Source organism: Tabrizicola sp. TH137 (assembly GCF_002855575.1).
Taxonomy (GTDB): Bacteria; Pseudomonadota; Alphaproteobacteria; order Rhodobacterales; family Rhodobacteraceae; genus Paragemmobacter.
This window is the reverse complement of the sequence record NZ_PKRQ01000004.1, coordinates 1-53,363: the sequence shown is the minus strand read 5'-3', so window position 1 is coordinate 53,363 and position 53,363 is coordinate 1. Positions and strand designations below refer to the sequence as shown.

57 protein-coding genes and 2 pseudogenes (1 of these 59 running past the window's edge) are annotated in these 53,363 nt (G+C 66.3%); 32 read left to right on the top strand and 27 right to left on the bottom strand.

The genetic code is table 11. The features are described 5' to 3' along the window. The 3 genes from rplS to C0V75_RS12875 all read left to right on the top strand — a co-directional run. Window positions 1-183 carry the 3' portion of a 50S ribosomal protein L19 gene (gene rplS / locus C0V75_RS12885; RefSeq protein ID WP_101921756.1) on the top strand. 192 nt of this gene lie to the left of the window's left edge, so the window shows 183 of its 375 coding nt (coding positions 193-375); its start codon lies beyond the left edge, outside the window; the stop codon is at window positions 181-183. 11 nt (window positions 184-194) lie between these two features. Beyond that, entirely contained in the window at window positions 195-416 is a 222-nt protein-coding gene (gene rpmE / locus C0V75_RS12880; protein ID WP_101921377.1) for a 50S ribosomal protein L31, read from the top strand. A 166-nt stretch (window positions 417-582) separates the two neighbouring features. Beyond that, window positions 583-1,392, top strand: coding sequence for a division plane positioning ATPase MipZ (locus C0V75_RS12875; protein ID WP_101921376.1), 810 nt, complete (start codon window positions 583-585; stop codon window positions 1,390-1,392). On the opposite strand, the gene C0V75_RS22740 is transcribed toward C0V75_RS12875, so the two are convergent. Then, entirely contained in the window at window positions 1,361-1,543 is a 183-nt protein-coding gene (locus tag C0V75_RS22740; protein ID WP_143710420.1) for a hypothetical protein, read from the bottom strand. The two genes, C0V75_RS12875 and C0V75_RS22740, sit on opposite strands and share 32 nt — an antisense overlap. Window positions 1,544-1,804: 261 nt before the next feature. Here C0V75_RS22740 and C0V75_RS12870 point away from each other — a divergent pair, with 261 nt between their 5' ends. Continuing rightward, the gene (locus C0V75_RS12870; RefSeq protein ID WP_101921375.1) at window positions 1,805-3,307 is read left to right on the top strand and encodes a malonyl-CoA synthase; all 1,503 of its coding nucleotides are present in this window, start codon (window positions 1,805-1,807) and stop codon (window positions 3,305-3,307) included. Between the two features lie 110 nt (window positions 3,308-3,417). Here C0V75_RS12870 and C0V75_RS12865 read toward each other — a convergent pair whose 3' ends face one another. Then, the gene (locus C0V75_RS12865) at window positions 3,418-3,765 is read right to left on the bottom strand and encodes a helix-turn-helix transcriptional regulator (protein ID WP_101921374.1); all 348 of its coding nucleotides are present in this window, start codon (window positions 3,763-3,765) and stop codon (window positions 3,418-3,420) included. 219 nt (window positions 3,766-3,984) lie between these two features. Here C0V75_RS12865 and C0V75_RS12860 point away from each other — a divergent pair, with 219 nt between their 5' ends. From C0V75_RS12860 to C0V75_RS12840, 5 genes are all read left to right on the top strand, one after another. Then, on the top strand, window positions 3,985-4,338 hold the full coding sequence (locus C0V75_RS12860; RefSeq protein WP_101921373.1) for an AtpZ/AtpI family protein: 354 nt from the start codon (window positions 3,985-3,987) through the stop codon (window positions 4,336-4,338). Beyond that, window positions 4,304-5,071: a F0F1 ATP synthase subunit A gene (locus C0V75_RS12855; RefSeq protein ID WP_101921372.1), complete on the top strand. Its 768-nt coding sequence runs from the start codon at window positions 4,304-4,306 to the stop codon at window positions 5,069-5,071. Before C0V75_RS12860 ends, C0V75_RS12855 begins: the two co-directional genes overlap by 35 nt. Window positions 5,072-5,119: 48 nt before the next feature. Continuing rightward, a complete protein-coding gene (locus tag C0V75_RS12850) occupies window positions 5,120-5,356 on the top strand; it encodes a F0F1 ATP synthase subunit C (RefSeq protein ID WP_101921371.1) in 237 nt (78 codons plus the stop codon). An 83-nt stretch (window positions 5,357-5,439) separates the two neighbouring features. Further along, window positions 5,440-5,988 (top strand): F0F1 ATP synthase subunit B', encoded by a 549-nt coding sequence (locus tag C0V75_RS12845; protein ID WP_101921370.1) that lies wholly within the window; start codon window positions 5,440-5,442, stop codon window positions 5,986-5,988. A 5-nt stretch (window positions 5,989-5,993) separates the two neighbouring features. Then, window positions 5,994-6,551, top strand: a complete 558-nt coding sequence (locus C0V75_RS12840; protein WP_101921369.1) for a F0F1 ATP synthase subunit B — start codon at window positions 5,994-5,996, stop codon at window positions 6,549-6,551. A 64-nt stretch (window positions 6,552-6,615) separates the two neighbouring features. On the opposite strand, the gene C0V75_RS12835 is transcribed toward C0V75_RS12840, so the two are convergent. The 3 genes from C0V75_RS12835 to C0V75_RS12825 form a co-directional block, all read right to left on the bottom strand. Further along, window positions 6,616-7,383 (bottom strand): FCD domain-containing protein, encoded by a 768-nt coding sequence (locus C0V75_RS12835; RefSeq protein WP_101921368.1) that lies wholly within the window; start codon window positions 7,381-7,383, stop codon window positions 6,616-6,618. A gap of 105 nt (window positions 7,384-7,488) precedes the next feature. Further along, window positions 7,489-8,157, bottom strand: coding sequence for an OmpA family protein (locus C0V75_RS12830; protein ID WP_101921367.1), 669 nt, complete (start codon window positions 8,155-8,157; stop codon window positions 7,489-7,491). A 110-nt stretch (window positions 8,158-8,267) separates the two neighbouring features. After that, window positions 8,268-9,107 (bottom strand): methylated-DNA--[protein]-cysteine S-methyltransferase, encoded by an 840-nt coding sequence (locus C0V75_RS12825; RefSeq protein WP_101921366.1) that lies wholly within the window; start codon window positions 9,105-9,107, stop codon window positions 8,268-8,270. 115 nt (window positions 9,108-9,222) lie between these two features. Here C0V75_RS12825 and nth point away from each other — a divergent pair, with 115 nt between their 5' ends. Together nth and C0V75_RS12815 are read left to right on the top strand one after the other, a co-directional pair. Then, on the top strand, window positions 9,223-9,867 hold the full coding sequence (gene nth / locus C0V75_RS12820) for an endonuclease III (RefSeq protein WP_101921365.1): 645 nt from the start codon (window positions 9,223-9,225) through the stop codon (window positions 9,865-9,867). Further along, window positions 9,864-10,847 (top strand): adenosine kinase, encoded by a 984-nt coding sequence (locus tag C0V75_RS12815; RefSeq protein WP_101921364.1) that lies wholly within the window; start codon window positions 9,864-9,866, stop codon window positions 10,845-10,847. Before nth ends, C0V75_RS12815 begins: the two co-directional genes overlap by 4 nt. A gap of 22 nt (window positions 10,848-10,869) precedes the next feature. Here the strand turns inward: C0V75_RS12815 and C0V75_RS12810 are convergent, their stop codons facing one another. Beyond that, window positions 10,870-11,442: a hypothetical protein gene (locus C0V75_RS12810; protein ID WP_101921363.1), complete on the bottom strand. Its 573-nt coding sequence runs from the start codon at window positions 11,440-11,442 to the stop codon at window positions 10,870-10,872. A gap of 406 nt (window positions 11,443-11,848) precedes the next feature. Further along, window positions 11,849-12,667, bottom strand: a complete 819-nt coding sequence (locus C0V75_RS12805) for a sulfotransferase family protein (protein ID WP_101921362.1) — start codon at window positions 12,665-12,667, stop codon at window positions 11,849-11,851. A 185-nt stretch (window positions 12,668-12,852) separates the two neighbouring features. On the opposite strand from C0V75_RS12805, the gene C0V75_RS12800 reads away from it, so the two are divergent. The 3 genes from C0V75_RS12800 (at window position 12,853) to C0V75_RS12790 (ending at window position 15,348) form a co-directional block, all read left to right on the top strand. After that, window positions 12,853-14,430, top strand: coding sequence for a DUF5928 domain-containing protein (locus tag C0V75_RS12800; RefSeq protein WP_101921361.1), 1,578 nt, complete (start codon window positions 12,853-12,855; stop codon window positions 14,428-14,430). Window positions 14,431-14,435: 5 nt separating this feature from the next. Further along, window positions 14,436-14,816 (top strand): HIT domain-containing protein, encoded by a 381-nt coding sequence (locus tag C0V75_RS12795; RefSeq protein ID WP_101921360.1) that lies wholly within the window; start codon window positions 14,436-14,438, stop codon window positions 14,814-14,816. A gap of 70 nt (window positions 14,817-14,886) precedes the next feature. Further along, entirely contained in the window at window positions 14,887-15,348 is a 462-nt protein-coding gene (locus tag C0V75_RS12790) for a DUF1203 domain-containing protein (RefSeq protein ID WP_101921359.1), read from the top strand. A gap of 300 nt (window positions 15,349-15,648) precedes the next feature. Here C0V75_RS12790 and C0V75_RS12785 read toward each other — a convergent pair whose 3' ends face one another. The 7 genes from C0V75_RS12785 to C0V75_RS12755 all read right to left on the bottom strand — a co-directional run bounded on the left by C0V75_RS12785 (window position 15,649) and on the right by C0V75_RS12755 (window position 21,831). Continuing rightward, complete coding sequence (locus C0V75_RS12785) at window positions 15,649-15,834, bottom strand: hypothetical protein (RefSeq protein WP_101921358.1); 186 nt, start codon at window positions 15,832-15,834, stop codon at window positions 15,649-15,651. A gap of 170 nt (window positions 15,835-16,004) precedes the next feature. Further along, entirely contained in the window at window positions 16,005-16,571 is a 567-nt protein-coding gene (locus tag C0V75_RS12780) for a YdeI family protein (RefSeq protein ID WP_158241844.1), read from the bottom strand. Continuing rightward, entirely contained in the window at window positions 16,568-19,408 is a 2,841-nt protein-coding gene (gene polA / locus C0V75_RS12775; RefSeq protein WP_101921356.1) for a DNA polymerase I, read from the bottom strand. Before polA ends, C0V75_RS12780 begins: the two co-directional genes overlap by 4 nt. Before the next feature lie 49 nt (window positions 19,409-19,457). Then, on the bottom strand, window positions 19,458-19,895 hold the full coding sequence (locus C0V75_RS12770) for a GNAT family N-acetyltransferase (protein ID WP_158241843.1): 438 nt from the start codon (window positions 19,893-19,895) through the stop codon (window positions 19,458-19,460). A gap of 313 nt (window positions 19,896-20,208) precedes the next feature. After that, entirely contained in the window at window positions 20,209-20,394 is a 186-nt protein-coding gene (locus C0V75_RS12765; RefSeq protein WP_101921354.1) for a zinc-finger domain-containing protein, read from the bottom strand. Window positions 20,395-20,460: 66 nt separating this feature from the next. Further along, window positions 20,461-21,237 (bottom strand): hydroxypyruvate isomerase family protein, encoded by a 777-nt coding sequence (locus tag C0V75_RS12760; protein ID WP_101921353.1) that lies wholly within the window; start codon window positions 21,235-21,237, stop codon window positions 20,461-20,463. Further along, a complete protein-coding gene (locus C0V75_RS12755; RefSeq protein ID WP_101921352.1) occupies window positions 21,238-21,831 on the bottom strand; it encodes a DUF1285 domain-containing protein in 594 nt (197 codons plus the stop codon). Window positions 21,832-22,192: 361 nt separating this feature from the next. Here C0V75_RS12755 and C0V75_RS12750 point away from each other — a divergent pair, with 361 nt between their 5' ends. The 6 genes from C0V75_RS12750 to C0V75_RS12725 all read left to right on the top strand — a co-directional run bounded on the left by C0V75_RS12750 (window position 22,193) and on the right by C0V75_RS12725 (window position 31,079). Continuing rightward, entirely contained in the window at window positions 22,193-23,350 is a 1,158-nt protein-coding gene (locus C0V75_RS12750; protein WP_101921351.1) for a glycosyltransferase family 4 protein, read from the top strand. 138 nt (window positions 23,351-23,488) lie between these two features. Then, the gene (locus tag C0V75_RS22735) at window positions 23,489-24,166 is read left to right on the top strand and encodes a hypothetical protein (RefSeq protein WP_143710419.1); all 678 of its coding nucleotides are present in this window, start codon (window positions 23,489-23,491) and stop codon (window positions 24,164-24,166) included. A gap of 166 nt (window positions 24,167-24,332) precedes the next feature. Next, window positions 24,333-25,337 (top strand): MoxR family ATPase, encoded by a 1,005-nt coding sequence (locus tag C0V75_RS12740; RefSeq protein WP_101921349.1) that lies wholly within the window; start codon window positions 24,333-24,335, stop codon window positions 25,335-25,337. Then, window positions 25,334-26,218 carry a DUF58 domain-containing protein gene (locus C0V75_RS12735; RefSeq protein ID WP_371410686.1) on the top strand — a complete coding sequence of 295 codons (885 nt, stop codon included), beginning with the start codon at window positions 25,334-25,336 and terminating at the stop codon, window positions 26,216-26,218. The genes C0V75_RS12740 and C0V75_RS12735 overlap by 4 nt, the downstream gene beginning before the upstream one ends. Then, complete coding sequence (locus C0V75_RS12730) at window positions 26,218-29,004, top strand: DUF4159 domain-containing protein (RefSeq protein ID WP_101921348.1); 2,787 nt, start codon at window positions 26,218-26,220, stop codon at window positions 29,002-29,004. The genes C0V75_RS12735 and C0V75_RS12730 overlap by 1 nt, the downstream gene beginning before the upstream one ends. Beyond that, window positions 29,001-31,079, top strand: coding sequence for a hypothetical protein (locus C0V75_RS12725; RefSeq protein ID WP_101921347.1), 2,079 nt, complete (start codon window positions 29,001-29,003; stop codon window positions 31,077-31,079). The genes C0V75_RS12730 and C0V75_RS12725 overlap by 4 nt, the downstream gene beginning before the upstream one ends. On the opposite strand, the gene C0V75_RS12720 is transcribed toward C0V75_RS12725, so the two are convergent. Continuing rightward, on the bottom strand, window positions 31,063-31,746 hold the full coding sequence (locus tag C0V75_RS12720; protein ID WP_101921754.1) for a DUF599 domain-containing protein: 684 nt from the start codon (window positions 31,744-31,746) through the stop codon (window positions 31,063-31,065). The genes C0V75_RS12725 and C0V75_RS12720 overlap by 17 nt on opposite strands. A 103-nt stretch (window positions 31,747-31,849) precedes the next feature. On the opposite strand from C0V75_RS12720, the gene C0V75_RS12715 reads away from it, so the two are divergent. The 7 genes from C0V75_RS12715 to C0V75_RS12685 all read left to right on the top strand — a co-directional run bounded on the left by C0V75_RS12715 (window position 31,850) and on the right by C0V75_RS12685 (window position 38,657). After that, a complete protein-coding gene (locus C0V75_RS12715) occupies window positions 31,850-33,283 on the top strand; it encodes an FAD-linked oxidase C-terminal domain-containing protein (RefSeq protein ID WP_101921346.1) in 1,434 nt (477 codons plus the stop codon). Window positions 33,284-33,376: 93 nt separating this feature from the next. Further along, window positions 33,377-34,471, top strand: a complete 1,095-nt coding sequence (locus tag C0V75_RS12710; RefSeq protein ID WP_101921345.1) for an FAD-binding protein — start codon at window positions 33,377-33,379, stop codon at window positions 34,469-34,471. 1 nt (window position 34,472) lies between these two features. Further along, complete coding sequence (locus C0V75_RS12705) at window positions 34,473-34,784, top strand: hypothetical protein (protein WP_101921344.1); 312 nt, start codon at window positions 34,473-34,475, stop codon at window positions 34,782-34,784. Window positions 34,785-34,793: 9 nt separating this feature from the next. Next, window positions 34,794-36,089 (top strand): glycolate oxidase subunit GlcF, encoded by a 1,296-nt coding sequence (gene glcF, locus C0V75_RS12700; protein ID WP_101921343.1) that lies wholly within the window; start codon window positions 34,794-34,796, stop codon window positions 36,087-36,089. Window positions 36,090-36,201: 112 nt separating this feature from the next. Further along, window positions 36,202-36,993, top strand: a complete 792-nt coding sequence (locus C0V75_RS12695) for a serine protease (RefSeq protein ID WP_101921342.1) — start codon at window positions 36,202-36,204, stop codon at window positions 36,991-36,993. A gap of 165 nt (window positions 36,994-37,158) precedes the next feature. Continuing rightward, window positions 37,159-37,632 carry an Hsp20 family protein gene (locus C0V75_RS12690; RefSeq protein WP_101921341.1) on the top strand — a complete coding sequence of 158 codons (474 nt, stop codon included), beginning with the start codon at window positions 37,159-37,161 and terminating at the stop codon, window positions 37,630-37,632. Window positions 37,633-37,832: 200 nt separating this feature from the next. Beyond that, window positions 37,833-38,657, top strand: a complete 825-nt coding sequence (locus C0V75_RS12685; RefSeq protein ID WP_158241842.1) for a serine protease — start codon at window positions 37,833-37,835, stop codon at window positions 38,655-38,657. 21 nt (window positions 38,658-38,678) lie between these two features. Here the strand turns inward: C0V75_RS12685 and C0V75_RS12680 are convergent, their stop codons facing one another. Next, the gene (locus tag C0V75_RS12680) at window positions 38,679-39,200 is read right to left on the bottom strand and encodes a peptidoglycan-binding protein (protein ID WP_101921339.1); all 522 of its coding nucleotides are present in this window, start codon (window positions 39,198-39,200) and stop codon (window positions 38,679-38,681) included. A gap of 124 nt (window positions 39,201-39,324) precedes the next feature. After that, window positions 39,325-39,588, bottom strand: a complete 264-nt coding sequence (locus C0V75_RS12675; protein WP_101921338.1) for a hypothetical protein — start codon at window positions 39,586-39,588, stop codon at window positions 39,325-39,327. 111 nt (window positions 39,589-39,699) lie between these two features. Here C0V75_RS12675 and C0V75_RS12670 point away from each other — a divergent pair, with 111 nt between their 5' ends. After that, window positions 39,700-40,341: a TetR/AcrR family transcriptional regulator gene (locus C0V75_RS12670; protein WP_101921337.1), complete on the top strand. Its 642-nt coding sequence runs from the start codon at window positions 39,700-39,702 to the stop codon at window positions 40,339-40,341. Between the two features lie 46 nt (window positions 40,342-40,387). Here C0V75_RS12670 and C0V75_RS12665 read toward each other — a convergent pair whose 3' ends face one another. Further along, window positions 40,388-41,866: an NAD-dependent succinate-semialdehyde dehydrogenase gene (locus C0V75_RS12665; protein ID WP_101921336.1), complete on the bottom strand. Its 1,479-nt coding sequence runs from the start codon at window positions 41,864-41,866 to the stop codon at window positions 40,388-40,390. A gap of 121 nt (window positions 41,867-41,987) precedes the next feature. Between C0V75_RS12665 and C0V75_RS12660 the strand changes: the two genes are divergently transcribed. After that, window positions 41,988-42,794 carry an alpha/beta hydrolase gene (locus C0V75_RS12660; protein WP_101921335.1) on the top strand — a complete coding sequence of 269 codons (807 nt, stop codon included), beginning with the start codon at window positions 41,988-41,990 and terminating at the stop codon, window positions 42,792-42,794. 54 nt (window positions 42,795-42,848) lie between these two features. On the opposite strand, the gene C0V75_RS12655 is transcribed toward C0V75_RS12660, so the two are convergent. From C0V75_RS12655 to ubiA, 4 genes and pseudogenes are all read right to left on the bottom strand, one after another. Further along, window positions 42,849-43,178: a hypothetical protein gene (locus C0V75_RS12655; RefSeq protein WP_101921334.1), complete on the bottom strand. Its 330-nt coding sequence runs from the start codon at window positions 43,176-43,178 to the stop codon at window positions 42,849-42,851. Between the two features lie 23 nt (window positions 43,179-43,201). Further along, a pseudogene (locus C0V75_RS24195) lies at window positions 43,202-43,759 on the bottom strand (OmpA family protein); the annotation flags it as partial. A 123-nt stretch (window positions 43,760-43,882) separates the two neighbouring features. After that, window positions 43,883-45,739 (bottom strand): annotated as a pseudogene (locus C0V75_RS24105) (OmpA family protein); the annotation flags it as partial. A gap of 172 nt (window positions 45,740-45,911) precedes the next feature. Continuing rightward, complete coding sequence (gene ubiA, locus C0V75_RS12645; protein ID WP_101921332.1) at window positions 45,912-46,889, bottom strand: 4-hydroxybenzoate octaprenyltransferase; 978 nt, start codon at window positions 46,887-46,889, stop codon at window positions 45,912-45,914. Between the two features lie 12 nt (window positions 46,890-46,901). Between ubiA and C0V75_RS12640 the strand changes: the two genes are divergently transcribed. The 3 genes from C0V75_RS12640 (at window position 46,902) to C0V75_RS12630 (ending at window position 49,609) form a co-directional block, all read left to right on the top strand. Next, the gene (locus C0V75_RS12640) at window positions 46,902-47,624 is read left to right on the top strand and encodes a 16S rRNA (uracil(1498)-N(3))-methyltransferase (protein ID WP_101921331.1); all 723 of its coding nucleotides are present in this window, start codon (window positions 46,902-46,904) and stop codon (window positions 47,622-47,624) included. After that, on the top strand, window positions 47,621-48,163 hold the full coding sequence (locus tag C0V75_RS22730; RefSeq protein ID WP_216821455.1) for a hypothetical protein: 543 nt from the start codon (window positions 47,621-47,623) through the stop codon (window positions 48,161-48,163). Before C0V75_RS12640 ends, C0V75_RS22730 begins: the two co-directional genes overlap by 4 nt. A 99-nt stretch (window positions 48,164-48,262) precedes the next feature. Beyond that, window positions 48,263-49,609, top strand: a complete 1,347-nt coding sequence (locus tag C0V75_RS12630; protein ID WP_101921329.1) for a glutamate--cysteine ligase — start codon at window positions 48,263-48,265, stop codon at window positions 49,607-49,609. Window positions 49,610-49,721: 112 nt separating this feature from the next. On the opposite strand, the gene C0V75_RS12625 is transcribed toward C0V75_RS12630, so the two are convergent. The 5 genes from C0V75_RS12625 to C0V75_RS12605 form a co-directional block, all read right to left on the bottom strand. Continuing rightward, window positions 49,722-50,069, bottom strand: a complete 348-nt coding sequence (locus tag C0V75_RS12625; protein ID WP_101921328.1) for a DUF805 domain-containing protein — start codon at window positions 50,067-50,069, stop codon at window positions 49,722-49,724. Window positions 50,070-50,332: 263 nt separating this feature from the next. Then, window positions 50,333-50,956, bottom strand: coding sequence for a glycerol-3-phosphate 1-O-acyltransferase PlsY (gene plsY / locus C0V75_RS12620; protein WP_101921327.1), 624 nt, complete (start codon window positions 50,954-50,956; stop codon window positions 50,333-50,335). Continuing rightward, window positions 50,953-52,224, bottom strand: a complete 1,272-nt coding sequence (gene pyrC / locus C0V75_RS12615; protein WP_101921326.1) for a dihydroorotase — start codon at window positions 52,222-52,224, stop codon at window positions 50,953-50,955. Before pyrC ends, plsY begins: the two co-directional genes overlap by 4 nt. Beyond that, window positions 52,221-52,601 carry a hypothetical protein gene (locus tag C0V75_RS12610; protein WP_101921325.1) on the bottom strand — a complete coding sequence of 127 codons (381 nt, stop codon included), beginning with the start codon at window positions 52,599-52,601 and terminating at the stop codon, window positions 52,221-52,223. Before C0V75_RS12610 ends, pyrC begins: the two co-directional genes overlap by 4 nt. A gap of 161 nt (window positions 52,602-52,762) precedes the next feature. Next, window positions 52,763-53,363 (bottom strand): DUF4268 domain-containing protein (locus C0V75_RS12605; RefSeq protein WP_216821454.1); only part of this gene is annotated, 601 nt, incomplete at its 5' end.

The window sequence follows — 53,363 nt, the reverse complement described above, 5'->3', positions numbered from 1 at the left end:
CGCAAGATTTCCTTCGGTGAAGGCGTGGAACGGGTGTTCCCGCTCTATTCCACCAACATCGATTCGATCGAGGTTGTCCGCCGTGGCCGCGTGCGCCGCGCCAAGCTGTACTATCTGCGCGCGCGTCGCGGGAAGTCGGCCCGGATCGCCGAAGTGTCGAACTACAAAGAAAAGTCGGAATAAGGATCACCGCGATGAAAAAGGGCATTCACCCCGACTATCACATGATCACGGTCAAGATGACCGACGGCACCACCTTCCAGACCCGCACCACCTGGGGCAAGGAAGGCGACCAGATGGCGCTGGACATCGACCCGCTGGCGCATCCGGCCTGGACCGGGCAGTCGGCCAAGCTGATGGACACCGGCGGCCGTGTGTCGAAGTTCAAGAACAAGTATGCCGGTCTGGGCTTCTGATCCCGCCTGCTGCCGAGACAAAGGAAACGCCGCCCCGCACCGGGCGGCGTTTTCCGTTGCGGCATCCGCATGGAGGGGCTTGCGGATTTCCGCCAACTGGGCCTTATCGCTGTTCCGCACCGCCTGCTGCCGCTTGGGGTGCATCGGGGCCTCGGGGGACTGGTGAATGGCGCATATCATCGTTGTCGGGAACGAAAAGGGCGGGTCGGGGAAATCGACCACCTGCATGCATGTGGGCACGGCGCTGGCGCGGATGGGGTTCCGGGTGGGGGCGCTGGACCTTGACCTGCGGCAGCGCAGTTTCGGCCGCTATGTCGAGAACCGGCGCGCCTATCTGGCGCGGGCGGGGCTGACCCTGCCTTCCCCGGACTATCGCGAATTGCCCGAAGTGCCGGCGGATCAGTTGCAGCCCGGCGAGAATGCCTTCGATGCGCGGCTGGCGGCGGCGGTGGCGGCGCTGGAGCCGGTGTCGGATTTCATCGTGATCGACTGCCCCGGGTCGCATACGCGGCTGTCACAGGTGGCGCATTCGCTGGCCGATACGCTGATCACGCCGTTGAACGACAGTTTCGTGGATTTCGACCTGCTGGCGCGGGTGGACCCGGAATCGGGCCGGGTGAAGGGGCCGTCGATCTATTCCGAGATGGTGTGGAATGCGCGGCAGCTCAGGGCGCAGGCAGGGTTGAAACCCATCGACTGGATCGTGCTGCGCAATCGCCTGGGCGCGCAGCAGATGCACAACAAGAAGAAGGTCGGCGCGGCGCTGGAGGAATTGTCGAAGCGGATCGGGTTCCGCGTTGCCCCCGGCTTTTCGGAGCGCGTCATCTTTCGCGAACTGTTTCCGCGCGGGCTGACGCTTCTGGACCTGCGCGATACCGGGGTGGATCAGTTGAACCTGTCCAACATCGCCGCGCGGCAGGAAGTGCGCGATCTGGTGGCCGAACTCAATTTGCCCGGTGTGCGGGTGGATTTCTGACGGCGGCGGCCGAAAGCTGACCGGTCTTCGCTTCGCGCGCCATTTCGCGGGCACCGATGCGCTGAAGGCGCTGGTCGAATTGCGGATCGACATGCTGCGCCTTGTGGGCGAATAGCCCGAGCTTTTCCAACAGGGCGAGGCCGAGTTGCATGACGTTCTCCTCTCTTGCCTTGGGCGGCGGGTGGCCGGACCCGTGGGTGAGGGTGAGGATGACGGAAAAGATGGGCAGGACTGGGGCAGGCGCGGGGTCTTTCCTTGTGCGATGGTTGCCGTTGGCGATGGGAATCGGGCGCATTGAGCGGGTTGTGGCGCGAATTGTTCACGCCATGGCGGTTCTGCGCCGAGGCGGCGGGTGGCTTGAGTGCGGCGGGCGCGGCATGGCAAGAGGGGCGGAGCAGCGGCGGAGGAAACCATGGCCAATCACCTGTTCGATGCCCTTTTCGCGCCATTGGCCGGGCGGGAGCGTGACCTGCTGATCCTGCCGGATGGGCGGCGGATCGCGGGGGGCGCCTTTCTGCGCCTGGTGGCCCGGATGGCGGGCGCCCTGCGGGGGCTGGGCGTCGGGAAGGGGGACCGGATCGCGGTGCAAGTGGGCAAATCGCCCGAGGCGCTGGCCTGCTATGGCGCGGCGGCGGCGCTGGGGGCGGTGTTCCTGCCGCTGAACACGGCCTATACGCCGGATGAGGTGGGGTATTTCCTTGGCGATGCGACGCCGCGGGTCTTTGTCTGCGACGGGGCGAAGGCCGGGGCGATGGGGCCGGTGGCGGCGCGGGCGGGGGCGCGTCTGGTGGTGCTGAACGGCGACGGGTCGGGGGAGTTGGCCGATCTGGCCGCGCAGGCCCCGGAGGTGGAGGCGGTGGCCTGCGGGCCGGAGGACCTTGCGGCGATCCTTTATACATCGGGCACGACGGGGCGGTCGAAGGGCGCGATGCTGACGCATCGCAACCTTCTGTCCAATGCCGAGGTTCTGGTGCGTGAATGGCGGTTCACAGCGGGTGATGTGCTGCTGCATGCGCTGCCGATCTTTCACACGCATGGGCTGTTCGTGGCGTCAAACGTGGCGCTGCTGTCGGGGGGCGCGATGATTTGGCTGCCGGGGTTCGAGGCGGGGGCCGTGCTGCGGCATCTGCCGCAGGCCACGGTGATGATGGGGGTGCCGACCTTCTATACGCGGCTGCTGGAAGAGACGGGGCTGACGCGCGATCTGGTTGGCCACATGCGGCTGTTCGTGTCGGGGTCGGCGCCGCTTCTGGCCGAGACGCATGAGGCCTGGGCGGCGCGGACGGGGCATCGGATCCTGGAACGCTATGGGATGACAGAGACGAACATGAACACCTCCAACCCCTATGAGGGGGAACGGCGGGCGGGGACGGTGGGCTTTCCCCTGACGGGGGTAGAGCTGCGGATCCTGGCGGAGGGGCGCGAGGTCGGCTCCGAAGAGGTGGGGATGATCGAGGTGCGGGGGCCCAATGTCTTTGCCGGCTATTGGCAGATGCCCGAGAAGACGCGCGAGGAGTTGCGGGCGGATGGCTGGTTCATCACCGGCGATCTGGGGAAGCGGGATGCGGATGGGTACGTCCATATCGTGGGGCGGGCGAAGGATCTGGTGATCACGGGGGGCTATAACGTCTATCCCAAGGAGGTGGAGCTGCTGCTGGACGAGGTGCCGGGGGTGGCGGAAAGCGCGGTGATCGGCGTGCCGCATCCGGATTTCGGCGAGGCGGTCTTTGCGGTGCTGGTGGCGCAGAAGGGTGCGGTGCTGGAACCGGGGGCGGCGCTGGCGGCGATTGCCGGGCGGTTGGCGCGGTTCAAACAGCCCAAGGCGGCGGTGGTGGTGGAGGCGCTGCCAAGGAATACGATGGGGAAGGTGCAGAAGAACCTGCTGCGGGATGCCTATAAGGGCTGGTTCGCCTGAGAGACGAAACTCGGGCGCAGGTTTCGGGCCGTCTTCTGCGCGCGAGACTGATGATGGCAGAGCGGCGGTGCAGGGCGGAGGTTGCGCCTGCGTCCATCGCGGTTCAGGTATCAGACACCGTCCCCGGGGCCGAGTTCGGTTTCGAGGAAGCGTTCGAAGGCGTCGAGGTCCACGGGATCGAACTGCCCGAAGCCCTGCATCCAGACCGAGGCCGCGCGCAGGGCATCGGGTTCCAGCTTGCACCACTTCACCCGGCCGCGCTTTTCCTGCGTGATGAGACCCGCCTCGGCAAGCACGGCGAGGTGTTTGGAGATGGCGGCGAGCGACATGGCGAAAGGTTCGGCTACGTCAGTGACGGCCATGTCATCTTCCAGGAGCATCGTCAGGATCGCGCGGCGCGTTGGATCGGCCAGCGCGGCGAAGACGGTGTCGAGCGGATCGGGCGCGGGCGCGGTCATGCGGGCATCTTTGCGGGGGCGGTGTGAAATCGTCAACCATCCGGTTGAATATGCCGCGATGCCGCATCCGGCGCGCGGCGCCGTTTCGATGACCTTTGCCAGTTTCGGAATATGATTTGGAATCAATGTCTTGAGCCGGGAAACCCTGGGGATTTCGCGGCTTGACTCAGGGGGGTTGCCTCCGTAGGTTCCGCCCGACTGTTCTGGGGGCCCCCAAGCATGGCTGAAGATCCCGATCGCGCACGGTTGGCTGCGCTGGAGGAGAAGCTGGCCAAGGCGAAGGGCGCGGTCGAAGGACCGCGCAAGCGCCATCAGGACAACCAGTATTCCCAGGCGCAACTGGCCTGGCGGATGGTGGTGGAGCTTGTGGCCGGTCTGGCGATCGGCTTCGGCATCGGATACGGGCTGGATACCCTTCTGGGGACGATGCCCATCTTTCTGGTGCTGTTCATTTTCGCGGGGCTGGCGGCGGGTGTGAAAACCATGCTGCGATCCGCGAAGGAAGTGCAGGAACGCAAGGCGGCCGAGGCCGCCGAAGATGAGGGCGAGGAACGTGGCGGAAGAGGCGCATAGCGAAGGCGGTCTGGTGTTTCACCCGATGGACCAGTTCATCGTGAAGCCGCTGTTCGGCGATGGACCGGTGGAATGGTACACGCCGACCAACGTGACGCTCTGGCTGGGTCTGGCGGTGCTCTGCACCGTGGCGCTGTTCGTGCTGGGCACGCGGGGCCGTGCGATCATCCCGACGCGGGTGCAATCCATCGCGGAACTGGCCTACGGCTTCATCTACAAGATGGTGGAAGACATCGCCGGGCCGGAAGGCGCGCGGTATTTCCCGAAGATCTTCACGCTCTTCGTCTTCATCATCATGACGAACTATCTCGCGCTGATCCCGATGTCCTTCAGCCCGACTTCGCATATCGCGGCGACGGCGGTTCTGGGCTTTGGCGTCTTCATCGCGGTGACGGCGCTGGGCTTCATCAAGAACGGGACCCATTTCCTTGGCCTGTTCTGGATGTCGGAGGCGCCGCTGGTGCTGCGCCCGATCATCGCGATCATCGAGGTGATTTCCTACTTCGTGCGCCCGGTGAGCCATTCCATCCGTCTGGCGGGCAACATCATGGCGGGCCATACCGTGATCAAGGTCTTTGCCGCCTTCGCGGGCATCGCGGCGCTGTCGCCGGTGTCGGTTCTGGCCATCGTCGCGATCTATGGGCTTGAGGTGCTGGTCGCCTTCATCCAGGCCTATGTCTTTACCATCCTGACCTGCGTCTATCTGCGGGATGCGCTGCATCCCGGCCACTGAGGCGCGGTCGGTTCGAACTCAACAGCATTCCATCGTAAGGAGAAAATCATGGAAGGCGAACTCGCAAGCATGGGTCAATTCATCGGTGCCGGCTTCGCCGCCATCGGGTCGGGCCTCGCCGCCATCGGCGTCGGCAATGTTGCCGGCAACTTCCTGGCGGGCGCTCTGCGCAACCCGTCGGCGGCTGGTGGTCAGACCGCCACGCTGTTCATCGGTCTGGCCTTCGCGGAAGCTCTGGGGATCTTCGCGTTCCTCGTCGCGCTTCTGCTGATGTTCGCCGTCTGATCCCGCTTCGAATCCTTACGTGAGGGGGGCGCGCCGGGGGACCGGCGCCCCTTCGAAGTTCAAAGGGTCCGACGGAGGACAAGATGGCAACTGAACCTACTGCCGCCGCTGCCGGTGCCTGCGTCAATGACGCGGGTGGCGCGATTGGCATGCCGCAGCTCTGCGTCGAGTGGATGCCGAACCAGATCTTCTGGTTGGTCGTCGCACTGGCCGTGATCTATTTCGTGCTGTCGCGCATCGCGCTGCCCCGGATCGGGAGTGTGCTGGCCGAGCGGAAGGGCACGATCACCAATGACCTGACGGCGGCCGAGGAATTGAAGGCCAAGGCTGTGGAGGCCGAGAAGGCCTATCAGGATGCCCTGGCACGGGCGCGGGCGGAGGCGGCGCGGATCGTCGCCGAGGCGCGGGCCGATATCCAGAAGGATCTTGCGGTGGCCACGGCCAAGGCGGATGCCGAGATTGCGGCCAAGGCGGCGGAATCCGAAGGCCGGATCGCGGAAATCCGCGCAGGTGCGCTGGAGGCCGTGACGGAAGTGGCGAAGGATACCGCCAAGGAACTGGTCGCGGCGCTGGGTGGCAAGGCGGATGCCCGCTCTGTCACGGCGGCGGTCACGGCGCGGCTGAAAGGGTGAGGGCGATGAGAACGCTTACGGCTATTCTGGCGCTGTCGGCCACGCCCGCCCTTGCGGCGGGGGACAAGCCCTTTTTCTCGCTGTCGAATACCGATTTCGTGGTGACGATCGGCTTTCTGGTCTTCATCGGCATCCTGCTGAAATACAAGGTGCCGGCGCTGATCGTGAAGCTGCTGGACAACCGGGCGGCGCAGATCAAGGCGGAACTGGACGAGGCGCGCAGCCTGCGCGACGAGGCCAAGGCCCTGCTGGCATCCTACGAGAAGAAGCAGAAGGAAGTGCAGGAGCAATCCGAGCGCATCGTGGCTTCGGCGAAGGAAGAGGCGATGGCGGCGGCGGCGCAGGCCAAGGCCGATCTGAAGGCTTCGATCGCGCGGCGCGTCGCGGCGGCAGAGGATCAGATCGCCTCGGCCGAGGCGGCGGCGATCCGCGAGGTGCGCGAGCGCGCGATTGCCGTGGCGGTGGCTGCGGCGGGCGATGTGCTGTCCAAGCAGATGACGGCGGAGGGGGCGGCTGCCTCCATCGACGCGGCCATCGGTCAGGTGGAAGCCAAGCTGCACTAAGCCGTTCTGGCACAAGAGACGGTGAGAAACCCGGCCCCAGTGGCCGGGTTTTTTCATTTCGAGGTCAGCGGGTGGTTTCGTGATCCAGCCGCTGGCGGGCGATGGCCTCGTTCCTGGCGGCGCGGCCCTGTTCGATGAGGGCGGTCTCGACAAAGCCGAGATGCGCCTCGACGGCGGCGCGGGCTGCCGCAGGGTCGCGCGCCTGGATCGCGGCATTGATGGCGCGGTGCTGGTCGAGCAGAGCCTCGCGCGTGGTGCGGACCTTGAACATCATCTGGCGATTGTAGAACACGCCCTGACGGAGAAGGTCGAACATCGAGCGCATCATGTGGAGCATGACGGTGTTGTGGCTGGCTTCGATGATGGCCATGTGGAACTGGGCATCAAGCGCCGCTTCGTCGGAGGGATCGCGCTTCTGATGGGCGGACTCCATCCGGGTGAAGATCGTGGCGATGACCTGAAGATCGGTGTCGGAGGCGAGGCGGGCGGCGCGTTCGGCGGCGAGCGCTTCGAGATCGCGGCGGAAGGCGATATAGTCGAAGACCGCCTCGTCATGGCGGGAGAAGAGGTCCACCAGCGCAGGCGCGAAGGCGGAGCCCATCACATCGGCCACATAGACGCCGGCATTGGGGCGGGTGGTGAGAAGGCCGCGATCCTGGAGATCGGCGAGGGCTTCGCGCAGGGAGGGGCGGGAGACATCCATGCGTTCGGAAAGTTCGCGTTCCGAGGGCAGGCGTTCGCCGGGGCGGAGGATGCCGCGCAGGATCAGGAGTTCGATCTGCCGGATGATCCCCTGGGAGAGTTTCTCGGGCTGCACCTTCTGGAACGGCATGATCCCCCCGGGGTTATTGGTCCGGTTTTATGACCACAGGCGGAGCGGAGCAATGGGAAAGGGCCGGACCTTGCGGCCCGGCCCCCTTGGCCCTGTGGCCCGCGATCAGCGGGTCGGGCGGATGATGATTTCCACGCGGCGGTTCGCGGCGCGTCCTTCGGGGGTGCTGTTGGAGGCGACGGGCTGGTCCATGCCCCGGCCGAAGGCGACGATGCGCCCGCTCGGGACGCCGCTTTCGCGCAGGACAGAGGCGACCGAGACGGCACGGCGCTGCGACAGGTCCTGATTGTAGGCGGCCGAACCGGTGTTGTCCGTATGGCCGATGATCTGGATCTGGCTGTTGGGATAGCGCAGCAGGTTCTGCGCCACGGAGCGCAGGTCGCGGGTCAGGTCGGGGCGGAGGGTGGCGCTGTCTACGGCGAAGAGCACGTCTTGCGGCATGTTCACGACGAGGTAGTCACCCATATTGGTAACATTGAACTGGCCGTTGATGCCGCGCAGTTCGGCGGCCTGCGCGTCCAGCGTGGCGCCGATGGCGCCGCCCAGGACGGCGCCGATGCCGGCACCGACCACCGTCTTGGCGAGGCGGTCATCGCTGCTTTGCGAGCCGAGAAGGCCGCCCGCCATGGCCCCGATCAGTGCGCCGGACTGGGCGCGGGGGCCGTTGGAGGCCGGCTGCGCGCCATAGGGATCGGCATAGGGATCGGCGGGAACACAGGCCGTGAGGGCGAGGATGCCGAGGGTGGAGAGGATCAGGGGAGTCTTGAAGGTCATTGCTGCCGCCTCGATGGTGGATGGCCCGGGCTTGCGGGCGCAGGGCGTCATTATACCAAGGGCGCGCCGGGCTGGATAGGATCGGCCCCGGCGCGGCAACAATCCGCGCATCACATCCCGGTGCGTGCGGATTCCCAGGCGAGGATCGCGCGCTTGACCGGCAGGCCCCAGTGATAGCCGCCGAGGGCGCCGTCGCGCCGCAGCGCGCGGTGGCAGGGGATGAGGAAGCTGATCGGATTGCGCCCGACGGCGGTGCCGACGGCGCGGACGGCCTTGGGATTGCCGATGGTGCCTGCGATTTCGCTGTAGGTGGTGACATGGCCCGTGGGGATGCGCAGCAATGCCTCCCAGACCTTGATCTGGAAGGGCGCACCGATCAGGTGAAGGGGGGTCCTGCCCATGCCGTCGGTCCCGAAGGCATCCAGCACCCAGGGGCGCAGGGCGGTTGGGTCTTCCACGAAGGTCGCTTTGGGCCAGCGGCGAAGCAGGTCTTCGAAGGCGGCCTCCGCCCCCATCTCGGCGGCGAAACCCATGCCGCAGAGCCCCCTGTCGGTGCCCATGACGATGGCGGGGCCGAAGGGGCTATCGAACCAGCCCCAGCGGATGGTCAGGCCTTCGCCCCCGCGGGCAAAGTCGCCGGGGGTCATGGCTTCCCATGTCAGGAAGAGGTCATGCAGGCGGCCGGTGCCGGACAGGCCGGTGGCGAGGGCGGTCTCCAGTGTGGTGAAGCGTTCGGCCAGCATCCGGCGGGCGTGATCCAGTGTCAGGTATTGCTGATAGCGCTTGGGCGAGATGCCGACCCATTGCGAAAAGGTGCGCTGGAAATGGGCGGGGGACATGTCCATCCGGGCGGCAAGGTCTTCGAGCGTGAGGGCGGGGCCGCCTTCGTCGATCACCTTCAGGGCGCGGGCGATGACGGCGTAGTGATAGGCGGGGGATTGATCGGTCATGGCGGTCTCCTTGGCCCCAATCTATGGGCGCGGGCGGCCACAGGCGACCCGGATTCTGCGCATCCCGCCCCGTTCCCGCCTTGTCCGCTGCGGCACCGTCGCTTAAGCCAAGGGCATGGCCAAGCAGCTTTCCTATGCCCCGATGAAGGAGATCTTCACCCGCTTCCACGCGCTGGAGGCGGAGCCGAAGGGGGAGTTGGAGCATGTGAATGCCTTCACCCTGCTGGTGGCGGTGGCGCTGTCGGCGCAGGCGACCGATGTGGGGGTGAACAAGGCGACGCGGAAGCTGTTCGCGGTGGCCGATACGCCCGAAAAGATGCTGGCCCTGGGCGAAGAGGGGCTGATCGAGCATATCAAGACGATCGGGCTTTACCGGAACAAGGCGAAGAACGTCATCAAGCTGTGCCGCATCCTGATCGAGGAGTTTGGCGGTGAGGTGCCGTCGTCGCGGGCGGCGCTGCAATCGCTGCCCGGCGTGGGGCGCAAGACGGCGAATGTGGTTCTGAACATGTGGTTCAAGCAGCCCGCGCAGGCGGTGGACACGCATATCTTTCGCCTTGGCAACCGCAGCGGCATCGCGCCGGGGAAGGACGAGACGGCGGTGGAGCGGGCCATCGAGGACCATGTTCCCGCCGAATTCCAGTTGCACGCGCATCACTGGCTGATCCTGCATGGACGGTATATCTGCGTGGCGCGCAAACCCAAATGCGGCATCTGCCCGATTGCCGACCTTTGCCTGTATGAGGAAAAGACCGAATGAAGACCTATGATGTCGTCGGCATCGGCAATGCCATCGTCGATGTGTTCACCCAGGCCGATGACAGTTTCATCGAGATGATGGGCATTGAGAAGGGCATCATGCAGCTTGTGGAGCGCGAGCGGGGCGAGTTGCTGTATGCCGCGATGAAGGAGCGGGTGCAGGCCCCCGGCGGGTCGGTGGCCAATACCATCGCGGGCCTGGGCAATCTGGGCCTGCGGACGGCCTTCATCGGACGGGTGCATGACGATGCGCTGGGGCGGTTCTATGCGAAGTCCATGGCCGAGAGCGGGACGGCCTTCCCGAATCCGCCGGTGGCGGGGGGCGAATTGCCGACCTCGCGGTCGATGATCTTCGTCTCGCCGGACGGGGAGCGGTCGATGAACACCTATCTGGGGATTTCGTCCGAGCTTGGCCCGGAGGATGTGTCGGATTCGGTGGCGGGGGAGGCGGTGCTGCTGTTCCTTGAGGGCTATCTTTACGACAAGCCGAAGGGGAAGCAGGCCTTTGAACGCGCGGCGAAGCTGTGCCGCGGGGCGGGTGGCAAGGCGGGGATCGCCCTGTCGGACCCGTTCTGTGTGGACCGGCATCGGGAGGATTTCCGGCGGCTGGTGAAGGAACTCGACTACGTGATCGGGAACGAACACGAGTGGTGTTCGCTCTATCAGACCGACCTGTCGGCGGCGCTGGAACAGGCGGCGGCCGATGCGGGGGTGGTGGTCTGCACGCGGTCGGGGGATGAGGTGATCCTCGTGCGGGGGGATGAGACGGTGACGGTGCCTGTGCGGCGTGTGGTTCCGGTGGATGCCACGGGGGCGGGCGACCAGTTCGCGGCGGGGTTCCTTTATGGGCTGGCCACGGGGCAGGCGCTGGCGGTGGCGGGGCGGATGGGCTGTGTCGCGGCGGCAGAGGTCATCAGCCATTTCGGCGCGCGGCCGGAGACGGATCTGAAAGTGCTGTTCCGCAAGGAAGGGCTGATCTGAGGATCAGCCCCCCTTCGGCCCGTCAGGCGGTGCGGCTGCCTGTCATGGGGCGTGACAGCAGGACGATGGCCGTGGCGACGAGCGCCGTGGCATAGGCGGCGGGCAGCATGAGGATGAAGACCTCTGTCCCGCTGCGGGCGAGGGCCTTGCTGACGCCCATGGCGAGGGCAAGGAGCCAACTGGCCGCCGATATCCCGCCGATCAGGGCGAAGCGGAGTTTCAGCGCCGTCGGAAAGGCGGCGATGGAGCGGCCGAGGCGGCCTTCCAGCATGGGCATGGCGATCGCCCCGATCAAGAGGGCGTTGAGCGTGAGAAGGCCCACGGTCCCGAGCTTGGCAATCAGCTTTGGTGTGAAGGCGGCAGGGTCGAAGCCGGTGCGGATGAAGAGGAGGCCGAGCCCGGTGATCCACATCAGGCCAAGCGCGGCCCAGACGATGCCATGGGTGCGGTGGAGTGTGGCCATCATCTCGCGCGTCAGCGGGGTGCGCAGGCGGTTGAAGATGTAGAGATCGGCAGTGATCGAGGCACCGAGGCCGAGGCAGACGGCGAGGAGGTGAGAGAAGCGGAGAAAATCCGTGACGAGCAGCATGTCCATCAGGTGGGGTTCCTTGTCTGTGTCCGGTGTTTTGGGTCCGGTGTTCTATGTCCGGTGTTCGGGTCTGGGGTCCTTTGCCCCGCGATCCGCCGCCGTTGGGGCGGAACGTGCCAGTGACACTCAACCTCAGATGTCCTGCTGCCAAGCCCAGCCCCGGCGGGGTTCTGCCGGAACGGGCCGGGGCTGGGTGGGGGAAACCGCCGTAAAGGATTTGTTTACGTATATTACGTAATTGCCCTGCATGCGTTTATGGGGCCGTGGTGCGGTGGGGGGGACGCGGGGCGGGGGTGACGGTCTTTCCGCCTATCAAGGCGGGGATTTTCGCCGAGGGCGGCGGTGGCCGCGAGCCGGGCCGCGCGGGCGAAGGGCCCGGCTTTCGCGCCTGGCCCGCGTGTCGCAGGGCGACTCAGTCGCCGAGCTTGGCGTGGACCTCGTCGAGATCGACCTCGCCCTTCGGCATCTTGTTCGACGGATCGTCGAAATCGTAGCGGAAGAGCTGGAAGTCCTTCTTGTAGATCTCCCACATCAGGTGGTGGGAGAGATCGTCGAAGTAATCCTCGACCGGATGCAGGCGCTTGGGGCCGTGGCCTTCGCTTTCGTTGAACTTGGGGATCTTCTTCAGGTTCACCTTGTGGCGTGTCTTGATGTTGTCGAGCACGGTCTGCATCCCGGCATCGAATTTCTCGGTGAAGAAGATGTGATCGTAGCGCCCGCCATTCACGATGAAGGTGGAGATATGGCCCGACATCGAGGACCAGTGGATATCGGGTTCCATCGGTTTGCGGAAACGGATGGTGTCGCGCACGAAGAGGAGGAAGCGGCGGAAGCTGGCAATCTGGTCGAACTCTTCCTTGCCGTCTTCGCCCCCGACCTGCACGCCGTATTTCTGCACGAGCATGGGGACGAGGTTGCCGCGATAGCGTTTGCCGTTGCGCTGGATGCCGCAGATCTTGTCGAAGAAGGAGGAGAGCACGCGGGTGTAGGGATTGCGGACGCAGGTGAAGGCATAGGCCTTGTGGCCCTTGACCACGGATTCGATCACCGGCTGGCTGCGTTCGAGCGCCCATTTGTGCAGGCCGTCGGTGGCGTCATGGATATCGCCGTCGAAGAAGCGGCCATGGTCGGAATAGAACATGATCTGGCCGATGGACGAGCAGGCGCATTTCGGCACCACCCGATAGACCACGCTTTCGCTTTCCGTCATCCAGATTCCGGGAAAACCCATGCCGCTCTGCCTCCAATCGCCGGGACATCTGACGTGCCCGTTCCAATGCTCGATTCAATACACGCATAGCATGTGTTGGCTTGCCGAGTGGCCACAAAAAAGCAAAGAAAGCATGTTTGTTCAATGACCGTTGACGTTATTTGTCCTAGACGTGACACTTAACGCACCCTAGCTGTTCGGGTTCCATGGCCAAGATCGCCTATATCCTGTTGTGTCACAAAGACCCGGACGGGATCGTCGCCCAGGCGCAGCGCCTGACGGCGGCGGGGGATTTCGTTTCGATCCATTTCGACGCCCGCGCCCCGCGCGAGGCTTTCGAGCGCATCCAGACCGCGTTGAAGGGCAACGGATCGGTCACTTTTGCGCGCAAGCGGATCAAATGCGGCTGGGGTGAGTGGAGCCTTGTGGAGGCCACGATCCTTGCCACGCAAGCGGCGGTGGAGGCCTTTCCCTATGCGACGCATTTCTACATGCTGTCGGGGGACTGCATGCCGATCAAATCGGCGGAATATGCCCATGCCTTCCTGGACCGCGAGGAACTGGACTACATCGAAAGCTTTGATTTCTTCACCTCGGACTGGATCAAGACCGGGATCAAGGAAGAGCGGCTGATCTATCGGCACTGGTTCAACGAACGCGCGCAGAAGCGGCTGTTCTACGGGTCCATGCAGGTGCAGCAGCGGCTGGGGCTGGCGCGGCAGGTGCCGGCGGATTTGCAGATCATGATCGGCAGCCAGTGGTGGTGCCTGCGGCGGCGGACGGTGGAGGCGGTGCTGGACTTCTGCCGCCAGCGCAAGGATGTGATGCGGTTCTTCCGCACGACCTGGATTCCGGACGAGACCTTTTTCCAGACGCTGGTGCGCCATCTGGTGCCGGAGGCGGAGATCCGGTCGCGGACGCTGACCTTCCTGATGTTCACCGATTACGGGATGCCGGTGACTTTCTACAACGACCATTACGACCTGCTGCTGAGCCAGGATTACCTGTTCGCGCGGAAGGTTTCGGCGGATGCGAAGGATCTGAAGGAGCGGCTGGGCAAGCTTTATGCGTCGCGCGGGGTGCAGTTCACCATCTCGAACGAGGGGCGGAGCCTGTTCCGGTTCCTGACGGGGCGGGGCCGGGTGGGGCGGCGCTTTGCGCCTCGGTTCTGGGAACGCGAGGCCTCGCTCGGCCGGGAGCGGACCCTGATGATGGTGACCTGCAAGAAATGGCATGTCGCCAAGCGGTTGGTGGAGCGGGTGCGGGATGTGACGAACCTGCCCGCCATCGACTATCTGTTCAACGAGGGGGCGACGCCGCTGCCCGATCTGGGCGGCATCCAGACCACGCTGGAGAAACGGACGCGGCACCGGCGGGCGCTGGTGCGGATGCTGTTCGACTATTGGCAGACGGACCGGCTGCTGTTCTGCATCGACCCGGCCAATGTGGACCTGATGCAGGATTTCTATAACGACAAGGCGGCGGTGCGTCTGTTGGAGATCGAATGCGATTTCACCGACGATTATCTGATCGGCCATGCGCGGCGGGTCGGGCTGGCCGGGGATCGCACGCCGAAGGAGACGATCGACCGGCTGCTGCCGACGATCCGCTATGACGTGAAGTTCGAGAGCGACCGCATCCGGGATGCGAACTTCCCCGGATTCCATCGCATCCGGCAGAGCGCGAGCGTGGATGAAAACACGCTGCCTTTGGCGGAATTCCTTGATATTCCGGTGGAAAAGGCGCGAGAGATCGCAGCGACCGGACATCTTTTCGTGGATTGACAGACATGCCGCACAGCTATGACCCGACGAATATCTTCGCCCGCATCCTGCGCGGCGAGATCCCGAACAAGACGGTGATCGAGACGGATCACACGCTGGCCTTCCACGACATCAACCCGCAGGCGCCGCATCACGTGCTGGTGATCCCGAAGGGGCCCTATGTCACCTTCGATCATTTCTGCGCCGAGGCGAGCGATGCCGAGATCGTGGATTTCCACCGCACCGCGGCGAGTGTCTGCGCCATGCTGGGGGTGAGCCTTGGCGATGGCGGGGCGGGCTATCGCGGGATCACCAATGCGGGCGGGCATGGCGGGCAGGAAGTGCCGCATTACCACCTGCATATCGTGGGGGGCGCGCCCCTGGGGCGGATGCTGTCGCGCGAGTGAAAGCGCAAGGATCGGGTCGCGCGGGCGCGTCCTGACGGGCAGGATGGGGGCCTTCTGATGGAGGTTTGCCATGCTGCGCTTTGTTCCCATCCCGACCGGGATTGCCCGCCACTATCAGGCGGGGGGTGTTGATTCCTATGGGCTTTTGCCTGAGCGGAAGGTTTCGGACGGGGGTGGAAACCCCTGCCGCCATTGCCTGCGGATGATCCCGGAGGGCAAGGAAATGCTGGTGCTGGCGCATCGGCCCTTTGGCGCGGTGCAGCCCTATGCGGAGACGGGGCCGATCTTCCTGTGCGCGGAGGAATGCGAGGCGGGGGGCGGGGCGGATGTGCCTGAAATCCTTGCCTCGCCCGATTACATCGTCCGGGGATATGGGGCGGATGAGCGGATCGTCTATGGCACGGGCGGGGTGGTTCCGACGGGGCGGATTCCGGCGCGGGCGGCAGAACTGCTTGAGATGCCGGGGGTGGATTTCGTGCATGTCCGATCGGCGCGGAACAATTGTTTTCAGCTCCGGGTGGAGCGGGGTTAAAGTTTCAATCCGGGAATTCTGACCCGGAAACGGCTGTGCCCTGTTCTGTGCCGCATTCTGTGCCGCAAACTGTGGCCACGCGGCGGGCGTTGGGTTGATGACGCGTTAAGGTTAACCGGGCGCGGTGAGGGGCGGTGATCCGGCGGCGCGCGCCCCCCTTTCGGGGGCCGCGCAAGCCTTTTTGGTCGCGGGCCGCGCGGGGGCGCGTCCCGCTCCGCGTCAGGGGGCGTGCCGCCCCCTCTGTCCGCTGCGCGGCCATTCACCCCCTGCGAGTATTTGGGCCAAGATGAAGGGGCGGAGTCAGGGGTGGGGATTGGCCGCGTCCCAGGCCTTGAGCCATCGTTTCGGGGCGGCTTCGCGCCAGTGGCGGATCAGGCGAGGGCGGGCCCAGGCCGGGTCTATCCGTCCGGCGCGGACGAGGACGAGATTGTGGGGGATGTAATGGGGGTGGAGGAAGAAGGTCGCGGGGTCGGCCTGCATCAGCATCTCGCGTTCCTCGCGCCCGGCCTTGAAGACGGCGGTGTCTTCATAGGGGGACCAGAAGCACCAGAGCTTGCCATGGGCCTTGAGCGCCTCATGCCCCTAGGGGGTGGCGAGGGTGACCTCGGGGAGGTTGAGGGCAAGGGCAAAGGCGCGGAGGTCGGGCCAGGTGGCGATCATGGGGTGCCCCGGTCCAGCCCGGCGATGAAATCTGCGATGCGGCGGGCGCGGACGGAGGGGGATTTGGCGGTGGCGAGGCGGAAGGCGAGGGCGGCGCGGGCCTTGTGCGGCAGGGCGGTGAAGGCGGCCTGGGCGGCTTCGGAGGCGATGGCGAGGGTGGTGAGGACGTCGTCGGGGATCTCGGTCGGTTTTTCGGCGGCATAGGCGGCGGCCCAGCGACCATCGGCCTGGGCGCGGGCGACCTCGGCCAGGCCCGCCTCTTCCATCCAGCCGCCGGCGATCAGCTTTTCCGCCGTGGCGCGGGCCTTGGGGGACCATGGGCTGCCGGGGCGGCGGGGGGTGAAGCGGTGCAGCATGTGGTTGGGGCCGTCGGGTTTCTTCTGGGCGTCGGTCCAGCCCCAGACGAGCGCCTCTTCCATCGCCTGTTCCCAGTCGATCGAGGCCTCGCCCGTGGCTTTCTTCGGGATGCGCAGCCAGATCTCGGCGGCCTTGTCATGGCGCATGGAGAGCCAGAAGTTCCATTCGTCCTGCGTGGCGAAGGTGAGGGGGGCGGGCTGTTTCAATGCGCCTCGGCCCATGTGCGGCCTTGGCCTGCCTCGACGATCAGCGGGACCTTGAAATGGACGGCGGGATGGGCGGCGGCCTCCATCACCTCTTTCGCGCGGGCGGCGAGGGTGGGGGCGGCGTCTTCGTCCACCTCGAACAGCAGTTCGTCATGGACTTGCAGGAGCATCCGCGCGGGGAGGCCTTCGATGGCGGCGGGCATGCGGATCATGGCGCGGCGGATGACATCGGCGGCGGTGCCCTGGATGGGGGCGTTGATCGCGGCGCGTTTGGCGAAGCCTGCGGTGGGGCCCTTGGCATTGATTTCGGGCGTGTGGATCTTGCGCCCGAAGAGGGTGGTGACGAAGCCGCGCGCCTGCGCCTCTTTCACGGTGGCGTCCATATAGCCCTTGATGCCGGGGAAGCGCTGGAAATAGCGGTCGATGAAACCCTGCGCCTCGGCCCGCGGGATGCGGAGGTTGCGGGCGAGGCCGAAGCCGGAGATGCCGTAGATGACGCCGAAATTGATGGCCTTGGCCTGACGGCGGATGTCGGAGGTCATCTGGTCGAGCGGGACGTTGAACATCTCGGAGGCGGTGAGGGCGTGGATGTCGAGCCCGTCGCGGAAAGCCTTTTGCAATTCGGGGATGTCGGCGATGTGGGCGAGGATGCGCAGCTCGATCTGGCTGTAGTCGAGCGAGACGAGGAGGCGGCCTTTGGGGGCGACGAAAGCCTCGCGGATGCGGCGGCCTTCTTCCGTGCGGACGGGGATGTTCTGGAGGTTCGGGTCGGTGGAGGAGAGGCGGCCCGTCACCGCCCCGGTGATGGAATAGGAGGTGTGGACGCGGCCCGTTTCCGGGTGGATGTGATCCTGAAGCGCGTCGGTATAGGTGGATTTCAGTTTCGCGATCTGCCGCCAGTCGAGGACGCGGGCGGCGAGGCGGGCGGCATCGGGGTGAGTGTCTTCCAGCGTCGTGATGTCTTCGAGGATGTCGGCCCCGGTGGCATAGGCCCCGGTCTTGCCCTTTTCGCCGCCGGGGACCTGCATCCTGTCGAAGAGGATTTCGCCCAGTTGCTTGGGCGAGCCGACATTGAAGGGTTCGCCGGCGATATCCTGAATCTCGGCCTCCAGCCCCGCCATCTTTTGCGCGAAGGCGTTGGACATGCGGGAGAGGGTGTCGCGGTCCACCTGGATGCCCGCCATTTCCATTTCCGCCAGCACGGGGACGAGGGGGCGTTCGAGGGTCTCATAGACGGTGGTGACATGGCCGCGATGGAGTTGCGGCTTGAAATGCTGCCAGAGGCGGAGGGTGATGTCGGCGTCTTCGGCGGCGTATTTCACGGCATCGGGGATGGCGACCCGGTCGAAGGTGACGGCAGATTTGCCGGTGCCGAGGAGGGATTTGATCGGGATGGGCAGGTGGCCCAGATGGGTTTCGGAGAGGGCGTCCATGCCGTGGGAGTTCAGCCCGGCATGGAGGGCGGAGGACATGAGCATCGTGTCGTCGAAGGGGGTGATGCGGATGCCATGGCGGGCGAAGATCTTCCAGTCGTATTTCATGTTCTGGCCGATCTTGAGGATGGCCGGGTCTTCGAGGACGGGTTTGAGGGCGGCCAGAACATCGTCGATCGGCAGTTGGCCTTTGGCGAGTTGGGACGTGCCGAAAAGGTCATCCGTGCCGGAGCGATGGGTCAGGGGGATATAGGCCGCCTTTCCGGCAGTGACGGAGAGGGAGATGCCGACAAGTTCGGCCCGCATTTCATCGAGCGAGGTGGTTTCGGTGTCCACCGCCACGGTGCCGTGGTCGCGGATGGTGGCGATCCATCTGTGCAGGGCATCGGCGGTGGTGATCGCCTCATAGGCGGCGTGGTCGAAGGGCAGGCGGTCGGGGCCGGGGGCGGGTTCCGGGTGGTTCAGGTTCGTGCCCTTGCCTTCGGGCAGAGGGGCGGGGGGGGAGACCTTGAGACTGTCGGCCACGCGGCGGGTGAGGGTGCGGAATTCCATCTGGTTGAGGAAGCCGACCAGCGCCTCGGGTTCAGGGGGGCGGACCTCCAGATCGTCGAGGGTGACGTCGAGGGGGGTATCGGCCTTGAGCTGGACGAGTTGCCGGGAAATGCGGATGAGATCGGCATTGTCGATGAGCGCTTCGCGGCGCTTCGGCTGTTTGATTTCGGCGGCGCGGGCGAGGAGGGTTTCGAGATCGCCATATTCCTGGATGAGCAGGGCGGCGGTCTTGATGCCGATGCCGGGTGCGCCGGGGACATTGTCCACGCTGTCGCCGGAGAGGGCCTGCACATCGACCACGCGGTCGGGGCCGACGCCGAATTTTTCGAACACCTCGTCAGGGCCGATGGTGCGGGTCTTCATCGGGTCGAACATCATCACGCCGGGGCCGACAAGCTGCATCAGGTCCTTGTCGGAGGAGATGATGGTGACGTCGCCGCCGGCTTCGGTCGCCTGCCGGGCGAGGGTGGCGATGATGTCGTCGGCCTCATAGCCTTCGGTTTCGATACAGGCGATGTTGAAGGCGCGGGTGGCGTCGCGCGTGAGGGGGAATTGCGGGCGCAGGTCTTCGGGCAGTTCGGGGCGATTGGCCTTGTAGAGCGGGTAGATCGCGTTGCGGAAGGTTTCGGAGGAATGGTCGAAGATGACGGCGACATGGGTGGGGGCGCCGTTCGGGGCATCGGGGCCCTTGTTGCCTTCGACATAGCGGAAAAGCATGTTGCAGAAGCCCGCCACCGCCCCGACGGGGAGGCCGTCGGATTTCCGCGTGAGCGGGGGCAGCGCGTGATAGGCGCGGAAGATATAGGCCGATCCGTCGATCAGGTGCAGGTGGCAGCCCTTGCCGAAGCCCATGGTCATCCTCCGTCGTCACGCTGGGGGTGGTATGGCATGATCGGCTGCCTCAGGCCAGAGCGAGGGGAAGGGCGCGGGCGGCGCCCATGCTGCCGGTGAGGGCGGCCATGGCGGGGGTGATGGCGAGGGTGGCGCGGCCTTCCGCCTCGGCCAGCAATCTTGCGGCGCCGATCAGGCGGCGGCCGATGCCGCGACGGCGGTGGGGGGTGGCGACGAAGAGTTCGGTGATCTCATAGCCGGAGGCCCAGGTGATGGGGTCGCGGGTCAGGCGCATCAGGATGTAGCCCAGCGTTTCTTCGCCACGCCGGGCGACGAGGGCGCGGGTGCCGGGCAGGATGAAGGCGTCGCGCTGGAGCGTTTCGGCATCGCGGGGCGCATCGCCCAGATGGGCGGCCAGTTGCTGCGACATCGGGTGGAGCGCGGGCAGGTCATCGGGGGTGGCGAGGCGAATCTCGGAGCGAATTTCGGGGCGGATTTCGGTCTTCATGGTCATCTCCCGCCGCCGCTGCGAGAGATGTTGGACCAACCACCCGCAGGGGCGGCCTATCTGGTCTGGTTTCTGGTGAAAAACGCTGACCGGCCGCCTATGAAGCGTCGGTAAAGTAATAGCTCGTGGCGGCGATACGGGTCAGCATGGGCCAAGGGTGCACCGGCGACCGGCCTTTGGTCAAGCAGGCTCTGCGCGGCGGACCCGAAATTTTTCGTAGGAAAATTTCGGGTCGGGGACGAAGAATTTTCGGCGAAAATTCTTTGGGTTTGCGGGAGGCGAAGAATTTTCGGTGAAAATTCTTCGAGCGCAGTCAGTGGTCGTCATGCGCGTGATCGCGGTCGATCACGTAGCGCTTGTCGCAATAGCCGCATTCGACCCAGCCGGTATCGCGCGGGATGGTCAGCCAGACGCGGGGATGCCCGAGGGCGCCTTCGCCGCCGTCGCAGGCCACCTTCCAGGTGGTGACGACTTCGGTTTCGGGGGCGTCGATGGGCATGGCGGACCTCTTGAAGCTGCGCACCCATTCTATCCCCTGCGGCGGCGGGGGCAAGGGGTGGGTCGCTCAGGCCCCGATCAGGCGCGCGCGGCCCTTGAGGGCGGAGAGCCACATCAGGCCGTGCACCGTGGCGCGGGCGGGGAGGTATTCGGCGGAGATCCAGCCGGCATACTCGGCCCGGTCGAGTTCGGCGCAGAGACCGGTCAGGTCGAAGCCGCCGCCGCCGGGTTCGTTGCGGCCAGGGAAGCCCGCGATCTGGATATGGTTCACGCGGGTCTTGTGGCGGGCCCAGACGGCATCGGCATCGCCATGGATGCGGGCGGCGTGCCAGAGGTCGAACTGGATGCCGAGATTGGGCAGGGCGAGATCGTCCACGATGCGGGCGGCCTGGTCGAAATCGTTCAGGAAGTAGCCCGGCATGTCATCGGGGTTGAGCGGTTCGATGGTCAGATGCAGGCCGGGGGCCTGTGCTGCTGCCCAGGCGAGGTTCTCGACATAGGTCGCCTCGGCCAGGGGGCCGCGGGCGACGCCGGCCATGACATGGACCCGCCCCGCGCCAAGCTGGGTGGCGAGGTCGGCGGCGCGCAGGAAGCTGCTGCGGAAGGTCTCGGTCGCGCCGGGCACGGCGGCATGGCCGCGGTCGCCCGCCGCCCAGTCGCCGGGATGGGTGTTGATCAGCGCCACGGGCATGCCCGCCAGCGCGGCCAGCCAGTCTTTCGGCGGGTGGTCATAGGGAAAGAGCATCTCCACCCCGTCGAACCCCGCCTCGCGGGCGAGGTCGGGGCGTGCCAGCATCGGCACTTCGGTGAAGAGCATCGTCACATTCGCGGCGAAACGGGGCATTCAGGACAGGTCTTCCGAGGGAATCACCGGAAAGAACCTGCCCGATGACCAGAGGCCGAACCAGTCTTTTCCGGCCACGGGGGCGTGAACGCAGAGATCGACGAGGCGATAGAAGGATTTCCGGTCGATCAGCGCCTCCAGCCCCGCCCGGACATGGAGGTAGGGGGAGGGTTCGCCGGTGGCGGGATCACGCTCCACCCGCAGGGGGTGATCGGCATCGAGGGGGACCGTGTCGCCGACATGGGTGGTGAAGGTAATGGTCTGCGCCGCGCCGTCGCCGGCCAGGTCGAAATCCACGGCGACGAAGGGGGCGTCATCGACGGTGATGCCCACCTTTTCAACCGGGGTGACGAGGAAGTAGCGGTCGCCTTCCTTTTTCAGGATGCCGGAGAAGAGCTTGACCAGGCCGGGGCGGCCGATGGGGGTGCCCTGGTAGAACCATGTGCCGTCACGGGCGATGCGCATGTCGATATCGCCGCAGAAGGGCGGGTTCCAGAGATGGACAGGGGGCGGCCCCTTGCGGCTGGCAGCCTGCGCCGAGGCGGCGAGGCCGTCCGCGGTGGGGGCGGGAAGGCGTCCTGCGGTCGTGCCCATGGGGCTATAGTCCTTTCTTCTTCTGGCGGTGCGGACCGGCCCTCACGCCGGCGGCCCGCCCCTCTGCCCGCTCCGGAGGCGGTGTTTCCGGAGGCGACAGGGAGGGAAGATAGCGGGGTGGCGGGGAAAAGCACATGGTCCAACGGTCTGATGGAAGGATCATGAGTGTTGGACGACTATAGCTGGCCGTGATGTCAGTGACACGATCTTTCAGGGACGGCATGTTCCAAACGGGCGCGTTCTGTTGACAGCACCAGAAGAACCCTTCGCCGAGGTCATGAGCAAAGTTGGGCGGAGAAATCGGTCTCGTAAAGATGCAGGTAGCGTTGGAGCGCGTTCTTGTAGATAAGGACATCGTGTGATGCGTCATGCACTGTTTGCTCATCAAGATGGCAGGAACAACGTGATGTCCGACAATCCGAGAGCCACTATTGCATTCCTGACAGGAGCAAGAATAATAGGTGGTGCTGAAATTAGACTAAAGAGCCTAATGCTTGGTCTGGCGACGCGTGGATTTCAGCCGGTCCTTGTTGCTCCAGCGACAAGCCCAATCGCTGTCTGGGCGCTGAATTCCGGCCTAACTGTAGTGAACTTCGATTTTCGTAGTCTAAAGAGCGGCTCGATACTCGAAACATTAAGATATGTCCTGAGATTTCGCCGTCTTGTAAGGAAGCTTCAGAGTGACTTTGGCGTTGATGTAGCTTACTCCAACAGTAGGCATGCCTTTACCGTGCTCGCTTTCGCTCCGCGCGGAGTTACACGCATTGCACATCACCGCGATGCTCATTCATCAGCATTCAATAGAATTCTCTATCCTTTGGTTGACCTCAATATTTTCATTTCAAAGTTCAACTATCGAGCTTCTGATGCTCCGAAGAACGCAGTAATCGTGGTAAATGCAATCGACCTTGTTGAGCCACTCCCTCCAAAAGTATACCGTGGTGGCAAGTTTCGTATGGCTATGTTCGCGCGGATTACGTCTTATAAGGGTCACCTTATCGCCTTAGATGCCGTTCGCGAGCTTGTGGCGCGGGGAGTTGACTGTTGTTTGGATGTTTGGGGTGAACCCACAGATTCTTACGATGAGCAACTTCTAGAGAGTCTCGTGGCAGAGGTCGCAAAGCATAAAATTCCCGTGAATTTCCGAGGGTTCACAGAGAGTGCCAGGGAGAGAATGGCAGATTATGATTTGCTGCTTAATCCATCAAGGAACGAGCCGTTTGGGACAGTTCCCATCGAGGGCTTTAACGTTGGAGTTCCAGTCGTTTCTCACGCATCGGGAGGGAGTCTGGAGATTTATCCGAAAGAACAGGCGGAATGCTTTCTCTTCGATGATTATTCGGGGCAGTCACTCGCTGACAAGATTGATGGCATACGGCTGGGAATGGTCGAGGGGGATGATTTTTTGGCGCTCGTCTCGAGAATGCAACAGCATGTTGTCAGGAATTTCTCCAATACTCGCGTCTTTGGGGAGATTGAGCAAGCTATCATTCAGGCGATGCGTGGGGAAGTGAAATGAGCCTAATCGGAAGATTCTTAAAGTAATGCAAGCAGAATGGCGTGCAGCATAGATTGATAGAATCTTTCCATCTAGTTTTTTTGAGGGCGTGGAGATTTGTATGACATGCGAATTTATCTGCGGTCTTAGAGCAAAAGCATGGACTACGTTTTGCCTATAGAGCGTTCAAAGGCGTTGAATTGTCGAGGGATGTTTGGTGGGGGAGAATATGATGCGGTGAAGATGCCTGGCTGCGAAAAGTCTGTGATAGTCAGATTGCTAAGTGAGTTGTCAGATCGAAGTTCCGTTCTTGTTGTTATTGGTGCTGTGGGTGGATACTTTGGCGTTGGCGTACTTTATGCAAAATTCTTTGATCGTGCAATTCGTTATGAGGCATCTGATCGTGATGAATCCATGCCTGCCAAGAATGCGGGTCGGAATGGAGTGGGAGGCCAAATCGAGATAAGAGGTACCGCGGACAAGGCCACATTTCAGGTTGAAATTGCGCCCGAGCCAGGCTGTGTTATTCTCTACGACATTGAAGGGTTGGAGTTCAGATTTTTTGATGATGCTGTTCTGGAGCGACTCAGATCAATCCGTATCATCATCGAGCTTCACCCTCATCTTGTTACTCATGGCTGGGAAGACAGGCAGGCCTTGCTGGCTCGTGCGCAAAAGTACTTTTCCTTGAGCCTCCTGAGAGGTGATGACCCGTCTCCCTCTCATTTTCGGGAGTTGGATGATCTGGCCGATGACGTTCGTTGCCTTGCCTTCGGCGAAGGGCGGGGACGCGCAGGGGAATGGGCGCATCTATCCCCGAAGGCGGCTCGTCACTGAGTTAGTGGTGCCTGATGCAGCATCAAGCAGCATGACCGCGATGAGGGCCTCCTGCCCTCCATGGCGTGACAGTCACGATCATTTGTCCCGGCTTTGTTTTTGCCATTTGTGCGAGTCGGGATAGTTGGGTCTAATGCGACCCCAAAAGCGGATGGAGAGCAGCCCCATGGCCAAGGAAACCGACCTCGTCGCCCAGATCGAAGCCCTGGGCGGGACATTGGGGGAGGCCAAGGCCTCGATCAACCGGCGCTTCATCGGGCAGGAGAAGGTGGTGGAGCTGGTGCTGGCCGCGATGCTCTGCGGTGGGCATGCGCTGCTGGTGGGGCTGCCGGGCCTGGGCAAGACGCGGCTGGTGGATACGCTGTCCACGGTGATGGGGCTGAAGGGCAACCGCATCCAGTTCACGCCGGACCTGATGCCGGCCGATATTCTGGGATCGGAAGTGCTGGAGACGGCGGCGGACGGGACGCGGGCCTTCCGCTTTCTGGAGGGGCCGGTCTTCTGTCAGCTTCTGATGGCGGATGAGATCAACCGCGCCAGCCCACGGACGCAATCGGCGCTGTTGCAGGCGATGCAGGAGCGGGAGGTGACCATCGCCGGGCAGCATCGCCCGCTGGGGCGGCCCTTCCATGTGCTGGCGACGCAGAACCCGATCGAGCAGGAGGGGACCTATCCGCTGCCCGAGGCGCAGTTGGACCGGTTCCTCGTGCAGGTCGATGTGGACTATCCTGATCGCGCGACGGAGCGCGACATCCTGATCGCCACCACGGGGGCGGAGGAGGCCGCGTCGCATCAGGTGTTTTCTGCCGAGGGTCTGATCGCGGCGCAGGGCGTGCTGCGGCGGATGCCGGTGGGGGATCAGGTGGTGGAGGCGATCCTCGACCTCGTGCGGTCCTGCCGTCCGGGGGAGCCGGAGGGGCGGGAGCTGGCCGATGTGCTGGCCTGGGGGCCGGGGCCGCGGGCGGCGCAGGCGCTGATGCTGACAGTGCGGGCGCGGGCGCTGCTGGACGGGCGGCTGGCACCTTCGGTGGCGGATGTGGCGGCGATGGCGCGGCCGGTGCTTTCGCATCGGATGGCGCTGTCCTTCGCGGCGCGGGCGCGGGGCGAGAGCCTGGCGGGGATCATCGACCGGACGGCCACCCGCACCCTGCGGCTTGAGGCGGCGGCGTGACGGAGCGACCGGACCTTGCCACGGGTGGCCTGCGCGAGCGGGCCGAGACGCTGGGCCAGTCCTTGCCGCCCTTGCTGGCGGAGGCGGAGATGCTGGCCTCGACCATCATGATGGGCGAGCATGGGCGCAGGCGGGCGGGGCAGGGGGACGAGTTCTGGCAGTATCGCCCGACCCATCTGGGCGATTCGGCGCGGATGATCGACTGGCGGCGGTCGGCGCGGTCGGATGCGACCTATGTGCGCGAGCGGGAATGGCAGGCGGCGCAGTCGGTGACGCTCTGGGTCGATCCGGCGAAGTCGATGGCCTTTTCGGGTGCGAAGGGGCGGGTGACGAAGGCGGATCGGGCGCGGCTGCTGGCGATGGCGTTGGCGGTGCTGCTGCTGCGGGGCGGCGAGCGGGTCGGGCTGGCGGGTGGCGGCGTGCCGCCGCGACCGGGGCGGGGGCAGATGCTGCGCCTGCTGGCGGGGTTGACGGAGGGGGGCGAGGATTACGGCACCCCGGATGCGAATGGCATCGCGAGCCATGGGCGGGCGGTGTTCCTGTCGGATTTCATGGGCGATCTGGCGGGGGTGGAGGCAGCCCTGGCGCGCGCCTCGGACCGGGGAGCGCGCGGCGTGCTGTGCCATGTGCTGGACCCGGCGGAGGAGGAGTTTCCCTTCGATGGGCGGACCATTTTCGAAAGCATGGGCGGGACGGTGCGGCATGAGACGCTGCGTGCGGGCGATCTGCGCGAACGTTATCTGGCGCGGCTGGCGGAGCGGAAGGCGCGGTTGACGACCTTGGCCCGTGCGGTCGGGTGGCATTACCATTGCCATCATACGGGCGGGCCGGCGCAGCCCGGCCTGCTTTATCTGTTCCGGGCGCTGGAGGGCGGGCGCTGATGTTCATGATCGGCCCCATCGGATTTGCGGCGCCCTGGGTGCTTTGGGCGCTGGCGGCCTTGCCGGTGCTGTGGCTGATCCTGCGGGCGGTGCCGCCGGCGCCGATCCGGCGGCGGTTTCCGGGTGTGGCGCTGCTGCTGGGGTTGAAGGACGAGGATAACGAGACGGATCGCACGCCGTGGTGGCTGCTGCTGCTGCGGATGGCGGCGGTGGGGGCGGCGATCGTGGCCTTTGCCGGGCCGATCCTGAACCCGCAGGCGCGGGAGCCGGGGACCGGGCCGCTGCTGATCGTCATGGATGGCGGTTGGGCGGATGCGCGGGACTGGCCGCGCCGGGTGGACCGGGCGGTGGCGCTGGCCGAAGAAGCGGGGCGCGACGGGCGGGTGGTGGCGGCGATCCGGCTGACGGATGCGCCGGGCGAGATCGTGTTCCAGACGGCGGATGCCTGGACCGGGCGGCTGGCGGCGCTGGAGCCGCAGGCTTGGTTGCCGGCGGATCATGCAGGATGGGCGGCGGTGCTGCCGGATGAGGGGTTCGAGACCTATTGGCTGTCGGACGGGTTGGACCGGCCGGGCCAGGCGGCGCTGTTCGAGGCGCTGGCAGAGCGGGGAGCCGTGACGGTGTTCCAGAGCCCGAGGCCTGTGCTGGCGCTTCATCCGGCGGGATTTGCCGATGGGGTGGTGACGGTGGCGGCGAGCCGTCTGCCTGCGGGCGAGGCGGCGCAGGTGGAGGTTTCGGCGCGCGGCCCCGATCCGGCGGGGGTGGAGCGGGAACTGGCGCGCGGCGTGCTGGACTTTGGTGCGGGCGCGGGGCGGGCGGAACTGGCGCTGTCGCTGCCGCCGGAATTGCGCAACCGGATCACGCGGTTCGAGGTGGTGGGGCAGCGGTCGGCCGGGGCGGTGAGCCTGACGGATGACAGTCTGAAGCGGCGCAAGGTGGCGCTGATCGGCGGGCGGGATGATGCGGCGGAGGGGCTGCAACTGCTGTCGCCCACGCATTACCTGCGGCAGGCGCTGGAGCCCGTGGCGGAACTGATCGACGGGTCGCTGACCGATGTGCTGCTGGCCAATCCGGATGTGATCGTGCTGGCGGATGTGGCGGTGCTGACGCAGGCGGAGACGGATGCGGTGCTGGGCTGGCTGGAGGGCGGCGGGTTGCTGTTGCGCTTTGCCGGGCCGCAGGTGGCGGCCTCGGACGTGGCGCGGATGGCGGAGGACCCGCTGATGCCCGTGCGGCTGCGCGAGGGTGGGCGGACGGTGGGCGGCGCGATGAGCTGGGGCGAGCCCAAGACGCTGGCGCCTTTCCCGGAGACGTCGCCCTTTCATGGGCTGGCGGTGACGGATGAGGTGGCGGTGACGGCGCAGGTCATGGCGCAGCCCGACCCGGAACTGGCCGAGCGGACGATTGCCGCGCTGGCGGATGGCACGCCTTTGGTGACGCGCAAGGCGGTGGGGCAGGGGCAGGTGGTGCTGTTCCATGTGACGGCGAATGCGGAATGGTCATCCTTGCCGCTGTCGGGGCTGTTCGTGCAGATGCTGGAGCGGTTGGCGGTTTCGACGCGGGCAGCGGTGCCGGGGGCGGCGGAACTGGAAGGTCAGATCTGGGTGCCGGAAGTGCTGCTCAATGCCTATGGGCAGGAGGTGGAGGCGGGCGAAGTGGCGGGTGTCGAGGGGGCCGCGCTGGCCGGGGCGATTGCCGAAGGTCCGGGGGCGGCCCTGCCGCCGGGGCTGTATGCCGGGGCGGAGCGGCGCGTGGCGCTGAACGCGGTGTCTGGGGAAACGGAGCTTGCGGCGGCGGTCTGGCCGGTGGGGACGCCCGTCGAGGGGATGGATGTGGTGCCGGAGCAGGCGCTGAAGGGGTGGTTCCTGTCGGCGGCGCTGGTGGCGCTGATGGTGGATGTGCTGGCCTCGCTGTGGCTGTCGGGGCGGTTGACGGGGATGGCGCGGGCGGCGGCTGTGATGCTTGCGCTGATGCTGGTGGCGGTGCCAGGCGGGGTGCGGGCGCAGGAGACGGAGGTTGATCCGGGCGAGGAGGCGCTGGCGCTGGAGGCGACGACGGCGGTGGTGCTGGGCCATGTGCTGACCGGCGATGCGCGGGTGGATGAGGTGGCGGAAGCGGGGCTGCGCGGATTGGGCGAGCGGCTGTGGGAGCGGACCTCGATCGAGCCGGAGGCCCCGATCGGGGTGGATATCGAGCGGGACGAGCTGGCGTTTTTCCCCTTCCTCTATTGGCCGGTCACGCCGGGGCAGCAATTGCCGTCGGGCAATGCCTATCGCAAGCTGAACGATTATCTGCGGACGGGAGGGATGATCCTCTTCGACACGCGCGACAGTGATGTGGCCCGCGCCGGGGGCGCGACGCCGGAGGGGCAGCATTTGCAGCGGATCGCGGCAGGGCTGAACATCCCGCCGCTGGAGCCGGTGCCGCAGGACCATGTGCTGACGCGGACCTTCTATCTGTTGCAGGATTTTCCGGGCCGTCACGGTGGCGCGCCCGTCTGGGTGGAGGCCGCGCCGCCGGATGCCGAGCAGGTGGAGGGGATGCCCTTCCGCAACCTGAATGACGGGGTGACGCCGGTGGTGATCGGCGGCAATGACTGGGCGGCGGCCTGGGCGGTGGATGAGATGGGGGTGCCCATGTTCCCCGTGGGCCGCGGCTTCGCGGGAGAGCGGCAGCGCGAGATGGCGAACCGGTTCGGGATCAACCTGATCATGCATGTGCTGACGGGGAATTATAAGTCGGATCAGGTGCATGTGCCGGCGCTGCTGGAAAGGCTGGGGCAATGACGGCGAGCGTGATCCTGTCGCCGCTGGTGCCCTGGCCCGTTTTGTGGGGGCTGGCGGGCTTTGCCGTGGTGCTGCTGGCGCTGGCGGTTTGGCGGGGGCTTTCGGGGTGGTGGTTGCGGGGGCTGACGGCGGCGGTGGTGCTGGCCGCCATCGCCAACCCGTCCTTGCAGGAGGAGGAGCGGGCGCCTTTGTCCGACATCCTGCTGGTGGTGGTGGATGAGAGCGCGAGCCAGGGACTTGGCGACCGCGCGGCGCAGGTGGAAGAGGCGATTGCGGGGATCGAGGCGGAGGTGGCGGGGCGGCCCAATACCGAATTGCGCATCCGCCGTTTTGCCGATGGGGCGGAGGATGCCGGGTCGCTGGCCATGACGGCGCTGGCGGAACTTCTGTCGGAGGAGCCGCGCGCACGGGTGGCGGGGGCGGTGGTGATCAGTGACGGGCAGGTGCATGACGTGGCGCTTGCGCCGAACATGCCGGCGCCGCTGCATGTGCTGCTGACCGGGCGGGAGACGGATTGGGACCGCCGTCTGGTGGTGAAGAATGCGCCCGCCTTCGCCATTCTGGATGAAGAGGTGATGCTGACCCTGCGGATCGAGGATCAGGGGGCCGCGCCGATGGCGGCGGAGGTCGATCTGACGATCACCGTGGATGATGGCGAGCCGCAGACCTATCGGGTGCCGGTGGGGCAGGATCTGGACCTGCCCGTGACGCTGCCGCATGGGGGGATGAACGTGCTGCAATTCTCCACCCCGGCGGTGGAGGGCGAGTTGACGGATCGCAACAATGCGGCGGTGGTGCAGATCAACGGGGTGCGGGATCGGCTGCGGGTGCTGCTGGTATCGGGCGAGCCCCATGCGGGGGAACGGGTCTGGCGGAACCTGCTGAAATCGGATGCCTCGGTCGATCTGGTGCATTTCACCATCCTGCGGCCGCCGGAAAAACAGGACGGGATCCCGGTCACGGAACTGTCGTTGATCGCCTTTCCGACGCGGGAGTTGTTCATCGAGAAGATCGAGGAATTCGATCTGATCATCTTCGACCGCTATCGGATGCGGGGCATCCTGCCGATGTCCTATCTGGAGAATGTCGCGCAATATGTGCGGAACGGCGGCACCGTTCTGGTGGCGGCGGGGCCGGAATTCGGGGCGGTGGATTCGCTCTGGCGGTCGCCTTTGGCGGATGTGCTGCCGGTGGAGCCGACGGCGCGGGTGGTGGAGGAAGGGTTCCAGCCGGCGCTGACCGATCTGGGGCGGCGGCATCCGGTGACCGAGGGGCTGGAGGAGCTGGCGCCGGAAGGCGGCTGGGGCCGCTGGTTCCGGCTGGTGGATGTGGTGCCGCGTGCGGGGCAGGTGGTGATGTCGGGGCCGGGGGATCGGCCCTTGCTGGTGCTGAACCGGGTCGAGGAGGGGCGGGTTGCGGTGCTGGCCTCGGATCACATGTGGCTGTGGGGGCGGGGATATGAGGGCGGCGGGCCGCAACTGGAACTGCTGCGGCGGCTGGCGCATTGGATGCTGAAGGAGCCGGAACTGGAGGAAGAGGCGCTGACCGCCACGGCGCAGGGGCAGGTGCTGACGATCACGCGGCGGAGCATCGCGGAAGAGCCTCCGGGTGATCTGACGATCACGGGGCCGGATGGGGCGCAGGTGGTGCTGCCGATGCCGGAGGTCGGGCCGGGGCGGTTCGTGCTGGAATGGGAAGCGCCGGCGATGGGGCTGTATCGGCTGGAGCAGGGAGACCTGACGCGGGTGGTGGCGGTGGGGCCGTCGGCGCCGCGCGAATTCGTGGAGACGATTGCCACGGGGGCGGTGCTGGAGCCGGTGGTGACGCCCACGAATGGCGGCATCCTGCGGCTGGAGGATGGCGTGCCGGACCTGCGCGAGGTGCGCGAGGGGCGGCCTGCCTCGGGCCGGGGCTGGATCGGGATCACGCCGCGCGGGGCCTATGTGACGGAAGATGTGCGGGTGGCGCCGGTGCTGCCGGGCTGGGTCTGGCTGCTGTTGGTGGCGGGGCTGGCGGTGGCGGCCTGGCTGGTGGAGGGGCGGCGGATCGCGCGGAGACCTAGCGCCGCAGCATGACGTCGCGCGATTGCGAGACGAATTCGCGGCGCATCAGGACGGTGGTGGCGGCGAGGCTGGCCAGGATCAGCGCCCAGGGGCCGAAGAGCCAGCCCAGCGCCGCGAGGGCGAAGTAGATGGCGCGGAGCCCCTTGTTGAAATTGCGCGCCGCCGTGATGTTGATGTCGGCGGCCTGGGCGGCGCGGGGATAGGCCTGCGGATCGTTGATGTCATTCGGCACGGCGGCCATCAGCACGGCGCAATAGGCGAAGAGACGATGCGCCCAGACGAATTTCAGCAGCGCATTGGCAAGGAAGGCGAGGGCGAGGATCATCTTCACCTCGACCTGGACGGTGTTGGGGTCGATGGTCAGGTCCTGGGCGATGCCGCGCAACTGATCGGAATTGCCGATGACGGCCACGCCGCCGCCGATGGCGATCATGCAGGCCGAGGCGAAGAAGGCGGTGCCCTGGCGGAGGCTGTCGATCAGGGTCGCGTCGAAGATGCGGGGCTGGCGGGTGACGAACTGGCGCATCCAGTCGTGCCGATAGTCCTGCATGATGAGGCTGACAGAGGGACGGCTGGCGGGCGGGTGTTCGATGATCCAGCCCGATCCGGCCCAGAGGAGCAGCACGACGAGGACCGCCAGAAGGTCAGGGGTGCTGAAGGCGCCGATATGGGTCATCATGTCCATGGCTGATGGTTACCACGAGAGGGCGGGTTGTCAGCGGGGTAAATTGGTTATATCTTTTTACCAATTCATGCCGGATGGCCCGCAAAGGAGAGATGCGATGGAAATGCCTGTTCCCGATCCGGCCATCCTTGCCAAGCGCGAGCGGGTCTTGGCGCGGCTGGCGGTGGTGTTGCCGGGCGATGCGCTGATTTCCGATCCGGCCGAGACGCGGGCCTATGAATGCGATGCGCTGACGGCCTATCGCTGCCTGCCGCTGGCGGTGGTGCTGCCGCGCACGACGGAAGAGGTAGCGGCGGTGATGCGGGAATGCCATGCGGAAGGCGTGAAGGTGATCCCGAGGGGCGCGGGCACGTCGCTGGCGGGCGGGTCACTGCCCACGCCGGATGCGGTGGTGATCGGCGTGGCGCGGATGAATGCGGTGATCGAGACGGATTATGCCAACCGGTTCATCCGGGTGCAGGCGGGGCGGACCAACCTTTCCGTGACCGGGGCGGTGGAGGCGGAAGGGTTCTTCTACGCGCCGGACCCGTCCAGCCAGTTGGCCTGTGCGATTGCCGGGAATATCGGGATGAATTCCGGGGGGGCGCATTGCCTGAAATACGGGGTGACGACGAACAACCTTCTGGGTGTGACGCTGGTCACCATGACGGGTGAGGTGGTGCAGATCGGCGGGCCCTTCATGGATGCGGGGGGGCTTGACCTGCTGGGGGTCATCTGCGGGTCGGAGGGGCAGTTGGGCGTGGTCACGGAGGCCTGGCTGCGGATATTGCCGAAGCCCGAAGGGGCGCGGCCCGTGCTGATGGGGTTTGCCTCGAACGAGGTGGCGGGGGCCTGCGTTTCGGACATCATCAAGGGCGGGCTGCTGCCGGTGGCGATCGAATTCATGGACCGGCCCTGCATCGTGGCGACGGAGGCCTTTGCCAAGGCGGGCTATCCGGATTGCGAGGCGCTGCTGATTGTCGAGGTGGAGGGAAGCCCTGCCGAGATCGACGAGCAATTGGCGCGGATCAAGGCGATTGCCGCGCGGCATGATCCCGTCGCCTATCGCGAGGCGGCGAGCGAGGATGAGGCCAAGCGCATCTGGCTGGGCCGGAAATCGGCCTTCGGGGCGATGGGGCAGATGGGGGATTACATCTGCCTCGACGGGACGATCCCGGTATCGTCACTGCCTTTCGTGCTGCGCCGGATTGGCGAATTGTCGGATCAATACGGGCTGCGGGTGGCGAATGTGTTCCATGCCGGGGATGGCAACATGCATCCGCTGATCATCTTCAACGCCAATCAGCCCGGCGATCTGGACCGGGCCGAGGCGCTGGGCGCGGATATCCTGAAGCTGTGCGTCGAGGTGGGCGGCTGCCTGACGGGCGAGCATGGCGTGGGGGTGGAGAAGCGCGACCTGATGTCGGTGCAGTTCTCGGATACGGATATGGAGGCGCAGTTGCGGGTGAAGGATGTGTTCGATCCCGGCTGGCTGCTGAATCCGGCGAAGGTGTTTCCGCTTTATGTGACGGCCGGCCGTCGCGCGGCCTGAGGCTGCGGGACCGGGGGTTTCACACCCCCGGACCCCCGTGGAGTATTTTTGCCAAGATGAAGGACGCTACCGCAGAGGGGCGAAGGGCACGGTATGAACCGACCGGGAAATGAGGCGGAACTTGCGGAACTGGTGCGGGGGGCGGGTGGGCCTTTCGTCATCCGGGGTGGTGGGACGCGGGGGATCGGCTCCACCGGGCCGGGCGAAGTGCTGGAGACGGGGGGGCTGTCGGGGATTGCGCTGTATGAGCCCGGGGCGCTGACTCTGGTTGTGGGGGCCGGAACGCCTTTGGCGGAGGTGGAGCGTGTGCTGGCGGCGGAAGGGCAGCGCCTGCCCTTCGAGCCGCCGGACATGCGGGGCCTGTTGGGGCGGGACGGGGAGAGCACCATCGGCGGGGTGGTGGCCGCCAATGCGAGCGGACCGCGCCGGGTGCAGGCGGGGGCCTGCCGTGACAGTCTGATCGGGGTGCGCTTCGTTGATGGGACGGGGACGGTGGTCCGCAATGGCGGGCGGGTGATGAAGAATGTCACGGGGATCGACCTGGTGAAGCTGCTGGCCGGGTCGCATGGCACGCTGGGCGTGTTGACCGAGGTGGCGTTCAAGCTGCTGCCCGCGCCGGAAGTACAGGCGACGCTCTGCGTGGCGGGGCTGGAGGATGCGGGGGCGGTGGCGGCCATGGCGGCGGCGCTGGGGTCGCCCTTTGACGTGACCGGCGCGGCCCATGTGCCGGGGCGGGGGACGTTCCTGCGGCTGGAGGGGTTCGAGACATCGGTGCGCTATCGGGCGAAGGAACTGGCGCGGGTGCTGGCGCGGTTCGGATCGGTGGCGGAGGTGGGCGGCGATGTCTGGACGCAGGTGCGGGATGTCGCGCCGTTCCATGGGGCGGAGGGCGATGTGTGGCGGCTGTCGGTGACGCCGTCAGAGGCGCCCGCGCTGGTGGCGAAGGCCGGGGCGGAGGCCGTGGTCTATGACTGGGGTGGCGGGCTGGTCTGGCTGCGGATGGCGCCGGGGGTGGACCTGCGCGCGCGGCTGGGGGTGTTTCAGGGCCATGCGACGCGGGTGAGGGGCGAGGGGGCGGTGCCGGCCTTCCAGCCGGAACCGGCGGCGGTGGCGGCGCTGAGCGCGGGGTTGCGGGCGAAGTTCGATCCGCGCGGGGTGTTCAACCCCGGCCTGATGCGGGCGGCCTGAGATGGCGCTGGTGTTCATTGTCTATCCGCTGGCGATCTATCTGTCGCTTTGCCTGCTGCCCAAGGCGCGGGCGGGGGTGGGGATCCTGCTGGCGGCGGCGGCGCTGGCGCTGGTCTGGTTCACGAGCGATCCGGCGGCGGATGACGGCTATGCGCGCTTTCTGGTGATGGTCGGTGTGGTGCCTGTCGTGACGGCCGCGCTGGCGCAGGGCTTGCGCCGGCTGATCCCCGAGGGGGCGCCGGTTTGGGTCTGGCCTGTTCTGGCGGTGGGGTTGGCGCTGTCTGCGCTGTCGATTTTCTTCATGTTGCTCTGAGGGCTTGGGATGCAGACGTTTTTCACCGATGAGCAGTTGAAGGTGCCTGCGCTGGCGCGGTCGAACGAGATCTTGCGGTCCTGCGTGCATTGCGGGTTCTGCACGGCGACCTGTCCGACCTATCAGGTGCTGGGCGATGAACTGGACAGCCCGCGCGGCCGCATCTACCTGATCAAGGAGATGCTGGAGAGCGGGCGGGCGGCGGACGAACGCACGGTGAAGCATCTGGACCGCTGCCTGTCCTGCCTGTCCTGCATGACGACCTGCCCGAGTGGCGTGCATTACATGCATCTGATCGACCATGCCCGTGCGCATGTGGAGGCGACCTATAAGCGGCCCTTCACAGACCGGGCGTTGCGTTTCGTTCTGGCGAAGGTGCTGCCCTATCCGATGCGGTTCCGGCTGGCGATCCTGTTGGCGAAGGCGGGGCGGCCCTTCGCGCGGCTGATCCCCGATGCGCGGGTTCAGGCGATGCTGGACATGGTGCCGAAGCAGGTGCCACCCGTTTCGCGCAATGATGACCCGCAGAGCTTTGCCCCTGTGGGGGCGCGGAAGATGCGGGTGGCGCTGATGACGGGCTGCGCGCAGAAGGCGCTGAACACCGATATCAACGATGCGACGATCCGGCTGCTGCGGCGTCTGGGCTGTGAGGTGGTGGTGCCGAAGGGCATGGGCTGCTGCGGGGCGCTGACGCATCACATGGGGCGGGAGGCGGAGGCGCATGGCTTTGCCGCCGCGAATATCCGGGCCTTCATGGCCGAAGTGAAGGGCGAGGGGCTGGATGCCATCGTCATCAACACCTCGGGCTGTGGGACGACGGTGAAGGATTACGGGCATATGTTCCGCACCGAGGCGCTGGCGGAGGAGGCGAAGTTGGTGGCGGGGCTGGCCTGCGACATTTCGGAATTGCTGGTCAGGATCGGGCTGCCGGAGGGGGCGGCGCCCGTTCGCGCGGGGGGGATGCGCGTGGCCTATCACGCGGCCTGTTCGCTGCAACATGGACAGCAGGTGAAGAGCGCGCCGAAGGACCTGCTGAAACGGGTGGGGTTCGAGGTGGTGGAACCGGCGGACAGCCATCTCTGCTGTGGGTCGGCGGGGACCTACAACCTGTTGCAGCCGGAGATTTCCAGGGAGTTGAAGGCGCGCAAGGTGCGGACGCTGGAGGCGAAGGGGCCGGATGTGATCGCTGCCGGGAATATCGGCTGCATGATGCAGATCGGATCGGGGACCGGGGTGCCGGTGGTGCATACGGTGGAACTGCTGGACTGGGCGACGGGGGGACCGGTGCCTGCGGCCCTTGGGTAGGATGGGCAGTATTGCCCATCCTACGGGGATGGACGCAGGGCCCCCGTGGTGCCAAACTAATGCCGGAATGGTGGCCTAGGCGGTGCCGATGCCTGCCTGAACGGATGGAACGATGCGTCTTGCCGCCCTGATCCTGTGCCTCTCCTCCGCCCCGGCCCTGGCCGATGGGGCCGCGCTGCGATCCTTGCAGACAGGTGACGAGGGGCGGGGATGGGAGGCCGTGGGGCGGATCGAACTGGGGGGGCGGGGGTTCTGCACCGGGGCGCTGATCGCGGATGACCTTGTCCTGACGGCGGCGCATTGCCTGTTTGACAAGGAGACGGGCGCGCGGATCGCGGATGGCGAGATGCGCTTTCTGGCCGGGTGGCGCAACGGGCGGGCCGAGGCCTATCGCAATGTCGTGCGGGCGATGGCGCATCCCGATTATGTGTTGCTGCCGGAAGCGGATCTGACGCGGGTGGGGATGGATCTGGCGCTGCTGCGGCTGGACCAGCCGATCCGCCTGCCGCAGGTGACGCCCTTCGCGACGGACTGGACCCCGAAGATGGGCGAGGAGGTCGGGATCGTGTCCTATGCCAAGGATCGGTCGGAGGCGCCGTCCTTGCAGGAGGTCTGCGAGATCATGGCGCAGCGCAGCGACCTGATGGTGCTGGCCTGTGCGGTGGATTTCGGGGCTTCGGGCGCGCCGGTCTTCGCGCTGCGCGAGGGCGAGATGCGGATCGTGTCGGTCGTGTCGGCCAAGGCCGAGGTGGACGGGTCGCCCGTGGCGCTGGCCGTGCCACTGATGGAGCCGCTGGCGAGGTTGCAGGCCGCGATGGAGGCCGAGGCGCCGCGCAAGGCCCCCGGGGTGCGGGTTCTGTCGGGATCGGGCGGCGGGGCGAAGTTCATCAAGGTCGCGCCCTGAGGCGGGGCCCGCTGATCTGCGGGGCTTGAAGAGGGCGGGGCTTGAAAAGGCCCGATGGCTTTCCCAGATCATGGCTGTGCCGGATGCCCAGAGGGGGCCGGCGCTTCACCGCCCGTCCGTGATGGAGGGCAGCAACATAGCATCGCTCGATGGAGGATGACCCCAATGCGAACCCTTGATTTCGCCCCGCTTTACCGTGCCACCGTTGGTTTCGACCGGATCGCCGATCTGATGGACCGCGTGCTGACCGCCGATGTCGCACAGCCCACCTATCCGCCCTACAACATCGAGAAGACGGCGGAGGATGCCTATCGCATCTCGATCGCCGTGGCGGGTTTCACGCCCGATGAGCTGGGCGTGGAGGTGAAGGACGGCACGCTGCTGGTTTCGGCGCGCAAGGCGCCCGAGACGGCGGAGAAGACCTATCTGCACCGTGGCATCGCCACCCGCGCCTTTGAACGCCGCTTTGCGCTGGCCGATCATGTGCGCGTGTCCGGCGCAGTGCATGAGCATGGCATGCTGCATATCGACCTGATCCGCGAAACGCCGGAGGCGTTGAAACCGCGCCGGATCGAGATTTCCACCTCGGCCGCCGTGTCGGCCCCGGTTCTGGAAGGGACGGCCGCGAAGGCCAACTGATCCGGGCCGCAGCATCGGAATTGGGGCGCCCCGTCGGGGCGCCCCTTTTCGTTCCGCAGATCAGGCTTTCATGAACCGTGCCGGCGCGAGGGTGGCCATGGTGGTGCCACGGCCCCGACAGTTTCGTAACTCTGCCGCCAATTCGCCTGCTTCGCCTGCCACCCATGCCCCATTGGTGCGAAGGATGGTGGAGGGTGCGGATGCGTGGCGTTCTGCTTTGGCTGGCCCTGCTGGCGCAGCCGTCATTTGCCGGGGATGGCAATTTGCGCCCGCTTGAGACCGGCGTGGTGGCCGGGCGATGGGCGGCGGTCGGGCGCATCGACCTTGGGTCCAATGGCTTTTGCTCGGGCACGCTGATCGCGCCGGATGTGGTGCTGACGGCGGCGCATTGCCTTTACGACAAGGCGACGGGAGAGCCCTACCGACCCTCGGATCTGACCTTTCTTGCGGGATGGCGCGAGGGGCGGGCCGAGGCCGAGCGCGAGGCCGCGATGATGCTGCCGCATCCCGACTATCGCCCCGGACTTGAAGAGGACAACACGGCGCGTTTGGACCAGATCGGACATGACCTTGGCCTGATCAAGCTGGCGGAGCCGATCCTGCTGCCGTCGATCACGCCGGCGGCGACAGGGTCCTTTCCGCGGGGCGGCGACCGGGTCGAGATCGTGTCCTATGCGAGGGGGCGGTCGGAGGCGGCCTCGATGCAGGATGCCTGTTCCGTGCTGGGCATCGAGGGCCGTATTGCCGTGCTGGATTGCGTGTCGGATTTCGGCGCATCCGGGGCGCCGGTGTTCCGCGACACGGCCTATGGGTCTGAAGTGGTGTCGGTGATTTCCGCCGGGGCCGAGATGAACGGCAAGCCCGTCGCCCTTGCCGTTCCGGTCGAAGGCGTGCTGGCGGGACTGATGGCCCAGCTTGACCGCGCCTCTCGGGCGGCGGCGCCGGGGGCGCGGGTGATCTCGGGCCAGCGGGACGGCATGGGCGCGGGTGGGGCCAAGTTCCTGAAGGTTGGCGAGGCGCCCTGATCCGGGCGCCCCGCTTTCCGATCAGTAGATCAGGCTGTCATAGACGGTATAGGCACCCGAGGCGCTGTCGATGCCGGCATTGAGGCCGCGATCGGCGGCATAGGCCGAGATGGCGCGGAAGGTGGCCGGGCCGAAGACGCCGTCGATGGCCCCGCCGTAATAGCCCTGGCGGGCAAGCTGGCGCTGGATGGCGCGGCGTTCGGTGGGGCTGTAGCTCTTGAAAGCCTGGGCGGCGGCGGAGGTGGAGATGCCGTGCCGCTGTGCAGGCTGCGGGGCGAAATAGACGGGTTCGCGCGGGGCCGGGGCGTAGTATTGCGGCTGCTGGGCCTGATGGCGCGGCTGTTGCGGCGCGTAGCGCGGCTGCTGTGCCTGCGCGCGCTGGGCGTTCATGCTTTGCAGCACGGTGCCGACGATGACAGTGGCGGCGACGCCTTTGAGGAAGTCACGCTCGCGCTGGCCTGCCTGCACGGGGGCGGCGGCGGTGGCGGCGAGGGCGAGGGCCGCGATGGCGGCGGTGGTCGCGGTGCGGAAATTCGGCAGCATCTCTCATCTGTCCTTTCGGGTCTGGGTCGGCGTCATGCCTTGCCCGACAGATGGCCGAAGCGGGGATGCTAGGCAAAAGCGCAAGGCTGATATGCGATAACAAGCCTTTCGGATGCAGCGTTCATCATGGTTTATGGCCGTCCTGACCGGGCGGAAGCAGGGCGCGTTGGAGCCATTGCGTGAGCCAGGCGACACGGCGCAGGGCCTGACGTTTCGCGTCAAGATCGCCCTGGGTTACTGGTTCGATCGTGATCGCATCGGCCAGACGGTAGAGTTCCGTCGCCACGGCGATGCGTTCATCCTCGGTCAGGTTGAGGCGGTTGGGTTCGATCGCACTGGCGGCGAGGCGGCGCAGGGTTTCGGGCATGTCGTCATCCGTCTGGGTCATGGATTCACATTTTCATTCTCATTTACAAGTTCATCGCAAATAGGGATGCCGCGACGTAAACGCAAGACATTGTCTTTGACATTGTCGCTCGGAATTTCGTAACGTTACGTCATGCCCCGCAGTTACACCCTTTCCGACAAGGCCCGCGCCGAGCGCGAGGCGCAGAAACAATCCACGCGGCGTGCCTTGCTGGATGCTGCGCGGGAGCTTGTGTCGGAACGCGGGGTGGAAGGCGTTTCGGTGGTCGAGGTGGGGCGGCGTGCGGGTGTGTCGCACAGCCTGATCAACGCCTATTTCGACGGGAAGGCGGGGCTCATCGCGGCGCTGGTGAAGGAATGGAACGCGCCGCAGGTGATGCGGTCACGCGAGATTGCCGAAGGGCCCGGCCCCGCAGAACTGCGGTTGCGCGCCATCCTGCTAGCCTGGGCGGAGTTCGATCTGGCCGATCCGACATTGATGCGGATGTTGCAGGCGCATAGCTGGGACTGGTCGGATGCCGCAGAGGCCGAGAACCGGCGCGACCGGCAGGCCGGGCTGGAGTCGGTGGGGCGGGTGATCGCGGACGGGCAGGCGGCGGGACGGTTCCGTCAGCATCCGGTGGCGGATGACCTGCTGGCGGCAATCTGGGCGATCTATACCAATGGTCTGCGTGAAGCGGTCTATGCCCGCCCGATGCGGACAGCGGAAGAGGCCGTGGCGGGGATCTGGGGGCAGATCGAGGCGCTGCTTGGAAACGGTGGCGCGCTGGCCTAGCAGGCGGCCCGCCCGCGCCACGGATGGCGGGGCGGGTGGTAGGGGATCAGACGCTGAGGCAGATGTATTTCATCTCCAGATAATCCTCCATCCCGTGGCGGGAGCCTTCGCGGCCGAGGCCGGATTGCTTTACCCCGCCGAAGGGGGCGACTTCGGTGGAGATGAGGCCGGTATTGACGCCGACCATGCCGTATTCCAGCGCCTCTTGCACGCGGGTGATGCGGCCGATGTCGCGGGCGTAGAAATAGGAGGCGAGGCCGAAGATCGTGGCATTGGCCATGGCGATGACCTCTTCCTCCGTTTCAAACTTGAAGAGGGGGGCGAGGGGGCCGAAGGTTTCTTCGTTCGTCACCAGCATGTCGGTGGTGACGCCGGTCAGGATGGTGGGTTCGAAGAAGGACCCGCCCAGCGCGTGGCGCTTGCCGCCGGTTTCCACGCGGGCGCCTTTGGCAAGGGCGTCGGAAATGTGTTCCTCGACCTTGACCACGGCCTTGTCGTTGATGAGCGGGCCGAAGGTCACGTCTTCCGACAGACCGTCGCCGACCTTGGTCTTGGCGACGGCCTCGGCCAGTTTCTTGGCGAAGGCGTCATAGACGCCGGCCTGCACGTAGATGCGGTTGGCGCAGACGCAGGTCTGGCCGTTGTTGCGGAATTTGGAGATCATCGCGCCGGCGACGGCGGCATCGAGATCGGCGTCGTCGAAGACGATGAAGGGGGCGTTGCCGCCCAGTTCCATCGAGCATTTCATCACCTGTTCCGCCGCCTGCCGCAGCAGGATGCGGCCGACTTCGGTGGAGCCGGTGAAGGTGAGTTTCCGCACCGCATGGTTTTCGCAGAATTCCTTGCCGATATCGGAGGAACGGATGGAGGTGATGACCGAGAAGATGCCTGCGGGCAGACCGGCGCGTTCCCCGAGAAGGGCCATGGCGAGGGCCGAAAGCGGGGTTTCAGCGGCGGGGCGGGCGACGAAGCCGCAGCCGGCGGCGAGCGCGGGGCCGACCTTGCGGGCGATCATCGCATTGGGAAAGTTCCAGGGCGTGATGGAGCCCACGACACCGATGGGCTGCTTGATGACGGTGATGCGCTTGTCGCGCTGATGGCCGGGGATGGTTTCGCCATAGACGCGCTTGGCCTCTTCGGCGAACCATTCGATGAAGGAGGCGCCATAGGCAACTTCGCCCTTCGCTTCGGCCAGCGGCTTGCCCATTTCGGCGGTGAGGATTTTGCCCAGATCATCCTGATTGGCCATCATCAGGTCGAACCATTTGCGCAAGACGGCAGCGCGTTCCTTGCCGGTGCGGGCGGCCCAGTCCTTCATCGCGGTCTCAGCCGCGGCGATGGCGCGGGCGGTTTCCGCGCGGCCAAGGTTCGGCAGGGTGCAGATGACATCGCCGCGGGCGGGGTTCGTCACCTCGAACCTCGTGCCATCATCGGCGTCGATCCACTGGCCTGCGACATAGGCCTTGGTGACCAGAAGCGACGGGTCCTTCAGGAGCGACGCGAGATTGGTGACGGAATCGAGCATGTGGGCCTCCGGCGTTTCGGGTTAAGGATGGATGCATCCGCGAGGGGGGGCTTGTCCAGTTCCGGCAGGGCAGATTCCGGGCGCGGCGTGCGGATTTTTTGATCAAATCGAGGCGTGACGGATGGCAGAGGGGCAGGTTTGGCGGTCGGAGGCGGATCGCGCCTATGCGAACGGGGCCTTTATCGCGGGGGCAGCCGGGTTTCCGCCGAAATGGGAGGCGGCGGCGGCTGGGTTCCGGGCAGAGATGGGCGCGCGGGCGCGGCTCGGGCTGGCCTATGGCGGGGCCGAGCGGCAGCGGTTCGATCTGTTCCTGCCGGAGGGGGCGGCGCGGGGGCTGCTGGTCTTTGTTCATGGCGGCTATTGGCTGGCCTTCGGGCGGGAGACCTGGTCGCATCTGGCCGGGGGCGCAGTTGTGCGGGGCTGGGCCTGTGCGGTGCCGTCCTACACGCTGGCGCCTGAGGGGCGGGTGTCGCAGATGACGGGCGAGATCGCGCGGGCCTGCGCCGTGGCGGCGGAGGCGGTGCCGGGGGGGCCCGTCGTGGTGACGGGCCATTCGGCAGGGGGGCATCTGTCGGCGCGGATGGGCTGCGCGGATGTTGCCGTGCCGGGGCTGCGGCGCGTGGTGCCGATTTCGCCGCTGGCGGAGCTTGCCCCGCTGATGGAGACGGAGATGCAGGACAAGCTGCGGCTGGATGCGGCGGAATGTGCGGGCGAAAGCCCGGCGCGGCTGGCACGGGCGGCAGGGGTGGAGGCCCATGTCTGGGTGGGCGGGCAGGAGCGGCCCGCCTTCCTGTGGCAGGCGCGGCTGTTGTCGGAAGCCTGGGATTGCCCCTGGACCGTCGATCCGGGGCGGCATCATTTCGATGTGGTGGAGGCGCTGGCCGATCCGGGATCGGCGCTGGTGGAGACCTGTATCGGCGGGCTTTAGACCAAAAATCTTGGAAGATTTTTGCAAATTTCTTCGAAGAAATTTGGGGGCGCGTCAGTTGGAGGCGTGCATCCGTTCGATATAGGCGCGCATCTCTTCGGCCTCGTGCCGCGCGTCGCGGAGGCCTTCCATGGCGGCGCGCAACTCGGCCTCGGTCTGGGCGATCTGGTTGAGGAGTTCGGCTTCGCGTTCCTCGAGATAGATCAGCGCCTGATCGCGGGCCTCTTCGGCCTCGTGCAGGGATTGGGCGAGGTTGTCCATCTCGGCCACGTCGCCGCCCGCGACGCGGGTGAAGCGGTGCAAGAGCCAGTAGGTGAACCAGCCGAGCGCGAAGGCCAGCAAAAGGATGATGGCGGTGGCGGTGATGAATTCCTGACGGTTCATGGTCCTGCGTCTGCGATTGCGGCCTAGCCGTTATTCGCGGGGCGGGGCGACGGACGCAAGGTCTTTTCCTGGGGGGCGACGGAGGGACTGGTGTCGTTCGAGAAATCCGGGGGGGTGGCCGGGGCGGCGGCGGGTGTTGTTTCGGGCGTCGCGGCGGGCGTCGCTTCGGGTGCCGGGAGGGCCGGGGTGGCGGCGGCTTCGGCCTGTGCCTGCTGGTCCGGCGCGGGGGGCGCCTGCTGCGGGTCCGCAGGGGCGGCGGCGGCGGGGGAAGCGGCGGGGGCGCCGATCAGGGTGAATTCGATGCGGCGATTGGCCTCGCGCCCCTCTTCGGTGCCATTGTCGGCGATGGGCTTGTCCTCGCCATAGCCCACGGCCTTCATGGTGGAGACATCGACCCCGCGTTCCTTGAGCGCGACCAGCACCGCCTTGGCGCGGTCTTCCGACAGGGTGAGGTTGTTGCGCGAGGTGCCCTGGGAATCGGTATGGCCCGCCACCTCGATCGGCTTGCCGGGGCATTGCTGGAGCAGTTCGGCCAAGGCGGTGACCAGAGCTTCGGAACTGTCGGATATGTCGTCCGAGCCGGGATCGAAGGTGATCTTGTCGCGGGCGAGGAGGGCCGTGATGTTGGCCACGCAGGCGGCGGCGTCGGCGGGGGCGAGGGGGGCGGCCAGCAGGGTGGCCGTGCCCGTGGCAGGAGCGGCGGGATCGGCCGGGGGTGCGGCGGCGGTTGCGTCATTGGCCGGGGCTGTTGTTGGAGCCGCGGGCGCGCCGATCAGGGTGAATTCGATGCGGCGGTTGGCTTCGCGGCCTTCCTCGCTGTCATTGTCGGCGATGGGGCGGCTTTCGCCATAGCCCACGGCGCGCATCAGCGACACCTCGACCCGGCGGCCCTGAAGGGCGAGGAGGATGGCATCGGCGCGGGCCTGCGACAGGGCGCGGTTGCCCTCTTCGGAGCCTTGCGCATCGGTGTGACCGGCGATTTCCAGCGGCAGGGCCGTGCATTCGTTCAGCGCATCGGCGATGCGGGTCATCAACTGGCCGGTCGGGGCGTCGATCTCGGCGGAGCCGGGGGGGAAGGTGATCTTCTGGTCGGCGAGGATGGCATCGAGCGTGGCGATGCATTCCTCGGGCGTCGGCAGGGCGGCGAGGGGGTCGCGTTCCTCATCGTAGCGGACGGCGACCTTGAAGGTCTGGCCCTGGCCGAGCTTGCCAGACAAAATCTGGCTGATGCGGCCGCGGGCGTTCTGCGATCCGGTGACGCCGGAGACCTCGACCGTGTCCTGACGGACGAGGAGGGAGCCTTCTTCCAGTTCCCCCAGCGCCTCGATCCCCGCCAGCACGCGGACGGGCCAGCCATCGGGCAGTTCGGGGTCAAGACGGGTGGCGTTGTAGACCTTGCCCGCGCCGAATTTGACCTTGGCGAAGCTGTCCACGGCGGCGCGGACCATGTCGTCGGTCAGGCGGCCGCGCAGTTCGACCTTGCCATCGGCGGCGAGGGTGGCGGTGAATTCGGCGGGGCCAGCGGCGACGGTGGCGGGGCGCGGCAGGCTGGCATCGAGCGAGAAGGAGGCGGGCAGCGCGGCCTTGAGTTCGCCGACGGCGCGGTCGAAGGCGGCCTGATCGGTGCCTTCGGCGGCGATGAGCGAGACATCGGCATCGGAGAAGGTGACGGTGGCACTGCCGATGGCGGTGACGGCGCGGATGGCGGCCTCCGCCGCCTCGGCCCAGCGGGGGGAGGGGACGCCGAGGCCGATGGTGCAGCTTCCCTTGCCCTCCATCCCGGCGGCGATGGCGGCGGCGAGGATGCGGGAGCGCGCAGCCTCGGTATCCGCAGAGCAGGCGTCGAAGCGGGCGCCTTCGGCATCTTTCACGAAGCGCAGCGTGAAGGGGGTGATGACCGGGCGGGGGGCGGAGATGTCGATGGTGACGGCCAGGCCTTCGGGGCGCATGCGGGCGAGTTCGCTTTCCAGCGTGCGCTTTTCCGCCTCGCTGGTGGCGATGGCGGTGACGGTGACGGAATCGGCGGCTACGGAAATCTTGGATCGAGGCAGGAGTTTCAGCGCGGCAAGGCCGAAGTCGAAGGCGGGCTGCCAGCCGCTGGGGGGCGTATAGGCCGCGATTTCCAGCATGTCGGCGACGGGGATGCCGCGGCTGAGTTCGCCTGCCGCCATGGCGAGGGTCTGTTCATCGGGGCCTTCGGGGAGAAGGCCGATGAGCTGTATCCCGTCGTCATTGCGCAGCATTTCCACCGAAAAGCGGGGGGCTTCGATCTGGGTGACGGGGGTTACGGCCAGTTCGTCGCGGACGCGGTCATTGTCGATCACGGTGCCGGCGAGGTTGACGGCGCGGAAGCGCGCTGCCTCGTTCGGGGCGGTGCCGGTGAGGGTGACGAGCATGCCGTCGGCGGTGGCCGTGACCCAGGTGATGCCTTCCTGCGCCATGACCCAGTTCACCGCCTTGACCGAGCGGCGTTCGATCACCTCGGCCGCCGTGGTGGCGATGCCGATGGCGGCGAGGCCCGCGACGGTGAAGGCGGCGAGGGCGACGGCGCCCTGCGGTATGCGGCGCGGTGCGGTCCATCCGGTGGGAAGGCGCAGGTTGGGCAGGCGCGGCTTGGGCAGGCGCATGGGGGGGATATGTTCCTTCGGTCGGGCCGTGGCAGCGGGCGCGGATGTCCCGTCAGGGATTCTGTCCGCACCGTTCGTGCTTACGGTGCCGGGGGGCGGGGATCAATCAAGCCAGCGCGGCGGCGGCAAGAAACAGCGCAGCGATCAGCCCGGCATCGCGGTTGGAGCGGAAGACGGCCATGCAGGTGGCCGGGTCGTCGATATCGAGGCGGCGCATCTGCCAGAGCATATGCGCGCCCATGGCCCAGGCCCCCATCAGCGCGATCAGCAGGGGGAAGGGCGAGGCGAGCGGCAGGAGGGCCGCGAGGGCGGCGGCGGCCATGAGGGAGACGGTAGCGATGAGGAATGCGGCCAGCCACTTGCCCGTGTTCTGCCCGAAGAGCCGGGCGGTGGAGCGGACGCCGATGAGGGCGTCATCCTCCTTGTCCTGATGGGCATAGATCGTGTCGTAAAAGAGCGTCCAGGTGATGCCGGCGGCATAGAGGAAGAGGGCGGCGAGCGAGAGGCTGCCGCTATGGGCCGCCCAGAGGAGGAGCGCGCCCCAGTTGAAGGTGAGGCCGAGAAAGGCCTGCGGCCACCAGGTGAAGCGCTTGGCAAAGGGGTAGATGGCGACAAGCGCGAGGGAGCCCACGCCGAGTGCGATGGCCACAGGGTGGTAGGTGAAGAGGATGAGCGCGGCCAGGAGTGCCTGCGCCACCATCCAGAAAACCGCCTGCTTTACCGTGACTTGCCCCGACGGGATGGGGCGCGAGCGGGTGCGGGCGACGGCGGCGTCGAAGTCGCGGTCGGTGATGTCGTTCCAGGTGCAGCCCGCGCCGCGCATCAGGAAGGCGCCGATGGCGGAGGAAAGTGCAAGCCAGAGGTCGAGGGGCGTGAAGCCGCCGGTGGCGGCGGCGGCCAGCGCGATGGCCCAGAGGCAGGGGATCAGCAGGAGCCATGTGCCGATGGGCCGGTCGGCGCGCGAGAGGCGCAGATAGGGGCGGGTGGCGGCAGGGGCCAGGGTATCGACCCAGTTGCCGCGCGGCGCGTCGGCGACGGTTCCGTCGGGCCGTTCGGCCTCTGGAATTGCGGGCGGTTGGGTCATAGGGTGCGGGCCATGGATGCGAAGGTTCGTCTTTATGTAGAGCAGCCTCTTGGGCAGGGGCAAGCCGTGGCCCTGAGCGGGGATCAGGCGCATTACCTGTTTTCGGTGATGCGGCTGGCCAAGGGGGCGGCGGTGGCGCTGTTCAACGGGCGGGATGGGGAATGGCGGGCCGAGGTGGCGGAGGCAGGCAAGCGCGGCGGCGTGCTGGTCTGCGACGTGCAGACGCGGCCCCTGCTGATGCCGCCGGACCTGTGGCTGATCTTTGCGCCGATCAAGAAGGCGCGGACGGATTTCATCGTGGAGAAGGCGGTGGAACTGGGCGCGCGGCGGATTGTGCCGGTGCAGACGCGGCATACGAATTCGGAACGCATCCGGCAGGATCGGTTGCAGGCCCATGCGGTGGAGGCGGCGGAGCAATGCGGCGGGACCTATGTGCCTGAGGTTGCCGATCTTGTCGCGCTGGACCGGCTGCTGGCCGGGTGGGATGCGGGGCGGCGCATCCTGTGGTGTGACGAGTCGCTGGTCGGTGCGGCGCAGGGTCTGGCGGGGGCGGAGCCGGGGCCCTGGGCGATACTGATCGGACCCGAGGGCGGGTTTTCGGAGGGCGAGAAGGCGAAGCTGCGGGGGATGGCGGCGGTGCTGCCGGTGAGCCTTGGCCCGCGCATCCTGCGGGCCGATACGGCGGCGGTGGCGGCGATAACGCTGTGGCAGGCGCATCTGGGAGATTGGCGGTGATCCGCGAAGAGATGCGCGCGGCGCTGTGGCGGGGGCGCGAGGGGATCGCTGCGGGGGCGGTGGTGGCTTTCGGGCTGTGGGTGGCGGCGCAGGGCGGGTGGGTTCTGCTGCCCTTCGGCCTTGCGGTCGCGGCCTTTGGCGCGGGGCTGGGGGTGCAGGCCTGGCGGCGGCTGCGCTTTGCCCAAGGCGGCGCGGCGCCCGGCGTCGTGGAGGTGGATGAGGGGCAGATTTCCTATATGGGCCCGACCCTTGGCGGGTTCGTCGCGGTGCCCGACCTGGTGGAATTGCGGCTGATGACACTGCGGGGGCAGCGGTTGTGGCGGCTGAAACAGGCGGATGGGCAGGTGTTGCTGGTGCCGGTGGAGGCGGCGGGGGCGGAGGCTTTGTTCGATGTCTTTGCCACCCTGCCGGGGATGGATATGGCGGCGCTGCTGGCGGCGCTGGCGCCGGCGGGGCAGGGGGCGGGGACGGGGCTTGCCACGGGCGAGGTGATGCAGGTGATCTGGCGGCGGGCAGGGCGGGGGATGTCAACTGTCTGATACAGGGCGGGCTTGGGTGGTTCTCGGCCCCTTGACTTGACCGTGCAGTCAAAGCACCACATGGGGCCTTGAGTAAAGCGAAGATGCGGAGCCTAGCAGATGTCGATTCCCCAATCCGGCGGCGGGCCGATCGAAAGCTTTGCCCAGCTCGCTGAGTTCATGGAATCCGGCAACAAGACCAAGGACTTGTGGCGCATCGGGACCGAGCATGAAAAGTTCGGCTGGCTGACCGACACGCGCCGTCCGCTGCCCTATGATGGTGAACGATCCATTAACGCCCTGTTCGCCGGGCTGGAGGCGAAATTCGGCTGGGAGCCGGTGCGGGAAGGCGAGAATGTTATCGGTCTGACACGGAACGGGGCGAATATCAGCCTTGAGCCGGGCGGGCAGTTCGAGCTTTCGGGGGCGGCGTTCGCCAGCCTGAAGGAGACGGATGCCGAGTTAAGGAACCATCTCGACGAGGTGCGGTCGCTGGCCGAGCCCTTGGGCATCCGCTTCATGGGGATCGGGGCCGCGCCGGACTGGCGGCATGAGGATATGCCGGTGATGCCCAAGGGGCGCTATCGGCTGATGACCGATTACATGGGCAAGGTCGGCACCCATGGCACGCAGATGATGTACCGGACCTGCACGGTGCAGGTGAACCTCGACTATGCGTCCGAGGCCGACATGGTGAAGAAGATGCGGGTGGCGCTGGCGCTGCAACCCGTGGCGACGGCGCTCTTTGCCTCATCCCCCTTCTTCGAGGGCAAGCTGAACGGGCACAAATCCTGGCGGTCGCGCATCTGGCGGGGCTTGGATAACAGCCGCACCGGGATGCTGCCCTTTGCCTTTGACGAGGGGTTCGGGTTTCAGGCCTATGTCGATTGGGTTCTCGATGTGCCGATGTATTTCGTTTATCGGGATGGCAAATATATCAATGCCTTGGGTCAATCCTTCCGGGATTTCCTGAAGGGCGAGCTGCCCGCGCTGCCGGGCGAGAAGCCGACGCTTTCGGATTGGGCGGATCACATGACGACCGTGTTCCCCGAGGCGCGGGTGAAGCGCTATATCGAGATGCGCGGGGCGGATTGCGGGGATCAGGCGCATATCGTGGCGCTGCCGGCCTTCTGGGTGGGGCTGATGTATGACCAGACGGTGCTGGATGCGTGCTGGGATCTTGTGAAAGGGCTGGATGCCGAGACGCGCGAGGGGCTGCGGGTGGCGGCCTCGGTTTCTGGTCTGGCCGGACAGGCGGGGGGCGTGCGGATTTCCGATCTGGCGCGGGCGGCGGTGGCCTTGTCGCAGGCGGGTCTGGCGGGGCGGGCGCTGGGCGAGGAGCGTTATCTTGCGCCGTTGGTCGAGGCGGTGGAGACGGGGATGACGCAGGCGGATCGGTGGCTGTCGCTCTATCACGGGGACTGGGGCGGCGATCTGGCGCCGATTTATCAGGCTGCGAGTCTTTGAGCGGCAGCGGCTGTGCCGCATGTTGTGCCGTCTTCTGTGCCGCAAACTGTGGCCACGCCGCGCACGGAGCGGTGGTTTTTCGGTAGGGCGGGGTTAACCCCGCCCTACGGGTTCAGGCAGCGAGCGGGTCGGAGCCGAAACGGTTGGGGCCGGGCGTGCCCTTGCTGGCTAAGAAGACGATCAGCACGATCAGCCCGATCACGGGGATGAAGCCGATCAGCAGCCACCACCCGGTGCGGTCGATGTCATGCAGGCGGCGCGCGCCGGCCGCGAGCGACGGCAGGAGCACCGCAAGCGACCAGAGCGAATTGACGATGCTGTTGCCGCCCATCACGAGGGCCAGCACCACCGAGACGATGATGTTGAAGAGGACGAACCACCAGTATTCCGACCGCCGCGCGCGGCCGGAGAAGGTGGCGTAGTTGGAAAAGACGGCCTTTACGGCCTCGATCATGTTCATTCCGGTTCCCTCGTTCTTGTTGGGCCTTGTCCTTCCGAAGGGGGGAAGGCGGCGGGCGGAGGGTGAATCAAGCGGGGCTGTGGATCAACCCTTTTCGGCGGCAGCGATGCGGCGCGGCGTGCCGCCGCAAGCCTTTCCTGTCGTCGGCGCGTGCCGCGCCTCCTCCGGGGTCAGGGGGCCTTCTGCCCCCTCTTGGCCCGCCTGCGGCGTGCCAATTCACCCCCGAGAGTATTTTGGGCCAAGATGAAGCGCAGGGCCGGGGATCAGGCGGCCTTTTTTCCGATCTTCGGTTCCGTGCCGGCCTTGATGCGGCGGATATTGGCGCTGTGGCGGATCCAGACGAGGGCGGCGAGGAGGAGGGCGAGCAGGACCTTGTCGGAATAGCCGGCAAAGGCGAGGTAGCCGGGGGCAAGGGCCGAGGCCGCCAGGGCGGAGAGCGAGGAGATGCGCGAGATCGCCGCCGTGAGCGCCCAGGTGGCGCAGGCGGCAAGGCCGATGGGCCAGGTCAGCGCCAGGAGGATGCCGAGGAAGGTGGCCACGCCCTTGCCGCCCTTGAAGCCCAGCCAGACCGGGAAGAGATGGCCGAGGAAGGAGGCCAGCGCCGCGACCTGTGCCGCATCGTCGCCCACCGTGGCGCGGGCGATGAGGACGGCGATGCCGCCCTTGGCCGCGTCGAGGATCAGGGTGGCGGCGGCGGCGGGCTTGCTGCCGGTGCGCAGGACATTGGTCGCGCCGATATTGCCCGAGCCGATCTGGCGCAGGTCGCCAAGGCCCATGGCGCGGGTGATGACCACGCCGAAGGGGATGGAGCCCAGGAGATAGGCCAGCGCCGCCGTGAGCAGGAGCATCAGGGGCGGCGAGGTGAGTTCGGGCAGGAAGATCGTCATGCGCTGTGGACCTGTGTTCCGTTCACGAAAGTGGCGAGGACCTTACCTTCCATCCTCTGTCCGTCAAACGGGGTGTTCTTGGATTTCGAGCGGAGTTTGAACCGGTCCATCAGGAAAGGGGCATCGGGGTTGAAGAGGACGAGATCGGCGGGTGCGCCCGGCGCCATGCGGCCCTGTGGCAGGCCGAGCCGTTTCGCGGGGTTGAGGGAGAGGGCGCGGAAGAGGGTGGGCAGGTCGATATGGCCGGCATGGTAGAGGCGCATGGCGGCGGGGAGCAGGGTTTCGAGGGCGACGGCGCCCGGGGCGGCCTCTTCGAAGGGGAGGCGCTTGGATTCCTCATCCGCCGGGGTGTGCATGGAGGAGATGCAGTCGATGGTGCCATTGGCGACGGCCTCGACCATGGCGAGGCGGTCTTCTTCCGAGCGCAGGGGGGGCGTCAGCTTGAAGAAGGTGCGGTAATCGCCAAGGTCGATTTCGTTCAGGGTGAGGTGGTGGATGGAGGTGCCGGCGGTGACGTCGAGACCGGCGGCCTTGGCCCTTTGCAGGGCGGGGAGGGCGCGGGCGGTGGTGATCTGGTCGGCGTGGTAGCGGACGCCGGTGAGTTCCACCAAAGCGAGGTCGCGTTCCAGACCCATGCGCTCGGCGATGGGGGAGACGGCGGGGAGGCCGCGCAGCGAGGCGAACTTGCCGGAAGTGGCGGCGGCGCCCTGGGACAGGCCGGGGTCCTGCGGGTGGCCGATCACGAGGGCGCCGAGGGAGCGGGCATAGGTGAAGGCGCGGGAGAGGACCTTGGCATCGGCGGTGACGGCGAAGGCATCGGTGAAGGCGATGGCGCCTGCGTCGAGGAGGAAGCCGATCTCTGTCATCTCGCGCCCGGCGCGGGCCTTGGTGAGGGCGGCCATGTGGCGGATGCGGACGGGGGAGGCCTCGGCGGCGCGGCGGGTGACGAATTCCAGCGTTTCGGGCGTGTCGATGGCGGGGGTCGTGTCGGGGCGGGCGATGAGGGTGGTGACGCCGCCAGCGGCGGCGGCGAGGCCGGCGGAGCGGAAGCTTTCGCGGTGGCGTTCGCCGGGTTCGCCGATCTTGACGCCGATATCGACGATGCCGGGGGCGAGGTGGTTGCCGCCGCAGTCGATCTCTGTCGCGCCCTTGGGTTTCGGGCCGTTGATCGCGGCGATGAGGCCCTTGGCGAGGGTGACGGAGCCTTGGGTGATGGTGCCCGCCTCGGGGTCGATGATCCGGGCATTGGTGAGGTGGAGCGTGGTCATGCGGTGGGTCCGGAATGGATGGCGCGCGCGGCGGCGGCGGGATCGGGGAGATAGCGGATCAGGTGCTTGTCGCCCGTGGTCGTCACGATCTGCACGGCGCCGAGGAAGGGGCGGGCCTGCACGATCTGGGCGCGGGGGATGGCGCGGCCTGCGGGGCCGGTGAGATGGGTGGGGGTGAGGGTCCAGACCTCGGCCATCGCTTCGGAGCGGAGATAGGCAGCGCGGATGCCGATGGCGAGGAGGGCGCCGAGGGGGCCGACCCAGGGATGGGGGTTGCCAAGGAGGATCAGCAGGAGCCCGGCCGCGATGCTGCCTGCGATCACCATGCGGGCATGGGCGCGCCAGTAGGTGGCAGGGTCGGGGCGGAATTCCATCATCCCAGCACGAAATAGGTGGTGAAGAGGGCGAGGAAGATCAGGACGAGGGCGGCGACCTTGCCGCCGGCGCGCATCTCGTCCTTGGTGGGTTTGCGGTCGGGGTCGGGGGTCATGTGCGGCCTGTCGGGCTGGTTCGGAGAAAGATGGGCTTCGCTAACCAATCAAACTAGGGTTGCAACTCTTTTTCTAAATACTCTCTCAAAGGCAATAAACTGGGCTACCAACCAATCATGCTGCTCCCCCCAGGTGGCTTGATCATCAGGCCTTATCCCGTTGCGGGAAATCGAGATGCGAGCGCCAATCCGGTCAGGTAGCGGTTCCCAATCCAGCGCGCATCCATAAGCCTTCTCGATGTCTTCTTTGTCGTTCAAAAGGGCAGCAAAACGCGTCTTTCCGATTTCGCCAGAAAAGTAAAGTTCAACCCTGATCCTTTGGTCTTGAGTGCTAGCTGAAGCCGACAAGGAGACGCCACTTTTGCCTATGGCGAAATCAAGCCAATGCTGCGGAAGCGGCTTTCTTGGACGGATAGCTGTCTGTCCCGCGCTCAGCTTTTCGACGAAGCCTTGCCAATACTTCTGGTACATGACCTTAAGGTCACTCAGCAGACCCGCATCTTGCGATTGCTTGCGAACGTTGCGAGACCAGTCGTTGGGTTTTACAATTAGGGAACGTCTGAAAAACCTGCGGCTTGCGGTGTGATCTGATAGGATTAGGCAACGCGAACGGGAGCCCTGCCGATGCCGAAGCAACCTGTCATTCCCG

Coding starts and splice junctions, on each gene's coding strand:
- C0V75_RS12865 (WP_101921374.1), bottom strand. CDS start 3,765: ATGACCGCGCCCGCGCCCGATCCGCTCGACACCGTCTTCGCCGCGCTG.
- C0V75_RS12760 (WP_101921353.1), bottom strand. CDS start 21,237: ATGCCCCGTTTCGCCGCGAATGTGACGATGCTCTTCACCGAAGTGCCG.
- C0V75_RS12720 (WP_101921754.1), bottom strand. CDS start 31,746: ATGATGACCCATATCGGCGCCTTCAGCACCCCTGACCTTCTGGCGGTC.
- C0V75_RS12830 (WP_101921367.1), bottom strand. CDS start 8,157: ATGACCTTCAAGACTCCCCTGATCCTCTCCACCCTCGGCATCCTCGCC.
- C0V75_RS12660 (WP_101921335.1), top strand. CDS start 41,988: ATGGCAGAGGGGCAGGTTTGGCGGTCGGAGGCGGATCGCGCCTATGCG.
- C0V75_RS12665 (WP_101921336.1), bottom strand. CDS start 41,866: ATGCTCGATTCCGTCACCAATCTCGCGTCGCTCCTGAAGGACCCGTCG.
- C0V75_RS12715 (WP_101921346.1), top strand. CDS start 31,850: ATGGAAATGCCTGTTCCCGATCCGGCCATCCTTGCCAAGCGCGAGCGG.
- C0V75_RS12800 (WP_101921361.1), top strand. CDS start 12,853: ATGGCCAAGATCGCCTATATCCTGTTGTGTCACAAAGACCCGGACGGG.
- C0V75_RS12855 (WP_101921372.1), top strand. CDS start 4,304: ATGAGGGCGAGGAACGTGGCGGAAGAGGCGCATAGCGAAGGCGGTCTG.
- C0V75_RS12640 (WP_101921331.1), top strand. CDS start 46,902: ATGGATGCGAAGGTTCGTCTTTATGTAGAGCAGCCTCTTGGGCAGGGG.
- C0V75_RS12730 (WP_101921348.1), top strand. CDS start 26,218: ATGTTCATGATCGGCCCCATCGGATTTGCGGCGCCCTGGGTGCTTTGG.
- pyrC (WP_101921326.1), bottom strand. CDS start 52,224: ATGACCACGCTCCACCTCACCAATGCCCGGATCATCGACCCCGAGGCG.
- C0V75_RS12695 (WP_101921342.1), top strand. CDS start 36,202: ATGCGTCTTGCCGCCCTGATCCTGTGCCTCTCCTCCGCCCCGGCCCTG.
- C0V75_RS12845 (WP_101921370.1), top strand. CDS start 5,440: ATGGCAACTGAACCTACTGCCGCCGCTGCCGGTGCCTGCGTCAATGAC.
- C0V75_RS12850 (WP_101921371.1), top strand. CDS start 5,120: ATGGAAGGCGAACTCGCAAGCATGGGTCAATTCATCGGTGCCGGCTTC.
- glcF (WP_101921343.1), top strand. CDS start 34,794: ATGCAGACGTTTTTCACCGATGAGCAGTTGAAGGTGCCTGCGCTGGCG.
- C0V75_RS12740 (WP_101921349.1), top strand. CDS start 24,333: ATGGCCAAGGAAACCGACCTCGTCGCCCAGATCGAAGCCCTGGGCGGG.
- C0V75_RS22740 (WP_143710420.1), bottom strand. CDS start 1,543: ATGCAACTCGGCCTCGCCCTGTTGGAAAAGCTCGGGCTATTCGCCCAC.
- C0V75_RS12680 (WP_101921339.1), bottom strand. CDS start 39,200: ATGCTGCCGAATTTCCGCACCGCGACCACCGCCGCCATCGCGGCCCTC.
- C0V75_RS12690 (WP_101921341.1), top strand. CDS start 37,159: ATGCGAACCCTTGATTTCGCCCCGCTTTACCGTGCCACCGTTGGTTTC.
- C0V75_RS12860 (WP_101921373.1), top strand. CDS start 3,985: ATGGCTGAAGATCCCGATCGCGCACGGTTGGCTGCGCTGGAGGAGAAG.
- C0V75_RS12610 (WP_101921325.1), bottom strand. CDS start 52,601: ATGATGGAATTCCGCCCCGACCCTGCCACCTACTGGCGCGCCCATGCC.
- C0V75_RS12670 (WP_101921337.1), top strand. CDS start 39,700: ATGCCCCGCAGTTACACCCTTTCCGACAAGGCCCGCGCCGAGCGCGAG.
- C0V75_RS12710 (WP_101921345.1), top strand. CDS start 33,377: ATGAACCGACCGGGAAATGAGGCGGAACTTGCGGAACTGGTGCGGGGG.
- C0V75_RS12755 (WP_101921352.1), bottom strand. CDS start 21,831: ATGGGCACGACCGCAGGACGCCTTCCCGCCCCCACCGCGGACGGCCTC.
- plsY (WP_101921327.1), bottom strand. CDS start 50,956: ATGACGATCTTCCTGCCCGAACTCACCTCGCCGCCCCTGATGCTCCTG.
- C0V75_RS12835 (WP_101921368.1), bottom strand. CDS start 7,383: ATGCCGTTCCAGAAGGTGCAGCCCGAGAAACTCTCCCAGGGGATCATC.
- C0V75_RS12705 (WP_101921344.1), top strand. CDS start 34,473: ATGGCGCTGGTGTTCATTGTCTATCCGCTGGCGATCTATCTGTCGCTT.
- C0V75_RS12870 (WP_101921375.1), top strand. CDS start 1,805: ATGGCCAATCACCTGTTCGATGCCCTTTTCGCGCCATTGGCCGGGCGG.
- C0V75_RS12770 (WP_158241843.1), bottom strand. CDS start 19,895: ATGAAGACCGAAATCCGCCCCGAAATTCGCTCCGAGATTCGCCTCGCC.
- C0V75_RS12785 (WP_101921358.1), bottom strand. CDS start 15,834: ATGCTGATGCAGGCCGACCCCGCGACCTTCTTCCTCCACCCCCATTAC.
- C0V75_RS12625 (WP_101921328.1), bottom strand. CDS start 50,069: ATGAACATGATCGAGGCCGTAAAGGCCGTCTTTTCCAACTACGCCACC.
- C0V75_RS12725 (WP_101921347.1), top strand. CDS start 29,001: ATGACGGCGAGCGTGATCCTGTCGCCGCTGGTGCCCTGGCCCGTTTTG.
- nth (WP_101921365.1), top strand. CDS start 9,223: ATGGCCAAGCAGCTTTCCTATGCCCCGATGAAGGAGATCTTCACCCGC.
- C0V75_RS12655 (WP_101921334.1), bottom strand. CDS start 43,178: ATGAACCGTCAGGAATTCATCACCGCCACCGCCATCATCCTTTTGCTG.
- C0V75_RS12825 (WP_101921366.1), bottom strand. CDS start 9,107: ATGACCGATCAATCCCCCGCCTATCACTACGCCGTCATCGCCCGCGCC.
- C0V75_RS12840 (WP_101921369.1), top strand. CDS start 5,994: ATGAGAACGCTTACGGCTATTCTGGCGCTGTCGGCCACGCCCGCCCTT.
- polA (WP_101921356.1), bottom strand. CDS start 19,408: ATGGGCTTCGGCAAGGGCTGCCACCTGCACCTGATCGACGGATCGGCC.
- C0V75_RS12795 (WP_101921360.1), top strand. CDS start 14,436: ATGCCGCACAGCTATGACCCGACGAATATCTTCGCCCGCATCCTGCGC.
- C0V75_RS12630 (WP_101921329.1), top strand. CDS start 48,263: ATGTCGATTCCCCAATCCGGCGGCGGGCCGATCGAAAGCTTTGCCCAG.
- C0V75_RS12790 (WP_101921359.1), top strand. CDS start 14,887: ATGCTGCGCTTTGTTCCCATCCCGACCGGGATTGCCCGCCACTATCAG.
- C0V75_RS12815 (WP_101921364.1), top strand. CDS start 9,864: ATGAAGACCTATGATGTCGTCGGCATCGGCAATGCCATCGTCGATGTG.
- rpmE (WP_101921377.1), top strand. CDS start 195: ATGAAAAAGGGCATTCACCCCGACTATCACATGATCACGGTCAAGATG.
- C0V75_RS22735 (WP_143710419.1), top strand. CDS start 23,489: ATGGACTACGTTTTGCCTATAGAGCGTTCAAAGGCGTTGAATTGTCGA.
- C0V75_RS12750 (WP_101921351.1), top strand. CDS start 22,193: ATGCGTCATGCACTGTTTGCTCATCAAGATGGCAGGAACAACGTGATG.
- C0V75_RS12805 (WP_101921362.1), bottom strand. CDS start 12,667: ATGGGTTTTCCCGGAATCTGGATGACGGAAAGCGAAAGCGTGGTCTAT.
- C0V75_RS12765 (WP_101921354.1), bottom strand. CDS start 20,394: ATGCCCATCGACGCCCCCGAAACCGAAGTCGTCACCACCTGGAAGGTG.
- C0V75_RS12810 (WP_101921363.1), bottom strand. CDS start 11,442: ATGGACATGCTGCTCGTCACGGATTTTCTCCGCTTCTCTCACCTCCTC.
- C0V75_RS12675 (WP_101921338.1), bottom strand. CDS start 39,588: ATGACCCAGACGGATGACGACATGCCCGAAACCCTGCGCCGCCTCGCC.
- C0V75_RS12685 (WP_158241842.1), top strand. CDS start 37,833: ATGCGTGGCGTTCTGCTTTGGCTGGCCCTGCTGGCGCAGCCGTCATTT.
- ubiA (WP_101921332.1), bottom strand. CDS start 46,889: ATGACCCAACCGCCCGCAATTCCAGAGGCCGAACGGCCCGACGGAACC.
- C0V75_RS12875 (WP_101921376.1), top strand. CDS start 583: ATGGCGCATATCATCGTTGTCGGGAACGAAAAGGGCGGGTCGGGGAAA.